This is a genomic window from Stenotrophomonas sp. YJH_SMC_73, from assembly GCF_059370155.1.
The window spans coordinates 1-40,835 of record NZ_JCAFTJ010000016.1 but is presented as its reverse complement, the minus strand read 5'-3'; the positions used below and the strand labels follow the sequence as shown (position 1 = coordinate 40,835).

General features: G+C 68.3%; 41 protein-coding genes. All 41 read right to left on the bottom strand.

The genetic code is table 11. The features are described from left to right. On the bottom strand, nt 1–1,626 hold a 1,626-nt coding region (locus AC5P8R_RS20110; RefSeq protein ID WP_495223765.1), incomplete at its 3' end, for a HAMP domain-containing methyl-accepting chemotaxis protein. Between the two features lie 372 nt (nt 1,627–1,998). Continuing rightward, nucleotides 1,999–3,987: a chemotaxis protein CheA gene (locus tag AC5P8R_RS20105; protein ID WP_014647024.1), complete on the bottom strand. Its 1,989-nt coding sequence runs from the start codon at nt 3,985–3,987 to the stop codon at nt 1,999–2,001. A 45-nt stretch (nt 3,988–4,032) separates the two neighbouring features. Then, nucleotides 4,033–4,398, bottom strand: a complete 366-nt coding sequence (locus AC5P8R_RS20100) for a response regulator (RefSeq protein ID WP_005409521.1) — start codon at nt 4,396–4,398, stop codon at nt 4,033–4,035. Beyond that, complete coding sequence (locus AC5P8R_RS20095) at nt 4,395–4,703, bottom strand: STAS domain-containing protein (protein ID WP_014647026.1); 309 nt, start codon at nt 4,701–4,703, stop codon at nt 4,395–4,397. Before AC5P8R_RS20095 ends, AC5P8R_RS20100 begins: the two co-directional genes overlap by 4 nt. Before the next feature lie 286 nt (nt 4,704–4,989). Then, a complete protein-coding gene (locus AC5P8R_RS20090) occupies nt 4,990–6,255 on the bottom strand; it encodes a chemotaxis protein CheW (protein ID WP_180834700.1) in 1,266 nt (421 codons plus the stop codon). Continuing rightward, nucleotides 6,252–7,034: a ParA family protein gene (locus AC5P8R_RS20085; RefSeq protein ID WP_014647028.1), complete on the bottom strand. Its 783-nt coding sequence runs from the start codon at nt 7,032–7,034 to the stop codon at nt 6,252–6,254. Before AC5P8R_RS20085 ends, AC5P8R_RS20090 begins: the two co-directional genes overlap by 4 nt. 4 nt (nt 7,035–7,038) lie before the next feature. Then, nucleotides 7,039–8,055 (bottom strand): flagellar motor protein MotD, encoded by a 1,017-nt coding sequence (gene motD / locus AC5P8R_RS20080; RefSeq protein WP_014647029.1) that lies wholly within the window; start codon nt 8,053–8,055, stop codon nt 7,039–7,041. Between the two features lies 1 nt (nt 8,056). Continuing rightward, nucleotides 8,057–8,797, bottom strand: coding sequence for a flagellar motor protein (locus tag AC5P8R_RS20075; protein WP_005409527.1), 741 nt, complete (start codon nt 8,795–8,797; stop codon nt 8,057–8,059). A gap of 90 nt (nt 8,798–8,887) precedes the next feature. Continuing rightward, nucleotides 8,888–10,732, bottom strand: a complete 1,845-nt coding sequence (locus AC5P8R_RS20070; protein WP_053495131.1) for a chemotaxis protein CheA — start codon at nt 10,730–10,732, stop codon at nt 8,888–8,890. Nucleotides 10,733–10,734: 2 nt separating this feature from the next. Further along, nucleotides 10,735–11,340, bottom strand: coding sequence for a protein phosphatase CheZ (locus AC5P8R_RS20065; RefSeq protein ID WP_049441909.1), 606 nt, complete (start codon nt 11,338–11,340; stop codon nt 10,735–10,737). Next, nucleotides 11,340–11,732 carry a chemotaxis response regulator CheY gene (gene cheY, locus AC5P8R_RS20060; RefSeq protein ID WP_005413247.1) on the bottom strand — a complete coding sequence of 131 codons (393 nt, stop codon included), beginning with the start codon at nt 11,730–11,732 and terminating at the stop codon, nt 11,340–11,342. Before cheY ends, AC5P8R_RS20065 begins: the two co-directional genes overlap by 1 nt. 57 nt (nt 11,733–11,789) lie before the next feature. Beyond that, nucleotides 11,790–12,536 carry an RNA polymerase sigma factor FliA gene (locus AC5P8R_RS20055; RefSeq protein ID WP_014647032.1) on the bottom strand — a complete coding sequence of 249 codons (747 nt, stop codon included), beginning with the start codon at nt 12,534–12,536 and terminating at the stop codon, nt 11,790–11,792. Next, nucleotides 12,533–13,420 carry a MinD/ParA family ATP-binding protein gene (locus AC5P8R_RS20050; protein ID WP_005416424.1) on the bottom strand — a complete coding sequence of 296 codons (888 nt, stop codon included), beginning with the start codon at nt 13,418–13,420 and terminating at the stop codon, nt 12,533–12,535. The genes AC5P8R_RS20055 and AC5P8R_RS20050 overlap by 4 nt, the downstream gene beginning before the upstream one ends. After that, on the bottom strand, nt 13,407–15,023 hold the full coding sequence (gene flhF / locus AC5P8R_RS20045) for a flagellar biosynthesis GTPase FlhF (RefSeq protein WP_401729951.1): 1,617 nt from the start codon (nt 15,021–15,023) through the stop codon (nt 13,407–13,409). The genes AC5P8R_RS20050 and flhF overlap by 14 nt, the downstream gene beginning before the upstream one ends. A gap of 145 nt (nt 15,024–15,168) precedes the next feature. Next, nucleotides 15,169–17,229: a flagellar biosynthesis protein FlhA gene (flhA, locus tag AC5P8R_RS20040; protein ID WP_153643679.1), complete on the bottom strand. Its 2,061-nt coding sequence runs from the start codon at nt 17,227–17,229 to the stop codon at nt 15,169–15,171. A 44-nt stretch (nt 17,230–17,273) separates the two neighbouring features. Further along, nucleotides 17,274–18,404 carry a flagellar biosynthesis protein FlhB gene (flhB, locus tag AC5P8R_RS20035; RefSeq protein WP_014647036.1) on the bottom strand — a complete coding sequence of 377 codons (1,131 nt, stop codon included), beginning with the start codon at nt 18,402–18,404 and terminating at the stop codon, nt 17,274–17,276. Nucleotides 18,405–18,610: 206 nt separating this feature from the next. Further along, nucleotides 18,611–20,743 (bottom strand): putative bifunctional diguanylate cyclase/phosphodiesterase, encoded by a 2,133-nt coding sequence (locus AC5P8R_RS20030; RefSeq protein WP_495223764.1) that lies wholly within the window; start codon nt 20,741–20,743, stop codon nt 18,611–18,613. A 275-nt stretch (nt 20,744–21,018) separates the two neighbouring features. Continuing rightward, complete coding sequence (gene fliR / locus AC5P8R_RS20025; protein WP_046430450.1) at nt 21,019–21,810, bottom strand: flagellar biosynthetic protein FliR; 792 nt, start codon at nt 21,808–21,810, stop codon at nt 21,019–21,021. A gap of 13 nt (nt 21,811–21,823) precedes the next feature. Next, complete coding sequence (locus AC5P8R_RS20020) at nt 21,824–22,093, bottom strand: flagellar biosynthetic protein FliQ (protein WP_005413254.1); 270 nt, start codon at nt 22,091–22,093, stop codon at nt 21,824–21,826. Between the two features lie 66 nt (nt 22,094–22,159). Beyond that, the gene (gene fliP / locus AC5P8R_RS20015) at nt 22,160–22,939 is read right to left on the bottom strand and encodes a flagellar type III secretion system pore protein FliP (RefSeq protein WP_014647039.1); all 780 of its coding nucleotides are present in this window, start codon (nt 22,937–22,939) and stop codon (nt 22,160–22,162) included. Nucleotide 22,940: 1 nt separating this feature from the next. After that, a complete protein-coding gene (fliO, locus tag AC5P8R_RS20010; protein WP_014037105.1) occupies nt 22,941–23,360 on the bottom strand; it encodes a flagellar biosynthetic protein FliO in 420 nt (139 codons plus the stop codon). Further along, a complete protein-coding gene (gene fliN, locus AC5P8R_RS20005) occupies nt 23,357–23,692 on the bottom strand; it encodes a flagellar motor switch protein FliN (RefSeq protein WP_005409543.1) in 336 nt (111 codons plus the stop codon). Before fliN ends, fliO begins: the two co-directional genes overlap by 4 nt. Continuing rightward, entirely contained in the window at nt 23,689–24,693 is a 1,005-nt protein-coding gene (gene fliM / locus AC5P8R_RS20000) for a flagellar motor switch protein FliM (RefSeq protein WP_014647040.1), read from the bottom strand. Before fliM ends, fliN begins: the two co-directional genes overlap by 4 nt. A gap of 10 nt (nt 24,694–24,703) precedes the next feature. Then, nucleotides 24,704–25,219, bottom strand: coding sequence for a flagellar basal body-associated FliL family protein (locus tag AC5P8R_RS19995; RefSeq protein ID WP_049441913.1), 516 nt, complete (start codon nt 25,217–25,219; stop codon nt 24,704–24,706). 239 nt (nt 25,220–25,458) lie between these two features. Beyond that, nucleotides 25,459–26,625: a flagellar hook-length control protein FliK gene (locus tag AC5P8R_RS19990; protein ID WP_046430455.1), complete on the bottom strand. Its 1,167-nt coding sequence runs from the start codon at nt 26,623–26,625 to the stop codon at nt 25,459–25,461. After that, on the bottom strand, nt 26,625–27,092 hold the full coding sequence (fliJ, locus tag AC5P8R_RS19985; RefSeq protein ID WP_014647043.1) for a flagellar export protein FliJ: 468 nt from the start codon (nt 27,090–27,092) through the stop codon (nt 26,625–26,627). Before fliJ ends, AC5P8R_RS19990 begins: the two co-directional genes overlap by 1 nt. 3 nt (nt 27,093–27,095) lie before the next feature. Next, the gene (locus tag AC5P8R_RS19980; protein ID WP_014647044.1) at nt 27,096–28,481 is read right to left on the bottom strand and encodes a FliI/YscN family ATPase; all 1,386 of its coding nucleotides are present in this window, start codon (nt 28,479–28,481) and stop codon (nt 27,096–27,098) included. Continuing rightward, the gene (locus tag AC5P8R_RS19975; protein WP_014647045.1) at nt 28,478–29,119 is read right to left on the bottom strand and encodes a FliH/SctL family protein; all 642 of its coding nucleotides are present in this window, start codon (nt 29,117–29,119) and stop codon (nt 28,478–28,480) included. Before AC5P8R_RS19975 ends, AC5P8R_RS19980 begins: the two co-directional genes overlap by 4 nt. Beyond that, a complete protein-coding gene (fliG, locus tag AC5P8R_RS19970) occupies nt 29,116–30,102 on the bottom strand; it encodes a flagellar motor switch protein FliG (protein WP_024958226.1) in 987 nt (328 codons plus the stop codon). Before fliG ends, AC5P8R_RS19975 begins: the two co-directional genes overlap by 4 nt. A gap of 7 nt (nt 30,103–30,109) precedes the next feature. Next, nucleotides 30,110–31,756, bottom strand: a complete 1,647-nt coding sequence (gene fliF / locus AC5P8R_RS19965; RefSeq protein WP_014647047.1) for a flagellar basal-body MS-ring/collar protein FliF — start codon at nt 31,754–31,756, stop codon at nt 30,110–30,112. 13 nt (nt 31,757–31,769) lie between these two features. After that, on the bottom strand, nt 31,770–32,135 hold the full coding sequence (gene fliE, locus AC5P8R_RS19960) for a flagellar hook-basal body complex protein FliE (protein WP_014037113.1): 366 nt from the start codon (nt 32,133–32,135) through the stop codon (nt 31,770–31,772). A 337-nt stretch (nt 32,136–32,472) separates the two neighbouring features. Further along, nucleotides 32,473–32,895 carry a hypothetical protein gene (locus tag AC5P8R_RS19955; protein ID WP_495223763.1) on the bottom strand — a complete coding sequence of 141 codons (423 nt, stop codon included), beginning with the start codon at nt 32,893–32,895 and terminating at the stop codon, nt 32,473–32,475. A 185-nt stretch (nt 32,896–33,080) separates the two neighbouring features. Further along, nucleotides 33,081–34,586, bottom strand: a complete 1,506-nt coding sequence (locus tag AC5P8R_RS19950) for a sigma-54 dependent transcriptional regulator (protein WP_046430458.1) — start codon at nt 34,584–34,586, stop codon at nt 33,081–33,083. After that, entirely contained in the window at nt 34,583–34,960 is a 378-nt protein-coding gene (locus AC5P8R_RS19945) for a response regulator (protein ID WP_010485922.1), read from the bottom strand. Before AC5P8R_RS19945 ends, AC5P8R_RS19950 begins: the two co-directional genes overlap by 4 nt. A gap of 14 nt (nt 34,961–34,974) precedes the next feature. Then, on the bottom strand, nt 34,975–36,384 hold the full coding sequence (rpoN, locus tag AC5P8R_RS19940; protein ID WP_495223762.1) for an RNA polymerase factor sigma-54: 1,410 nt from the start codon (nt 36,382–36,384) through the stop codon (nt 34,975–34,977). A gap of 321 nt (nt 36,385–36,705) precedes the next feature. Then, a complete protein-coding gene (locus AC5P8R_RS19935; protein WP_032959406.1) occupies nt 36,706–37,338 on the bottom strand; it encodes a response regulator in 633 nt (210 codons plus the stop codon). Nucleotides 37,339–37,430: 92 nt separating this feature from the next. Beyond that, nucleotides 37,431–38,009, bottom strand: a complete 579-nt coding sequence (locus AC5P8R_RS19930) for a PilZ domain-containing protein (RefSeq protein ID WP_014647052.1) — start codon at nt 38,007–38,009, stop codon at nt 37,431–37,433. After that, nucleotides 38,006–38,299, bottom strand: coding sequence for a hypothetical protein (locus AC5P8R_RS19925; protein WP_032959403.1), 294 nt, complete (start codon nt 38,297–38,299; stop codon nt 38,006–38,008). Before AC5P8R_RS19925 ends, AC5P8R_RS19930 begins: the two co-directional genes overlap by 4 nt. After that, a complete protein-coding gene (gene fliS, locus AC5P8R_RS19920) occupies nt 38,296–38,712 on the bottom strand; it encodes a flagellar export chaperone FliS (protein ID WP_005416447.1) in 417 nt (138 codons plus the stop codon). The genes AC5P8R_RS19925 and fliS overlap by 4 nt, the downstream gene beginning before the upstream one ends. Nucleotides 38,713–38,840: 128 nt before the next feature. Then, a complete protein-coding gene (gene fliD / locus AC5P8R_RS19915) occupies nt 38,841–40,256 on the bottom strand; it encodes a flagellar filament capping protein FliD (protein WP_014647054.1) in 1,416 nt (471 codons plus the stop codon). Between the two features lie 441 nt (nt 40,257–40,697). Further along, nucleotides 40,698–40,835 (bottom strand): flagellin (locus tag AC5P8R_RS19910; RefSeq protein ID WP_279923195.1); only part of this gene is annotated, 138 nt, incomplete at its 5' end.

Here is a 40,835-nt window from a genome sequence, read left to right as displayed (position 1 = left end):
GATCTCGGCGATCTTCTTCGACGAGGCTTCGATGGCCGACATGGTGGTGACCACCTGGCCGACCACGTCACCGCCCTGCGAGGCGACACCGTGCGCACCGATGGCGAGCTGGTTGGCCTGGCGGGCGTGCTCGGCGTTCTGGCGCACGGTGGAGGTCAGTTCCTCCATCGAGGCGGCGGTTTCTTCCAGGTTGGCGGCCTGCTGCTCGGTGCGGCGCGACAGGTCGCTGTTGCCGGAGGCGATCTCGCCGGCGGCCAGGGTGATGCTGGACGCGCTGGCCTGGATCTGGCCGACGATCTGGGTCAGCTGTGCAACGGTGGTGTTGGCATCATCCCGCATGCGCGCGAACACGCCATTGAACTGGCCTTCCATGCGCGCGGTCAGGTCGCCGGCGGCGATCGCCTGCAGCAGCTGCGAGAGCTGGCCGAGGTTGCCGTCGGCCACCTGCATCATGGTGTTGAGATGCTCGATCATCAGCTTGAAGTCATGCTGGAAACGCTGTGCGTCGCCGCGCTGGCTGAAGTCACCGGCAGCGGCCGCCGCGGCCAGCTGCTGGATCTGCGAATTGATCGCCAGCAGGCTGGCCTTGGCCGCGTCCATCGATTCGTGCAGGATCGCGCGGCTGCCGGGCAGGCGGCGTGCATCCGGGGTGAGATTGCCGATGGCGTACTGGTTGAGCACGTCGATGGCATCGCGGATCGCATCCAGGTGCTCGAAGATCACCGTATTGATGCCGCCGGCCAGCTGGCCATAGACACCCGGGAAATCTTCCGGAATGCGATGGCTGATGTCCGGTCCCGCGTGCATCTGTGCCATCAGCTGGGTCTGCTCGCTGAAGCGGCGGAGCATTGCGGTCATCTCGGTCGTGGCGGCCAGCATCCTGCCGGCTTCGTCCTTGCTGGTGGCCTGGGTGCTGACGCTGAGGTCGCCGCGGGCAACCGCCTGGATGGCATGCACGGCCTTGCCCAGCGGGCCGGTCACTGCACGCGAGATGACGATGGCCAGCGCGGCGGCCACCAGCGACAGCAGCACGATGCAGCCGATGATGGCGATCATGCTGGTGCGATGGGTGGCGTTGGCGTCGGCGATCTTGCCGTCCATCTGCCCGGCGATGTGGGTGCCCAGTGCCTTCATCGCAGCGAACAGGTCGCGGCGCGCCGGGCGTGACTGCTCATCGGAGATCTGCTGGGCCTGCGCGCCATCACCGGCGGCCACGGCGTCGCGCATCGCCTTGTTGGCGGCGAAGTAGCGATCCAGCTGGATGCTGGCGGCGCGATACAGTTCGCGCTCCTTGTCCAGCGCCGGCAGCGCCGCGTACGCCGCCAGTTCGTCATGTACGGCCTTGGCGGTGTCGTCCATGCGCTTGTTGTAGTCGGCGACCTTCTCCGGCTGGTCGAGCATGCTCAGCTGGGCCAGTTCGTAGGTGCGGAACTCACCGAGCTGCGAGCGCGCCTCGCCCAGGTGCTGGACCGAGGGGATATCGTTGCCGGCCATCTCGCGCAGCTGCGCGTTGGCTTCGCTCAGTCGCAGCAGGGCGAACGCGCCGAGGACCAGGGTCATCAGGGTGGTAAGGGTGAACCCCACGGCCAGCTTGCGGGCGATGGGCAGATCTTGGAACCACTTCATGCAGGGTGCTCCAGGTGGGCAGAGTGCCGGCGTCTGTGCGCCGGTTTGGGGGTGGTTGCATAGCGAACGGTGGTGCCCGGTGGGGTTCGGTGACGGCCGTCAAAGCGAAATAGCGGCGCAGTCCGGATGGACTTTATGGACGCATGTCACATTCGGTGGCGTAGGGATGACGGCGCGGAAGTGGCGCAGCGGCGGGGCTTTCGCTTACATGGCGTAGTTGCGCGCGAAACCATCGCGTCGACGGAGTTCACAGAACGGATGGGGTCAGATCCCTTTTCCCCGAAAGGGCATCCGGCCCCGGCCGGAATGGAGCGCGCAAACAAAAACCGCCGCCCCGAAGGGCGGCGGTCCAGTACACGCATGCAGTGTGGATCAGGCGGCCTGCGGCATCCGCAGTGAACGCACCAGCCCGCCGATGTCGACGATCAATGCGACGCGGCCGTCGCCGAGAATGGTCGCACCGGACACCCCGCCGATGCGGCGGTAGTTGTTCTCGATGTTCTTCACCACCACCTGCTGCTGGCCGACCAGTTCGTCCACTTCCAGGGCGATCTTCTGGCCATCGCCTTCGACCACCACCACCAGCGATTCGCTGCCGGGTGCACGGTTGCCGTAGCCGTAGTACTCGCTCAGCGACAGGATCGGCAGGTATTCACCGCGCACGCGCAGCACGCGGCCTTCGCCGGCCATGCTGCGGATGTCCTCGGCTTGCGGCTGCAACGCCTCAAGCACATAGGCCAACGGCAGGATCAGGGTCTCACCGGCTACCGCCACGGTCATGCCATCGAGGATGGCCAGGGTGAGCGGCAGGCGGATCAGCGTGCGGGTGCCAGCGCCGAGGCTGCTTTCAATCTGCACCTCGCCCCCCAACGCCTGGATGTTGCGGCGGACCACGTCCATGCCGACGCCACGACCGGACAGGTCAGTGACCGCATCGGCCGTGGAGAAGCCGGGCTGGAAGATCAGGTCCCAGACCTGCGAATCGGTCGGGTTGTCCGGCACCGCCAGGCCGCGCTCGGTGGCCTTGGCCAGGATCTTGGCGCGGTCCAGGCCGCGACCGTCGTCGCTGACTTCGATGACAATGTGGCCGCCCTGGTGCGAGGCCGCCAGGGTGATCGTGCCGGTTTCGTCCTTGCCTGCACCGCGGCGCACGTCGGGCATTTCCAGGCCGTGGTCGATCGAGTTGCGCACCAGGTGCACCAGCGGATCGGCGATCTTCTCGATCAGGCCCTTGTCCAGCTCGGTACCTTCGCCGACGGTGCGCAGCCGCACCTGCTTGCCGAGGCGGCTGGACAGGTCGCGGACCAGGCGCGGGAAGCGACGGAACACCGCATCGACCGGCAGCATGCGCACGCCGATCACCGCTTCCTGCAGGTCGCGGGTGTTGCGTTCAAGCTGGTCCAGGCCAGCGAACAGGCTCTCGGCGTGGACCGGGTCCAGCGCATGCGAGACCTGCTTGAGCATGGCCTGGGTGATGACCAGTTCGCCGACCAGGTTGATCAGCGCGTCGACCTTGTCGACGCTGACGCGGATGGAGGTTTCCGCTTCCTGGCTGGCGCCACCGCTGGCGGCAGGCGCGGCGGGTGCCGACGGCGACGCTGCCGCCGGAGCGGGAGCAGCCGCGGCCGGCGCCTGGGTGGCCAGGCTCGGCGGTGCGGCCGGACGGATGTCCAGCTCGCAGTCGTCCAGTACCCACGCGAAGGTGTCTTCGATCTTGCTGCGCGGCACCTTGCCGACCAGACCCAGGTCCCACGCCAGGTGGGCTTCGAGCGGATCGAGCTGCGCGAAGCCCGGCAGGCGGTCCATGCGCGCGGCGACCTGCAGCGAACCGAGGTGTTCCAGTTCGCGGATGATGCGCAGCGGGTCGTTGCCGCTCATGAACAGCGACGGCGCCGGGGTGAAGCCGATCTGCCAGGCTTCCGGCGTATCGTCCACCTTGGCTGCGGCGGCCGCCGGGGCGCTCGCTGCGGCCTGGCCGGACAGAACCGCTTCCAGGCGTGCCTTCACCGCAGCGACAGCAGCCGGATCGGCAGCCTGGCCATGTTCGGCTTCGCGCAGCAGGGCGCGCAGCACGTCCACCGAAGACAGCATGGCGTCGACGGCGTGGCCTTCCAGTGCCCGCTTGCCGGCGCGCAGCTCATCGAGCAGCGTTTCCAGCACGTGGGTCAGGCCGGCGATCGCGTCGAAGCCGAAGGTGCCGGCGCCGCCCTTGATCGAATGGGCAGCGCGGAACACCGAATTGATGATCTCCGCGTCCTGCTGCCCCGATTCCAGGGCCAGCAGGCCAGCCTCCATCGCGTCGAGGCCTTCGCGGCTCTCCTCGAAGAAGGTGGCGTGGAAGCGTTGCAGGTCCATGCTCATGGCAGTGGTGGTCCGGAAGCGAAGAGGGGGAGCGGTGCCGGGCGATCAGCCCAGCACTTTCTGCACGGTGGCGACCAGCTGTTCGGGATTGAACGGCTTGACCAGCCAACCCGTGGCGCCAGCGGCCTTGCCTTCGGACTTCTTGTCGGCGGCAGATTCGGTGGTCAGCATCAGCAGCGGGGTGAACTTGTAGTCCGGCAGCTGGCGCAGTTCGCGGATCAGCGCGATGCCATCCATGTTCGGCATGTTGACGTCGGTAACCACCGCATTGAAGCGCTGGCCCTTGGCGCGACCGAGCGCGACCGCGCCGTCTTCAGCTTCTTCGACGGCAAAACCGGCCGAGGTGAGGGCGAAGGACACCATCTGGCGCATCGACGCCGAATCGTCCACCACCAAGATACGTGCGCTCATGCAGCGTTCTCCACAGATTTCAGGTTGTCATGGGTTACGTCCAGGCCGAGGGCCTGGGTGACGCCCAGCAGGCGCGCGGCGTCACGGAAGGTTGCAGTGCAACCGTGGAAGCCGGTGCCCAGGCCTGCCTCGCGGCGGGCCTGCACGAACGCACACAGCACCTGCACGGCGGCCGTGTGGATGCGGGCGACCTGGCTGGCATCCAGGGTCAGCTCGCCTGCCTGCTCCACCAGGGGGGCAAGGCGGTTCTTGAGCTCGGTAGTGCTCTCGATGCCGAGATCCCCACCCAGTTCGACAGTGCTCATCGTTGCTCCGGACAAACGGTTCCGTGATCCATAACGGCACCCCGGTGGGGTTCTTTAGAAGAATCGACGCGGTGCGTCGATGCGGTCGCTGTTGAAAAGGGGACGGAGGGGATTAAGTCGCAAGCGACCTGGCTCTGCCGCAGCCCCCTCGGCAACGGCGACCGCGCAGTGGGGACGCAAGGCGTTGATCCAACGGATCAACTCCTTGCGTCCCCGACAGGCACCGCTTCGGCGCCAAGCGCCGAGCCACTTGCGACTTAATCCCCTCCGTCCCCTTTTTTGGGGGTCAGCTCAACAGCCGTGTGGCGTCCAGCAGGATCATCGGGCGCTGGCTGACCCGGGCCACGCCGCGGAACAGGTCGTTGGAAATCTGGCAGATGCGTGCGGTATCGGGAGGTTCGATCTGCGAATCGGTGAGGTTGGCGACATCTTCCACTGCCGACACGCGCAGGCCGATGGTCTCGCCGTCTTCTTCCAGCACCACGATGCGGGTCTGGGCGTCGTCCTCGGCGGCAGCCGCGCCCAGGTGCAGGCCCAGATCCATCACCGGGACCACCTGGCCGCGCAGGTTCATGATGCCCAGCATGGCGGCAGCGGTGCCGCGCAACGGCAGCAGCGGCACCGGCAGCACGACCTCCTGGACCTTCAGCAGTTCCAGCGCATAGGCCTGGGTGCCGCAGCGCAGGCGCAGCCAGCGCGAGGTGCGTTCACCGGCACGACGGTTCTGCGGATGCGGGCTGCGGGCCGGTTGGTGGGCCTGCGCCTGCAGCTCCTGCCAGGTGCCGGGGCGGTTGCCTGCGGGTGCATCGACGGCGACGCGCGGCGGCGGCGTGCCGGCGCGTGCGGCCGGGGCCGGTGCAGGGCGTGTCGCCGGGGGGGGCACCGGCGCTGCGACCACGGCGGGCGGCGGCGCAGGCACGTCTTCGCCACCAGCGGCCGCCTCGAAGGCGGCCTGCAGGCCGGGGCTGTCGGTGTGGGCGAGACGATGGCTGTCCGCCGGGTCGGTCTCGTAGATCACTTCGTCCGGCAGATCGTCCCAGGTGGGTTCCGGGCCGGTGTTCGCAGCGGCCGCAGCGGGTGCCGGCGCGGTTTCGTGGATGACCTCGTCGGGCAGGTCATCCCAGGTCGGCTCGCGTTCGGTGGACGAGGCGCTGGCCGGCGCGGCGGCGGCCTCGAAGGCGGCCTCCAGTGCAGCCTCATCCTCGGCCGGGGCCGCGACGACGGCATCCGTTTCGTAGACCACTTCAGCGGGCAGGTCGTCCCACGTGGGTTCGCGTTCGGCATCGATCACGCTGACGGGCGCGGACGCGGCATCGAAAGCGGCTTCCAGTGCGGCATTGTCCACGGCAGGGGCAGCGGCAACGCTCTCGGTTTCGGTTTCGTAGATCACCTCGGCCGGCAGGTCATCCCAGGTGGGTTCGCGTTCGGCGGCGGCTTCGGTGGCCGTGGCCGGGGCGGTGCTGATCGGCGCGGGGAGGGGAGCGGCGGCCGGGGCGATCGCCTCGCCCAGCAGTTCGTCCAGGTAGTCGTCGAGGATGCCGGTGCTGTTCATGCGGCCTGCTCCAGGGCGCGGGCATCCTCGCCGAGGATCCAGTTCAAGGCGCGCCGGTAGGCAGCCAGGCCGCGCCCCGGGTAGTCTTCGCCGACGCTCGGCAGGGTCAGCCCGGCGGCGTTGCTGATGCGGGTGTCGATCGGAATCGCGTCTTCCCAGACGCGGCTGCCATGGCGGTCCTGCATGGTGCGCAGCGACTCGTTGCCGGCGCGGGTGCGGCGGTCGAACAGGGTTGGCAGGATCGAGATCGGCAGCGGCCGGCGGCGCGAACGCTCGACCATCTCGCCGGTGCGGACCATGCCATCCAGGCCGTGCAGCGCCAGCGGCTCGGCCTGGGTCGGAATGATCAGGCGATCGGCGGCAGCCAGTGCGTTGATCATCAGCAGGCCGAGCGTCGGTGCGCAGTCCAGCAGGATGTAGTCGTGCTGGCCCTGGTGGCGCGCCAGCGCGTTCTGCAGGGCCAGGCCGAGGCCGGGTTGGTTGGCGCTACGGCGTTCAAGCGTGGCCAGCGCGGACTGCGCGCAGACGTAGTCCAGGCCCTGGATGTTGCTGGCATGGCACAGGCCGGACAGGTCCGCCGGCGGTGCGCCGAACAGCTCCAGCACGCCGGCCGGCGGCGGGTCCACCGGCACGCCGAAGGCGCGGCTGAGCGAAGCATGCGGATCGAGGTCGATCAGCAGCACGCGATGGCCGAGCGCGGCCAGGCCGCGGCCGAGGGCGAGGGTGGTGGTGGTCTTGCCGACTCCGCCCTTCTGGTTGGCGACTGCCCAGATGCGCATCGGATTACTCCTTCATTGCGGGGGGAACGGCGGCGCCGACGCGGCTGCCAGCCGGCACCGGTGGCAACGTCACCGGTGCGATGGGGGAGGTGGGGGCGCTGGCCGGCGTTGCGGCGGCCTGTTCGGTGACGGTGCTGCCGGTGGCGCCGGTGGCTGCGTTCAGGCGCTGGCCGAGCGGGTCCACCGAATGCGAGGTGTCGGCCAGGATGATGACCATCACCCGGCGGTTGCGGTTGCGGCCCTGTGCGCTGTCGTTCTCTTCGCGCGGGCGGAACTGGCCATAGCCGACCATCGCCAGCCGCGACGGCTGCACGCCCTGGTCGGCGAACAGATGCACCACGCTGGCGGCGCGTCCGGCCGACAGCTCCCAGTTCGAAGGGAAGGTGGCGGTGGCGATCGGCACGTTGTCGGTGTGGCCTTCCACGCGCACGCTGTTGGGCACGTCGCGCAGCACCTCGGCCAGGCTGGCCAGGGTCTGCCGTGCATGTACGTCCAGTGCGGCCGAGCCGGTGGGGAACAGGATGTCGCTGTTGATCTCGACCTCGATCCACAGTTCCGTGCGGCGCACGCTGATCATGCCGCGGTCGATCAGCGGCGCCAGGGCGGCGGTGAGCCGGTCGGCAATCGTGTTGAGCTGGCGCTCGGCACGGGCGATCTGCTCCTGGTTGTGCACCGACACCGGCATGCGCATCTGCGAGGCCATCGACGGCAGCAGCGTCGGGTCGTGCGAGGGCGCCGGCGCGGACGGTCCGATCTTGGTGCCGGACTTGATCACCGACGGGCTGTCCCAGCCGCCACCCTGCACCTGCTTGTTGCCCACCTGCACCGGATTGATCGTGCGCGGCGCGCCACCGAAGGCATCGGTGAGCGCGTCGGCCATGATCCGGTACTTGCCCTCGTTCACCGATGAGATCGCGTACATGACCACGAAGAAGGCGAGCAGCAGCGTCATCAGGTCGGCATAGGGGATCGCCCATGCTTCGTGGTTGGCGTGCTCTTCGTGGTGCTTGCGGCGGGCCATGTCAGTGCAGGAAGCCGGAGAGGTTGGTTTCGATGTTGCGCGGGTTCTCGCCCTGGGCGATCGAGATCAGGCCTTCGATGACCATTTCGCGGTCGCGCGTGTTGTGCGAGATCACGCTCTTGAGCTTGGCGGCGATCGGCAGGAACAGCAGGTTGGCCGAGGCGATGCCGTAGATCGTGGCGGTGAACGCCGCAGCGATGCCGTGGCCGAGCTTGCTCGGGTCGGCCAGGTTCTTCATCACCGCGATCAGGCCCAGCACGGCGCCGATGATGCCGAGCGTCGGTGCGTAGATGCCCATCGCTTCGAACACCTTGGCGCCGGCCTGGTCCTGGTGTTCCTGGCTGCCCAGTTCGATTTCCAGCATGTGCCGCATCGATTCGGGCTCGACACCGTCCACCAGCAGCTGCAGGCCCTTGCGCAGGAACGGGTCCTGCTGCGCTTCCACCTGCGATTCCAGGCCGAGCAGGCCCTGGCGGCGGGCGATGTTGCTCCACTCGACGATCTGCTGGATCAGTTCGCGGCGATCGCTGTGCGGCGGGCGCACGACCCAGCGCACGATCTTGAACGCATGCTTGAACACCGCCGGCGAGGTGTGCAGCAGGATCGCGGCAACGGTGCCGACGATGACGATCACGAACGCCGCAGGCGACCACAACGACGCCAAGCCGGCGCCCTTGAGGATGCTGCCACCGACCAGCGAGGCCAGGGCGAGAAAGAGTCCAATGAGGCTGAGTCTATCCATGGATCCGGTATCGGCTTGTATGAATGGGACTTGAGACACCGGTACGGGCTACTGGTGCGACTTCACGGTTTTACGGGTTCAGCAAGCGGGTCAGTCGTGCGGGCTGCGCAGGCCATCCACATCCAGGATCAGCGCCATGCGACCATCGCCGATCAAGGTTGCACCGGCGTAACCGCGCAGGCCGCGCAGGGCCTTCGGCAGTGGCTTGATGACCACTTCCTCGCGCCCACGGACCTGGTCCACGACCAGGCCGAAGCGCGCTTCGCCGGCCTGCAGCACCACGATGGTCAGCAGGGTCGATGCGGCCGGCGTCACATCCAGCCACTGCCGCAGATCGACCAGTGGCAGCGTGTGCGAACGGCGGTCGAGCACGGCACGGCCATCGAACCAGCCCAGCGAGGTGCGCGGCGCGTGCAGTACCTCCATCACGCGCGCCAGCGGCAGCGCATAGACGTCCTCGCCGGCCTGCACCAGCAGGGTCGGCAGGATCGCCAGGGTCAGCGGCACGCGGATCAGGAAGCGGCTGCCGCGGCCCAGCTCCGACTGGATCTGGATCTGCCCGCTGAGTTCGCGGATGCGCGACTGCACCACGTCCATGCCGACGCCGCGCCCGGAAATATCCGTGACCTGCTGCTTGGTCGAGAAGCCGGGCAGGAACACCAGGTGCAGGCACTCCTCGCTGCTCAGGCGGGCGGCGGCTTCCGGATCGATCAGGCCCTTCTCGCGTGCCTTCGCGCGCAGCTTTTCCGGATCGATGCCGGCGCCATCGTCCTGCACCTCGATGCTGACGTAGTCACCTTCCTGCTGCGCCGACAACCGCACATGGCCCATCCGCGGCTTGCCCTGTGCTTCGCGCAGGTCGGGCATTTCCACGCCATGGTCGATGGCGTTGCGGACCAGGTGCACCAGCGGGTCGGCCAGCGCTTCGACCAGGTTGCGGTCGAGCTCGGTCTCGGCGCCGATCAGCTCCAGGTCCACTTCCTTCTTCAGCGAGCGGGCGACGTCGCGGGCGACCTTGGGGAAGCGCGAGAATACCTTGCCCACCGGCTGCATGCGGGTGCGCATCACCGCCGACTGCAGGCGCGCGGTGGCGATGTCCAGGGTGGACACGGCGCGGTCCAGCTCCTCGTCGCGCAGGCGCGCACGCAGGGTCTTGAGCCGGTTGCGCGACAGCACCAGTTCGCCGATCAGGTTGACGATCGCATCCAGGCGCTTGGTGTCCACGCGCACGGTGTGTTCGGCTTCGGCCAGCGGCTTGGCGGCCGGCTTGGCCACCGGTGCCGGTGCGGTGGCCGGGCGCGGGGCGGCGATCGGTGCCGGCGCCACCGCAGCCGCGGGCCTGGCGCCGGGTGCGGCGCCACCGTGCAGCTGGTCGAGCAGGGCTTCGAACTCATCTTCGCTGATCAGGCCGTCGTCGGCCTTCTTTGCCGGCGCCACCGCAGTCGGTGCGTTGCCACCGTGCAGCTGGTCGAGCAGCGCCTCGAACTCGTCGTCGGTGATCAGGTCGCCGGCACCGGCCGCCGGTGCGGCGGCAGCGGCGGCAGGCGCTGCTGCACCGCCATGCACGTCGAACTGGGCGATCAGGTCCGGCGGTGCATAGCCCGGCTCGGTGCCGGAAGACACGGCATCGAGCATCGACTGCAGGTAGTCCAGCGATTGCTGGGCGGCGTCGAAGTGATGGGCCTGCAGCACGGCCTGGCCGGCACGTGCAGCGCCCAGCGCCTCTTCAGCGGCGTGGCACAGCTCGACCATGGCGGTGACACCGAGGAAACCCGCGCCGCCCTTGAGCGTGTGGTAGCCCCGGAACACCGCGTTGAGCTGTTCGGTGTCCTGCGGTGCCTGCTCCAGCGACACCAGCTGTTCGCCGAGGCGATCCAGGATTTCCTGTGCCTCGATGATGAAATCGGCAGTGATGTCGTCGGATACCGCGCTCATGCTTACAGCCCCAGATCCGACAACAGGTCGTCGGCGTCGTTCTGCGAGACCGCGTGGCGGTCCAGTCCCTTCAGTGCCGGCCCGGCCAGTTCCGGGTCGGTGCGATGCTGTTCCGGCGGCAGGCCGAGCGCGCCGAAGCCTTCATGCACGCGGCGGACGATGCCGACCACGCGACGGATGATCTGCCCGGTCAGGTCCTGGTAGCTCTGGGTCAGGGCGATCTCGGTCAGGTTGTGGCGGATGCGCTCGAGCTGCACGTCCTGGCCTGGCTGCAGGCCTTCGGCGCGCAGCTGCTCGGTCAGGCTGCGGCATTCCTCGGCCAGGTCCAGGGTGCGGTGGGTAGCCTGTTCGGTCATCGCCACCACGTGGTCCAGACGTGCGCACGCATCGTCCAGTTCGCCGGCCTCGCTGGGCACGGTCGGCAGTTCGCCCAGGGCCTGCCCCAGCTCGCGGGCCAGCCGCGAGAGGCCGCTCATCATCGGCTGCGTGCGCAGCGCGACCAGTCCGTCGATGCGTTGCCGCCAGGCGGCTTCGTCACCGGACTCCAGGGCATCCAGGGCTTCCTGCAGGCGCAGGGCGAGGGCGTTCTTGTCGACCGTGGTATCCATCAGGCGCTGGCCGCCAGGCGTTCGAAGATCTTGCCCAGCTTCTCTTCCAGCGTCTGCGCGGTGAACGGCTTGATGATGTAGCCGTTCACGCCGTTCTGGGCCGCTTCGATGATCTGCTCGCGCTTGGCTTCGGCGGTGACCATCAGCACGGGCAGGGTCTTCAGCTTGGCGTCGGCTCGGATCGCCTTGAGCAGTTCGATGCCGGTCATCACCGGCATGTTCCAGTCGGTGACGACGAAATCGAAGGGCTGGCTCTGCAGCAGCGACAGCGCGGCATGCCCGTCCTCGGCTTCGGCGGTGTTGGTGAAGCCCAGATCGCCCAGCAGGTTCTTGACGATTCGACGCATGGTCGAGAAGTCGTCGACGATGAGGATGCGCATGTTCTTGTTCAAAGCAGAGTTCCTTTGTTGTTCATTCCGGGCGGCCGGGGGCAGTCGCCTCGGGGATGTTCATTCTTCCAGGCCGGCGTCGACGGCCTCGAAAATCTTCAGGCGGCCGCGCAGGCGCAGCACGGCCTGGCCATGGATCTGGCAGACCCGCGACTCGCTCACGCCGAGCACCGCGCCGATCTCCTTCAGGTTCAGCTCCTGCTCGTAGTACAGCGAGAGCACCAGCTGTTCGCGCTCGGGCAGGTGGCCGATGGCCTTGCCCAGCTCGCGACCGAACTCGCCGCGCTCCAGCACCTGTTGTGGAGTCGGGCCGCCCTGGGCGACGGTATCCAGTTCGCCCTGGTCTTCGATGCGCGACTCCAGGCTCAGCACCTGGCCACGTGCGGCGTCTTCCATCAGCCTCAGGTACTCGGGCAGCGGCATCTCCATCGCGGCGGCCACTTCGGTGGCGCTGGCGGCACGGCCCGTGCTCTGTTCCAGGCGGCGGATGGTGGCGGCGGCATCACGGGCACGGCGGTGCACCGAGCGCGGCACCCAGTCGCCACGGCGGATCTCGTCGATCATCGAGCCGCGGATGCGGATCGAGGCATAGGTCTCGAACGAGGCGCCCTGGTCGGCGTCGTAGCTGCGCGAGGCTTCGATCAGGCCCATCATGCCGGCCTGGATCAGATCATCGACTTCGACGCTGGCCGGCAGGCGCGCGGCCAGGTGGTGGGCGATGCGTCGCACCAGGTCCGAATGCTGGGCGATGACCTCGTTGGCCGCCGAGCGCTGGACTTCCCTGTACTGGTGGGCTGCGCCTTTCATGCGGCCACCCCACGCTGCTTGAGGATGCGTTCGAGGAAGAACTCGACGCCACCGCGCGGTTCGGTCGGTGCCTGCCAGCGCGCGGTGCGGCGTGCGATCTCGGTGATCGCCAGCGCCGACGGGCTGGATGGATAGGCCTTCACCACCGGCTGCTGGCGCTGCACCGACAGGCGCAGCCAGTCATCCTGCGGCACGCAGCCCAGGTAGTTCAGCGAGACATCGGCAAGGAACTTCTCGCAGACGCGGGTCAGCTTCTCGTACAGCACGCGGCCCTCGTTCGGGTCGCGCACCATGTTGGCCACCACCTGGATGCGGTCCACGCCGCGCTCGCGCGACAGCACCTTGATCAGTGCGTAGGCGTCGGTGATCGAGGCCGGTTCGTCACAGACCACCACCACGGTGTCCTGCGCGGCCTGGCAGAAGGTCAGCACGCCGTCGGTGATGCCGGCGGCGGTATCGACCACCATGATGTCCAGCTCGCGTTCCAGTTCGGAGAACACGTTGACCAGGCCGACATGCTCGGCCGGGGCAAGCTCGGCCATGTGCCGGCGGCCGGAAGCGGCCGGGACCACCAGCACGCCGTTCGGACCTTCGACGATGACGTCGTCCAGCGAGCAGCGGCCGGCCACCAGGTCGGCCAGCGTAAAGGTGGGGTTCAAGCCCAGGATCACGTCGATGTTGGCCAGGCCGAGGTCGGCGTCCAGCAGCAGCGTGCGCTTGCCCATGCCGGCCAGCGCCACCGCCAGGTTGGCGGACACATTCGTCTTGCCCACGCCGCCCTTGCCGCCGGTCACCGCGATGGTGCGCACAGGGCCGAGCGGCTCGCTGCGGGTGGCCGACAGCGGGAAGGTCTTGGTCAGCTTGGCGTACTCACGCGACGGCATGGTTCAACTCCGGGTTGCAGGGCATATCGGCCGCTCGGCGCAAATCTTCAAGGCGAAGTACAAGATTGGCTGCACTGGCCCGGTGCAGGTCCTCCGGGACGTCCTGGCCATCGGTCACCCAGGTGATCGGCAGGGCGTGGTCCACGGCCACCGACAGGGCGTTGCCGAAGCGGCCGGTCTCGTCCAGCTTGCTCAGCACCAGGCCCTGCAGGTTGGCCGCACCGAAGCGGCGCACCACCTCGTCCATGTCGCCGAAGCTGGTGTTGGCCGGCAGCACCAGCAGGGTGCGCACCTGGCGCGCGGCGCGCAGCCACTGCAGCTGGGCGGCCAGGGCACGGTCGCGCGGGCCCAGGCCGGCGGTATCGATCAGCACCAGCTTGTAGTCCTTCAAGCGTTCCAGCAGCTGGTCCAGGTCGGTGCCGCTGTTGGCCTCGTGCACGGCGATGCCGAGCTGGCGGCCGTAGCCATACAGCTGTTCACGGGCGCCGATGCGGGTGGTGTCGGTGGTGACCAGGGCGACGTCACGCGGGGCGTGCTTCTCGGCGAAGCGCGAGGCCAGCTTGGCGATGGTGGTGGTCTTGCCGGCGCCGGTCGGGCCGACCAGCGCGATCACGCCGCCTTCCTCCAGCGGGTCGACCGGGGCGATCGGCAGCTTGCGCGAGATCAGCCCCAGCATCAGGCCGCGGCCACGATGGGCTTCGGTTTCCAGCGGGATCTGCATGGCCACGTCGCGGGCCAGCCCGGCGTCGAAACCGTACTCGTCCATCAGGTCCAGCGCGGTGGCGCGCACCGGGCTGCCACGCAGGCGCTCGTCGGTGAAGCGGTTCATCTCGCGCTCGATCACTTGGCGCATGCCGGCCACTTCCTGGCGCAGCTGGCGGATCTCGGCGTCGTCCTGGGCAACCACGGTCAGCGTCGGTGCCGGGGCCAGCATGGGGGCCGGGCTGGCCTCGATAGCGGCTTCGACCGCTGCCGGTTCGCTGGCGGCGATCCCGGGCTGCGCGTCGATCACGGCAGCGGTCGGCAGCGGCGGCGGCTGCACGGCCGGGGCCACGCTTTCGTGATGCGCCTCGTGCGGCGGGTCGATCTGGAAGCGCGCGCGGTTGGCCGGCACGGTGGCGGCCGGTGCAACGATGGCCTCGGCGAACGGGGCGAAGATCTGGTCCGGCGGTGCCGGTTCGTTGACGGCGGCGCGGGCCAGGGTGGCGGCGAAGCCCGTGCTGCCCCGGGTCGGCACGATCTCGTCGGCGCTGTCCAGAGTGCGGCCGGTGGCACCGACGGCGGCGCGGGCGAGGGCGGCCACTGCCGAGGTGGTGGCCGCGACCGGTTCCGGCGCCGGGGAGCTGCTGCGGCGGCGGGTGACGGCGGCGATCACCGCGTCGGCGGCGGTGCGCGGCTTGGGTGCCGGCGGCGGTGCAACGTCACGGCGCGAGGCTTCCAGTGCACGCTGCACGGCGCTCTCGTCGTAGTTGGCGGCGGCGACGATCTCGATGCCTTCCTCGATCCGGCGGTTGGACAGGATCACGGCGTCAGGACCATGTTCCTTGCGCACCAGGTTCATGGCCGAGCGCATGTCGGCGGCGACGAATCGTTTGATTTTCATGCTGTGGTCACGGGGCGAAGACGGCGGGGTGGCGGTCGGAGAACTCGGGTGGTCGGTGGTCTGCACGGTGCGGGTTCCCCTTGGTATCTGTCTGTTGCGTTGGTTCGAAAGTGGTGTCTGTTTTCTGGCGCATCGCAGGGCGGCGTCAGCTGATCGTTCCGACCAGCTTCAGGCGCTTGTCCTCCGGCACCTCGCTGTAGGCCAGGACCGACAGCGACGGAACGCTGTGGCGGACCAGGCGGGCCAGCGCGGCGCGCACCGGGCCAGGTACCAGCACGACCGCGGGCTCGTTGCGGGCTTCCTGCTTGCTGACACATTCGGCCAGGCTCTGGTGCAGTCGCTCAGCGAGTCCGGGTTCCAGCGCGGCGCCGTTGCCCTGCGTGGACTCCTGCAAGACACGTTCCAATTGCGGGTTGAGGGTGAATACCGGCAGCTCCGCCGACATTCCGGCGATCTCCTGCACGATGAAGCGGCCCAGTGCGGTGCGAACAGCGGCGGTCAGCACGGCCGGGTCCTGGCTGCTGGGCGCATGTTCGACCAGTGCCTCGGCGATCTTGCGCAGCTGACGGATCGGAATGCGCTCGACCAGCAGGTTCTGCAGCACGCGCACCACCGCCGACAGCGGCAACGCCTTCGGCGTCAGATCTTCGACGAGCTTGGGCGCGCTCTTGGCCAGGTTGGCCAGCAGGTGCTGCACTTCTTCGTGGCCGAGCAGTTCCGGCGCGTGCTCACGGATCAGGTGCGACAGATGGGTGGCGACCACGGTCGCCGGATCGACCACGGTGTAGCCCAGCGTTTCGGCCTGGGCGCGCTGGTGCGGCTGGATCCAGGTGGCGTCCAGGCCGAACGCGGGGTCCTTGCCGGCGATGCCTTCCAGCGCACCGAGCGCGCTGCCCGGGTCCAGCGCCAGCTCGCGGTCGGGGTGGATCTCGGCGGTGGCCACCGGCACGCCGTGCACCAGCACGCGGTAGCCGTTGGCCGGCAGTTCCAGGTTGTCGCGGATGTGCACCGACGGGATCAGGAAGCCGACATCCTGGGTCAGCTTGCGGCGCACGCCCTTGATGCGCGCCATCAGTTCGCCGCCCTGGTTGCTGTCCACCAGCGGGATCAGCCGGTAGCCGACCTCCAGGCCCAGCGGATCGACCGGGCGCAGTTCGTCCCAGCTCAGTTCGGCAGTCGGTGCCGGTGCGGCCGGGCGGCCGAGTGCGTTGAGTGCGGCGGCATCGGTGCCACCGCCTGCCGCATCGGCAGCCGGCGCCTTGCCCTTGCGGTACAGCTTCCAGGCGATGAAGCCGAGGATCGCGGCCAGCGTCAGGAAAGCGACGTTGGGCATGCCCGGCACCAGGCCGACCACGCCGATGATGCCGGCGGTGATCGCCAGCGCACGGTACTGGCCGAACACCTGGCCGGTCATGGCCTGAGCCATGTCCTGCGAGCGCGAGGCGCGGGTAACCAGCATGGCCACGGCGCTGGAGACCAGCAGGGCCGGCAGCTGCGCTACCAAGCCGTCACCGATCGACAGCAGGGTGTAGGTGGCGGCGGCTTCGCCGAACGGCATGCCATGCTGCAGCACGCCCACGGCCAGGCCGCCGAGCATGTTGATGAACAGGATCAGGATGCCGGCAATGGCATCGCCGCGGATGAACTTGCTGGCGCCGTCCATCGCACCGTAGAAGTCGGCTTCCTCACGCACTTCCTCGCGGCGCAGCTTGGCTTCTTCACGCGTCAGCAAACCGGCGTTGAGGTCGGCGTCGATCGCCATCTGCTTGCCGGGCATCGCGTCCAGGATGAAGCGCGCGGTCACTTCCGAAACGCGGCCGGCACCCTTGGTAATGACCACGAAATTGATGATGGTCAGGATCGCGAACACCACGATGCCGACCGCATAGTTGCCGCCGATCACGAATTCACCGAAGGCGGCGATGACCTTGCCCGCGGCATCGTGGCCGTTCTGGCCGTTCAGCAGGATCACACGGGTGGAGGCCACGTTCAGCGCCAGCCGCAGCATGGTGGTGATCAGCAGCACGATCGGGAAGATGGTGAAGTCCAGCGGGCGCTTCACGTAGACCACCGCCAGCAGCACCATCAGCGAGATGGCGATGTTGAAGGTGAACAGCGCATCGAGCACCGGCGCGGCCAGCGGCACCACGACCATGGCCAGCAGGGCCAGCACGATCAGCGGCGCGCCAAGGCCCTGGCGGATCATTTCCAGGGCGCGGCGGGTGTTGAAACCGGCGGAGGGCTGGGCGCTCACGGGCGGCCTCCCTTGCCGAATTCATCCACCTGGATGTGCGGGGCGTCCGGCATCGGGCCAGTGCGCCAGGCGCGCAGCTGGTAGACGTAGGACAGGACCTGGGCGACGGCCGAATACAGTCTCACGGGGATTTCCTTTCCGAGTTGGCCTTCCCGATACAAGGCGCGTGCCAAAGGCGGGGCGGAGACGATCGCCACCTTGTTGCCGTCGGCCACTTCACGGATGCGCAGGGCGGTTTCGTCCACGCCCAGCGCGACCACGGTGGGGGCGTTCATGGCGCCGCCCTCGTACTTCAGGGCCACCGCGTAGTGGGTGGGGTTGACCACCACCACGTCGGCAGTGGGCACCGCCTCCATCATCCGGCGGTTGGCCATCTGCTGCTGCAGCTGGCGGATGCGGCCCTTCACCTCGGGGCTGCCCTCGCTTTCCTTCATTTCCCGGCGCAGTTCCTCGCGGGTCATCTTCAGCTTGCGCGTCCAGTTCCAGCGCTGGTACGGCGCATCGATGGCGGCCAGCACCAGCATCGCGCCGGCGGTGGCCAGCAGCAGGCGCAGGGTGAAGCCCAGGCCATCGGTGATGGCGGTTTCCAGCGGGTGGTGGATCAGCCCGCGCAGGGTGTCGAAGCCGGTCCAGACCACCAGCCCGGCGGCGACGCCGACGAAGGCCACGCGCAGCAGCGATTTGGTGAATTCGGCAATCGCCTCCGGGCCATACAGGCGCTTGAGCCCGCTCATCGGGTTCATGCGGTTGATGTCGGGCAGCAACGCCTTCTGCGACCAGCGCAGGCCGCCCATCACCAGCGGGGCGACGAAGCTGGCCAGCAGGCAGACCAGCACCAGCGGTGCGATCACCAGCAGGAACTGCAGCAGCAGGTCGCCGAAGTGGCCGAACAGTTCCTTCGGGTTCTGCCGCAGGCTCTGTTCGGGGCTGAGCGCGTGCTTCATCCAGGCCGTGGCGCCACGGCCGATCGAGCCGCTCATGGCCATCACCGCCAGCACGCCGGCGCCGAACACGGCGGCGGTGCCAAGTTCGCGCGAGCGCGGCAGGTTGCCCTGTTCACGGGCATCGCGCAGGCGTTTTTCGGTCGGTTGTTCGGTCTTTTCGCCGGCGGATTCGTTCTCGGACATCACGGGCACTGCGGCAGGGGGTGCCGGGGTGCGTGCAAGAACCGTTCCACGCCTGGCGTGGATCTACCGACGGCCCGTTCTGTAGAGCCGAGCCCACGCTCGGCTACGGTTGGGGCCAGGCGCGAAGCACAGCCGGGCATGAGCTCGGCTCTACAGGAGAGTGCCGCAGGAATCGTTCCGTGATGGCGGGCGCGCGTGGCCCGGTGTCAGCCGGGCGGGTATTGCGGCGGCGGGCTCTGTGCCAGTTCCACCCGCGGCCGGGGCAGGTCGTGCAGCTGCATGAAGCGCGCCGCATCGACCGGGCGGCCCAGCAGGTATCCCTGCAGGAAGTCGCAGCCCAGGCGTTCCAGGTAGGCGCGCTGCGCGGCGGTCTCCACGCCCTCGGCGACGATGTCCATGTCCAGCGCATGGCCCAGCGCCACGATCGCCGAGACGATCACCACGTCTTCGGCACTGTGTTCCAGGTCGCGCACGAACGCATGGTCGATCTTGATCTCGGTGGCCGGCAGCCGCTTCAGGTACAGCAGGCTGGAATAGCCGGTTCCGAAATCATCGATGGAGATGCCCACGCCCAGCGCCGACAGCGCCTGCAGCAGGCGAAGACTGGCATCGGTATCGCGCATGACAGTGCTTTCGGTGATCTCCAGCACCAGGTGGCGCGGGGCAATGCCATGGCGCTCGATCACCTCGCGCACATCCTGCAGCAGGTGCGGCGAACTGAACTGCACCGGCGACAGGTTCACCGACATCGACCAGCTTTCATGCCCGGCGTCGTGCCAGCGCCGCAGCTGCTGGCAGGCCTGGTCCAGCGCCCAGCGCCCGATCTCGTTGATCGCACCGCTGCGCTCGGCCAGGCGGATGAAGCGGTCGGGGGGAATCAGGCCGTGTTCCGGATGGCGCCAGCGGATCAGCGCTTCGGCGCCGGCCACCTTCTGCGTGGCCACGCGGATCTTCGGCTGATAGTGCAGGAACAGCTGCTCGCTGCCGATGGCGCGGCGCAGGTCGGCCAGCAGCCGGAACTGCTGCTCGGCGCTGTCGTTCATCCAGTCGGCGAACAGCACGAAGGCGTTGCGTCCGGACTCCTTGGCCTGGTACATCGCCGCATCGGCGAAGGCCATCAGCTGGCGCTCGCTGGCGGCGTGGTCCGGGCAGATCGCCACGCCGATGCTGGCGGTCACCTGCAGTTCGTTGTCCGGCAGCAACGGGCCGCTGCCCACCGCCTGCAGGATGCGCCGGGCCAGGGTCGGCAGGTCCTCGTCGTGCTCGATGCGCACCACCAGCACGAACTCGTCGCCGCCCAGCCGTGCCAGCATATCGTGCGGGCGCATCAGCTGGCGGGTGCGTTCGGCCACCGCCACCAGCAGCGCATCACCGGCCTGATGGCCGTAGGCATCATTGACCTGCTTGAAGCCGTCCAGGTCCATGAACATCACCGCGAAGCGGTTGCCGCCCTGTTCGGCCTCGGCCAGTGCCTGCACGATGCGCCGCTGCAGCAGCAGGCGGTTGGGCAGGCGGGTGAGAGGATCGTGCAGCGCGGCCTGGGTCAGTTCCTGCTGCGCGTCGGTCAACGAGGTGCTCAGCATCGAATTGCGCAGCCGCAGCAGTTGCGCTTCCACGCGCTGGTCCAGCCATGAGACCACCAGCACCACGGCCAGGATCGCCACGGTCAGCACTACCACCAGCATCGCCAGCCACTCGTTCTGCAGGCCATCGCCGACCGCCGCGCCGCAGACGCTGCCTTCCGGGAAGCGCGCAGCGGCCATGCCGGTGTAATGCATGCCGACGATGGCCAGGCCGAGCAGGCCCGCCGCCGCCAGTCGATCACCGATGCGGGTGCGCTGGGCGCGCAGCCGGAACGCCACGTACAGCGCGGTCCAGGAGGCAGCCACCGCCACCATCAGCGAGAACAGCAGCCAACCCGGGTCGTAGTCGATGCCCGGCTGCATGCGCATTGCAGCCATGCCAACGTAATGCATGCCGGCGATGCCGGTGCCCATCAGCAGGGCGCCGACCGCCAATCGCGGGTGGGGCAGGGTGCGCAGCGAGACCAGCCACAGCGCGAACACCGATGAGGCGATGGCAAGCGCAAGCGAGAGCAGGGTGATGGGAAGGTCGTAGCCCAATGGAATGGGCAGGTCGAAAGCCAGCATGCCGATGAAATGCATCGACCAGATGCCCAGGCCCATGGCGAAGCCGCCGCCCAGCCGCCACCACCAGGCCGCGCCCCTGCCCGGGGCGGTCACCGTGCGCCCGGCCATCGCCAGCGCGGTGTATGAAGCCATCACGGCGACCAGCAGCGAGATCGCCACCAGCCACGGGTTGTACGTGCCTACCAGCATTCGTCAGTCTCCCGGACCTGCCTGTCGACGGAAACCACGGTGGGGCATGCATGAGGCAGGCCGACGCACGACGCCGGCCATGTGCGGCATCCCCCCGGTTGCCGCGCATTCACTCTAACGCGCAGACCGGGGGGGACTTCAAGCGGCAATACGTGAAATTGCGCCTCTGTAGAGCCGAGCCCATGCTCGGCTGCCTTCGGCAGGAACGGCAGCCGAGCATGGGCTCGGCTCTACAGAAACAAATGCATGGCAAGCAGTAGAACGTGATGATGGGGTCAGTGTGTGACCGCGTCCGCAGCCTGGAAGGCGGCGTCGAACAGGCGCTGTACCGGCGGCCCCATTTCCCCGGCCAGCAGGGCCAGCAGGAACAGGCCCAGCAGCAGCGAGACCGGCAGGCCCAGCTGGATCGGATTCAGCGCAGGGGCGGCACGCGCCAGCACGCCGAAGGCCAGGTTCACCGCCAGCATCGCCACGGTGAGCGGAATGGCCAGGCTCAGCGCGCCGCGCAGCACGGTCAGCAGGAAGGTCGGGGCGATGCTGAAGAAGGCGTGCGGATCGGGCAGTGGAGCACCGATCGGCAGTGCGCGGTAGCTGTCGACCAGCAAAGAGATCAACGCCAGGTGGCCGTTGGCGGTGAAGAACAGCAGGCCGAACAGCAGGTAGAACCACTGGCCGATCACACCTGAAGTGCCACCGCGCAGCGGGTCGCTCATCTGCGCGAAGGCCAGGCCGGTGCCCTGCGCGATCAGTTCGCCGGCCATCGCACCGGCTTCGAATACCAGCCGCAGCATGAAACCGATGGAAACGCCGATGGCCAGTTCGCGCGCGATGGTCAGCACCGTAGCCGCGTCGAAGCCGGTCCAGTCCGGTACCGGTGGCAGCAACGGCGCCAGTGCAATGGCCAGGGTGCCGGCCAGTACCACGCGCACCCGCGACGGCACCGCACGCGTGCCGACCATGGGCATGGCCATCGCCACTGCGCCGATGCGCAGCATGGTCCACAGCACCGTGCCGATCATGCCGAAGGCCTGCAGGCCGTCGGCCGCCATCTGTGTCGCGGCGTCCATCGAAGCGCGTGCCCTAGCCGATCAGGTGTGGGATGCGCTGGAACAGCAGCGTGGTGAATTCAACCAGGTGGCCGATCAGCAGGCTGCCCAGCGCGAACAGCACCGCGGTCAGCGCTGCCGCCTTGGCGACGAAGGCGATGGTCGGTTCATTGAGCTGGGTCGCGGCCTGCACCACGCCCACCACCACGCCCACCACCAGCACGGTGAGCAGCAACGGGCCGGCCACCCACAGCACGGTGATCAGGCCGCCACGCAGTTCGGTCAAGGCAAGTTCGGGAGACATTCGGGTTCCACCTTCTTATATAGAGTCGAGCCATGCTCGACTGTCTTTCAATCGCGCCGGATCGCGTCACGCGGGATTGAAGCTGGCCGCCAGCGTGCCCACGGTCAGCACCCAGCCATCCACCAGCACGAACAGCAGGATCTTGAACGGCGCCGACACCAGCATCGGCGACAGCATCATCATGCCCATGGACATCAGCACGCTGGCGACGACCAGATCGATGATCACGAACGGAATGAAGATCAGGAAGCCGATCTCGAAAGCGGTCTTCAGTTCGCTGGTGACGAACGAGGCGACCAGCACCGGGAACGGGATCGCATCGGGGCTGGCGTAGGTGCCGTGCCCGGCGATGCCGGCGAAGGTCATCAGGTCGGTCTCGCGGATCTGCGCCAGCATGAACCCGCGCAGCGGCTGCGTGGTCAATGTCCAGGCGGTCTGGAAGTCAATGTCGCCGTTGAGATAGGGCGCCATGCCCGTGCTCCACGCCTTGTCCCAGGTCGGCATCATCACCATCGCGGTGAGGAACAGGGCCAGGCCCAGCAGTACCTGGTTGGACGGCGTCTGGCCGGTACCCAGTGCCTGGCGCAGCAGGCCCAGCACGATGATGATGCGGGTGAACGAGGTCAGCACCAGCAGCATCGACGGGATCAGGGTGATCGCGGTCATCAGCAGCAGGGTCTGCAGCGGCAGGCTGACCGGCTGGCCGCCGATCTTGCCGACGTTGACGTCCGGCAGCGGGGTGGCCGGGGCGCCGGGCGCGGCGAACGCCAGCACCGGCAACAGGCACAGGGCAAGCAACAGCAGCCACGGCATCAGGGTGGCAACACGGGTACGGGTGACACGCATGTCAGGGGTCCTTGCGCAGCCGCTGCTGCAGCAGCTGGGCGAAATTCGGCAGGTTCTTGAAATCCGGCACGCGCACCGGCGCCGGTGGCGGCAACGGTTCGGGCAGGGTATGCAGGGTGTTGATGCCGCCGGCAGTGACGCCCAGCAGCAATTGCTGGCCGTTGACCTCCACCACCACCACGCGCTCCTTGGCGCCGACGCTGAGGCTGGCCACCAGCTTCATGCCTTCGGCCGGGCGGAAGCCGCTGCCGGGCATGCGCTTGAGCAGCCAGCCCAGGCCGATCACCAGCGCCAGCACCGCCAGCAGCGCCAGCACCGCACCGAACAGGCTGGGTGCGGCGGCCGCGTGCTGGCCGACCTGCGGGCCGATCGGCGCTGCGGTCTTGCCGACCGCCAGCAGGGTGGAGGCCAGCAGGCTCAACGCAGTCTCCGGATCCGCTCGCTCGGGCTGACCACGTCGGTCAGGCGCACGCCGAAGCGGTCATTGATCACCACCACTTCGCCGTGGGCGATCAGGGTGCCGTTGACGAACACGTCCAGCGATTCGCCGGCACCGCGCTCCAGTTCCACCACTGAACCCTGGTTGAGCTGCAGCAGGTTGCGGATCGGCAGGCGGGCACGACCGACTTCCAGCGACAGGGTCACCGGCACATCGAGGATCACGTCCAGGTTCAGGTCCGGACCGTTGGCCTCGTCGGCCTGCAGGCTGCTGAACTGGGCCGGGGTCGGTTCGAGGGCGTCGATATCGTTCATTGCGGGTCTTCCTGGATGACGGGTACGCGCGGGCGGGTGCCCGGCGGATGGGTAGCGGTGATCTTCACGGCGTTCATGCCGTTGGCGATGCCGAACTCGCCGGTGAACACCGGAATGTTCTCCACGCACAGCGGCACCTGCGGGCTCAGCTCGATCGGCAGGATGTCGCCGACCTTCAGCTGGGTCAGGTCGCGCAGGGTCATGCGCTTGCTGGCCAGTACGCTGGACAGGGTGACTTCGGCGATGTTGAGCTGCTCGCGCAGGGTCTTGCCCCAGCTCTCGTCGCGGTCGTTGCGGTCGCTCTGGATGCCGGCGTCGAGCAGTTCGCGGATCGGTTCCAGCATCGAGTAGGGCAGGGTGACGTGGATGTCACCGCCGCCGCCGTCGAGCTCGACGTGCAGGCGGCACACCACCACGTACTCGCGCGGGGTCACGATGTTGGCGAAATGCGGGTTGATCTCCGAGTTGATGTACTCGAAGTCGACGTCCATCACCGGTGCCCACGCTTCGCGCAGGTCGGCGAAGGTCTGCTTCAGCAGCAGGTGGATCACCCGCATTTCGGTGGCCGTGAATTCGCGGCCCTCGATGCGGGTCGGGTAGCGCCCGTCGCCGCCGAAGAAGTTGTCGACGATGGCGAACACCAGGGTCGGCTCGAACACGATCAGGCCGGTACCGCGCAGCGGCTTGAAGCGGATCAGGTTCAGGTTGGTCGGCACATACAGCGAGTGCATGTAGTCGTTGAACTTGATCAGTTCGATGCCGCGCACCGACAGCTCGGCCGAGCGCCGGATCAGATTGAACAGGCCGATCCGCCACAGGCGCGCGAAGCGCTCGTGGACCATTTCCAGGGTCGGCATGCGACCACGGATGATGCGGTCCTGGCTGGCGAAGTCGTACGAGCGCGCTTCGCCTGACGGGGGTTCCGCATCGGTCTCGACCGCGCCGCTGTCCACGCCGTGGAGCAGGGCATCGATCTCGTCCTGGGACAGCAGATCATTCATCGGGGGGCCCTTACTGGGTCACGAAGCTGGTGAACAGCAGATCGTCGGCGCCGTTGCTGCCGGTCTCGGCCTTGAGCACCTTCTGCACCTCGGCCAGCGAACTGGCCTGCAGCTTCTGCTTGCCGGCGACATCGGCGATCTGGTCCGGGCTGACCTGCGAGAACAGCATCAGCAGGCGCGCGCGGATGGCCGGGGCATGGGTCTTGATCGCTTCCAGCGCGGCCGGGTCGCGGGTCATCAGCTGGACCTCCAGCTGCAGGTAGCGCGGGCCGTCGACCGGGCCATTGAGGTTGACCACGAACGCCGGGTCCAGCGCGAAGTACTGTGCCGGGGCCGGCGTCGCGCTCTTCTTCGGCGCCTGCGCGGTCTTCTCTTCGTGCTTGGACTGGGTGAAGAACCACACGCCGCCACCAGCGGCAGCGGCGGCCAGTACGGCCACCAGTGCGGTGATCAGGATCGGACTACGCGGCTTGGCGGCCTTGTCCTTCTCGGCGGTCTTCTTGGTTTTGTCAGCGGCTGCGGCCACGGGGTGAAGCTCCTGAGGGTTGCTTCACCGGGATATGCAAGGGGTGTGCCGAAGGCTGGGCCCGCAGGGTGCGACGGAATTCCGTCGGGGTGCAGGTAGGGCCGTGCGGAGCAAGCTCAGCACCCACCAACGCAATACGGGGAGGTGCCGACCGCCTGCCCTGGTGGGTGCCAATTGCCCCGCTCCGGTAGGTGCCAACCGCCCGCTCTGGTGGGTGCCAACCTTGGTTGGCACACCTGTCAGGCGTAGGCGTCCAGCAAGCCGCGCTGGCGGATCAACTGCGCGGACGACACGCTGGCATCGCCCGGCGTCGGTTCTCCGTCGCCGGTCATGCCGCCGCCACCGGGTTGTCCCGACGCATTGCCGTCACCACCAGACGCGTGGTGGCCGACATCGGCGTGAGCCAGCTGGAAGCCCTGTTCGCCCAGCAGCTCGCGCAGGCGCGGCAGGCTGCTTTCCAGTGCCTGGCGCACGTCCACGTGCGGGCTGCTGAAGCTGGCATGCACCTTGTCGCCGTTCAACTGCAGGCGCACGTCGACCGGCCCCATGTCGTCCGGGCTCAGGCGGATGTGGGCATGGCCGATCTTCTGGTCGGCCAGCCAGCCCAGGCGTGCGCCGATGGCCTGGTCGAAGCCATCGTCACCCAGAACGGGCTTGGGCGTGGGTTCGCCATTGAAGATCGCGTTGCCGGTGGCGAGCGCCGCCTTCAGGTCCTGCACGGCGGCCGCTGCCGGTGCGTGCAGCAACGGTGTACCTGCGCGGTCGCCAACGGCGGCCACGTCACTGCCTTCGCCGCGCTCGCTGCGCTTGCCGGGCAGGCTCATCTCCGGCAATGGCAGCGCGGTGGCATCCTCCGCGCTGGTCGCCGCCGGTTTGCCGTCGGCCGCCACGGGGGCTGCGGTTGCCGCTGCCGGCGCGGCTGCAGGCAGTGTCGGGGTCGCGGCGGGGGCAGTGGTGGGTAGCGCCGTACCGCTGGCCAGTGACGGTGCAGCGCTGCCCGCCAGAGCGACGGCCGGATCGGCAGGCGTCGGCATCGCCAGCACCAGGCCGGCCAGGCCGATCGGTGGCCACGGGGCGTCCTCGGTCGCGGCGGGCTTGTCCTTGTCGGTGCCGGGTCCAGCCGGGGGCAGGGCAACGGGCGGTAGCGGCGGCGTTTCGGCAGTTGCCGCTTCCGCGTCCGCGCTGCGTTCGCCCGGTGCCTGGCCATTGCTGTCGGCGGTCGATGGCTGGCTGGGCGGGGACGGCGTCGGTGCGGTAGCGCTGCCGGCAGGCGCGGGCGCGGAGGGCGCACCGCCCTGCAGCAGCTGGCTGAAGTCCTTTGCGCCTTCGCTGCGCGCGGCGCGTGCGGCACTGTTGCTGGTGGCGGGCGTGGCCGGGTTGGCGCTGCTGGCGAGCGGGGCGGGCATCACGGGCGGCCTCCCTGCTCGGCGCCGTCCTGGTCTTCGGCCTGCACCAGGCGCGCGCGCCGCGCGCCAATGTCGTCCATCTCGCGCTGGTCGCGGCGGTCGGTCACCACCTTTTCCTGCGCGCGGTAGCTGGCGGCCAGCTGCTCCAGCACCGCCTTGTCACGGCTGGCCAGGATCAGCCGCGCGCGCTCGGCCTCCACTTTTTCGCGGTTGCCGTTGACCGTGGCCTGCTGCTGCTCGACCGCACTGTCCAGGCGATCAAGGAAGGCGCGGCGGTTCAGCAGCTGTGCCGGGCTGGTCGCTGCCATTTGGGCGTTGGCGTACTCCTCGGCATAGCGGCGCAGTTCGTCCAGGCGCGACAGATGGGTGTCGAGCACGCGCTGGCGTTCGGCCAGGTCGCGGGCGACCGCGTCCTCGTGTTCCTGGGCCCGCTTGAGCAGGGGATCGATGCGCTTGGACTGGTTCATGGCTTAACTCTCTTGTTCCACCAGGCGCTGCAGCGCCGCCTGGCTGTGCGGGAGATCTGCGGCCTTGGCAACGTCCTGGCCGAGGAACTCCATGATTTCCGGCCAGCGTTCCAGGGCTTCGTCGGTGGCCGCGTCGTTACCACGCTGGTAGGCACCGATCGCGATCAGGTCACGGTTGGCCGAGTAGGCCGAGACCAGTCGCTTCAACTTGCGGATGCGCAGGCGCCACGGCTCGTCGGCGATTTCCGTGACCACACGGCTGACCGACGATTCGACGTCGATGGCCGGGTACAGGCCGCTGTCGGCCACCCGGCGCGAGAGCAGGATGTGGCCGTCGAGGATCGCGCGTGCGGCGTCGGCGATCGGATCCTGCGGATCATCGCCTTCGGTCAGTACGGTGTAGAACGCGGTGATCGAGCCGCGGCCCTTTGCGCCGTTGCCAGCGCGTTCGACCAGCGCCGGCAGCTTGGCGAACACCGAGGGCGGGTAACCGCGGGTGGTCGGTGGTTCACCGACCGACAAGCCGATCTCGCGCTGCGCCTGGGCGAAGCGGGTCAGCGAGTCCATCAGCAGCAGCACGTTCAGGCCCTGGTCGCGGAACCACTCGGCGATGGCGGTGGCACGGTAGGCACCGTGCAGGCGCGCCAAGGGTGGCCGGTCGGCGGGGCTGGCCACCACCACGGCGCGGCGCAGGCCTTCCTCGCCCAGCGTGGTCTCGACGAAATCGCGTACTTCGCGGCCTCGTTCACCAATCAGGCCGACCACGATCACGTCGGCAGCGGTGTAGCGGGTCATCATGCCCAGCAGCGTCGACTTGCCGACGCCGGAACCGGCGAACAGGCCGACACGCTGGCCGCGGCCGATCGGCAACAGCGCGTTGATCGCGCGCACGCCCACGTCCAGCGGCTGGGTGATCGGTTCACGCGCCAACGGATTGATCGACACGCCGGCCATGCCGACATGCCCTTCTGCGCGGATCGGGCCCTTGCCATCCAGCGGCACGCCGTCGCTGTCGATGACGCGGCCGAGCAGGCCTTCACCCACTTCCACGCCGCCACGCCGCGCCGACGGTACCACGCGGGCGTTGGGCAGCAGGCCGTGCAGTTCGGCGCTGGGCATCAGGTAGGTGCGCTCACCGGCAAAGCCGACCACTTCGGCATCGACCCAGCCACCATCGACCACTTCCACCTTGCAGCTGGCGCCCAGCGGCGCCTCGCAGCCGACCGCTTCCAGGGTGAGCCCGACCGCGCGGCGCAGCACGCCCTCGCGGATCAGCCCACGGCCATGCGCGGTATCCACGCGCAGGCCGTCCAGGCGGCGGGCCAGGCGCAGGTTGCGGGCCACGGCCCAGTCGGCCGGCGGCGGCGTCGTTTGCGGTGCGGCGCTCATGCCGTCGCCCCGGTCTGGCGGATCACCGCATCCAGCGCACCGCGCAGGCGGGCCTCCAGGGTGCCGTCGATGCGTACGGCTTCGGCGTGCACGCGCAGGTCGCCACGGCTGAGGCTGGTATCCGGTACCAGGCGCTGCGCCGGCGACAGGTTCAGCAGCGGGGCAAGCGCGGCGATGTCATCCGGGTGCAGCCGCACTTCCACCTCGCGGGTGCTGCCGCCCACGGCGTCAATCGCTTCGCCGACCAGCTGCGCCAGCAGTGCCGGCTCGGCCTCGTAGGCGCGGCCGACCAGCGCGCCGGCGATGCGCACCGCCAGTTCACCAAGGGCGCCGACCACTTCGTTCTCCAGCCGCACCAGCGGCCGGCTGAAGTTGTCGAGGATGCCTTCGATCTGCGCGGCGAGGCGACGCACCTCCGCCTGGCCCTGGCCGTACCCTTCGGCATGGCCCTGATCGAATCCTTCCTTCTCCGCGCTGTCCTGGATCGCCTGGATTTCCTCCAGGGTCGGCAGCTGCAGCGGCGGCTCCGGTTCGTGTTCCGGGTCCGGCTCGGTGAGTTCGAACGCGTCCTCCTGCTCCAGCGCCGGTTCGGGCTGGGCCAGCAGGTCCGGGGCAAGCCAGCGCACGACGTTGCTCACAGCATGGCCTCCGCGCTGCCGCCGATGGTGACGGTGCCTTCATCGGCCATGCGCTTGACGATGGCCAGGATCTCGCGCTGCGCGCCTTCCACGTCGGACAGGCGCACCGGCCCGCGGGCTTCCATGTCTTCCAGCAGGATCTCGGCCGCGCGCTGCGACATGTTGCGGGTGATCTTGTCGCGCACCTTGATGTCGGCACCGCGCAGGGCCAGGCCCAGGCGCTCGCCGCTCACCTCGCGCAGCACCAGCTGCATCTCGCGGTCGTCCAGGTCGACCAGATCGTCGAACACGAACATCAGGTCCTGGATGCGGTTGCTCAACGGCGCATCGATGCGGGCGATTTCGCCCAGGATCGCCTGGTCCTGGCCGCTGTCCATGAAGTTCAGGATGTTGGCCGCGCACTGCACGCCACCGATGTTCGACGACTTCAGGTTCTGGTTGCCGGCGAACTGGCGCTCCATGATCTCGTTGAGTTCATTGAGCGCGTTCGGCGGAATGCCGTCGAGGGTAGCGATGCGCAGCAGCACGTCCACGCGGGTACGGTCCGGCAGCAGCTTCAGCGCGTCGGCGGCCTGGTCGGTTTCCAGGTGCGCCATCACGATGGCGATGATCTGCGGGTGCTCGTTGCGCACCAGGTCGGCCACCGCACGCGGGTCCATCCACTTCAGCGCGTCCAGGCCGGTGGTGTTGCGGCCCAGCAGGATGCGGTCGATCAGGTTGCCGGCCTTCTCGCTGCCCAGCGCCTGCACCAGCATGTTGCGGATGTAGTCGTCCGAGCCAACGCCGAGTGAGGTCTTCGAGCCCAGCTCCTGGCCGAACTGGTCCATCACCCGCTCCACCTGCTCGCGGGTGATGTCGGTCATGGTGGCCATGGCGATGCCGATTTTCTGCACCTCCTTGGGTTCCATGTGGCGCAGCACTTCGGCCGCGTCCAGTTCACCCAGCGAAAGCAGCAGTACGGCGGCGCGCTGCACGCCAGTCAGTGCGGCCTCAGTCATTTGCCACCCAACCCTTGACCACCTGGGCCACGCGCTTGGAGTCGGTCTTCACGGCTTCACGCGCCATCCGCAATCGTTCCTCATATGAATCCACCGGCAGGGCCAGTGCTTCCGGCCCGCCCAGGCTGGCCCGGTCAGCGCCCAGCGCCGGCAGCGGCATGCCATCGTCATCGACCAGCTGCACGTCCGCGGTATGCGGCTCGAGTGCCTGTTCGTCGTTCTTCCTGCTCTGGCCGGTGATCGCGCGCAGCGCCGGACGCAGCACGCCGAACAGCAGCGCCAGCACCACCACCGCGCCAAGCAGCATGCGGCCGGCATCGTGCACCCACGGCAGCTCCCACCACGACGGGCCTTCGACCGGCGTGGTGTCACGCACGAACGGGGCATTCATCACCGACACGGTGTCGCCACGCTCGGCGTTGAAGCCGACGGCCTGCTTGACCAGCGCTTCGACGCGGGTCAGTTCGGCAGCCGACAGCGGCTGCGGGCTCATCTTGCCGTTGGCGCCGGCGCGCGGCACGTTGTCCACCAGCACCGCCACCGAGACGCGCTTGATGCGGCCGGCCGGCTGGCGGGTGTGCTGCAGGGTGCGGTCCAGCTCGTAGTTGCGGGTCGCGTTCTTGCTGCTTTCGGTCGGGGCCTGCGCGGTGGCCGGTGCGGCCTGCTGGCCCGGCGGGCTGTTGCTGGTCGCACCCGGCACGCCCTGCGGGCCCGGCGTGCTGGTGGTGTTCTCGCTCATCTGCTCGCTGCGCAGCTTCTGCGGCTCGCCGTTGTAGAGCTCGCGGGCTTCCTCGGTCACCGAGAAATCCATGTCCACGCTCACTTCCGGGTTGACGCGGCCGGGGCCAGTCATCGGTTCCAGCAGTTCGCGGATGCGCTGGTTGAACGAAGTTTCCTGGCGGCGCACCTGCTCGAACTGGGCCGCGTTGACCGCCGCCTCGCTGTTCGGGTCGGTAATGCTGAGCATGCGCCCGCTCTGGTCGACCACGGTCACCCGTTCCGGCGCGAGGTCCGGAATGCTGGCGGCGACCATGTGTACGATGGCATCGACCTGGCTGCGTTCCAGCTGCTGGCCGCCACGCAGTTCCAGGGTGACCGAGGCGCTGGCCACGTCACGCTGGCGGGTGAACGCGCTGGGCTTGGGAATGGCCAGGTGCACGCGCGAATCGCGCACCGGGCGCAGCGTGTTGATGGTGCGCGACAGCTCGGTTTCCAGCGCGTGCTGGTAGCGCGCGCTTTCCACGAACTGGCTGACACCAAAGCCCGGGTCGCGTTCCATCAGCTCGAAGCCCAGCTTGCCGCTGTCGGTCAGGCCGGAGCCGGCGAGCTTCAGGCGGGCATCATGCAGGTTCTTTTCCGGCACGGTGATGCCACCGGTGGCCGGGTCGAGCGCGAACGGAATCTGCGCGGCGCGCAGCAGGTCGGTCGCTTCAGCGGTCGCCTTCTGGTCCAGGCCGGTGTACAGCGGGACCATGCCCGGCTTCTGTGACCAGAAGAACACGGACAGGCCTGCCGCCACCGCCACCGCGATCATCGCCATCAGGCCCAGCCGACGGGTGATCTGCAGACTCTGCAGGCGGTCGAACCATTGCCCGGCCTTCTCGGCGTTCAGGCTGTCCTTGGAGAGCGTCAGTGCCATGCGTCAACGTTCCTTACAGCGGCATGTTCATCACGTCCTGGTAGGCCTGGACGAGACGGTTGCGGACTTCCACGGTGGCGCGGAAGGCGATCTGGGACTGCTGCGAGGCGACCATCACCTTGGCCAGGTCGGCGCTGGGGTCGCCCATCTCGAAGGCCTTGGCGAGGGCGCCGGATTTCTGTTGCGCATCGTTGACGCCGGCAATCGCACCACGCAGGGTTTCGGTGAAGCTGGCCGGCTGCACCTGCGGCGCATCCAGCACCGTGCCCGGCAGGGCATTGCTGCGCGGCGTTTCGCCCAGCGGGTTGAGCGCCGGCTGTCCCATCTGGGTCTGATAGGAGCGGATCTGCGAAAGGATCGAAGTGACGGAGTGGGACATCTGCAACGGTTCCAGAAACAGGGATGGGGTTGTCTGCTGGAGCCAGTGCAAGTGCCGTGCCGAAACCGGTTTTCGATTCAGTGAAGTGAGGGTGTGGGGTGGGTGTGGGGTGGCAGGGCTGCGCCCTGCACCCGCCGACGCCACGTCAACATCAACGTCAAAATCGGGCTATGCGTGGGGTGGCGGGCTGGGTCCGGCGGCAGGTGGCCGCGATCTGTTGGAACTTCCTACTGATGGTGGGTGCCGACCGTTGGTCGGCACGGGGTCGGATCCCGTTGCAACGCAACGGGCTCTGACCCCATTGGCGGCGCCATTTAACCGGCGTCGGTTTTCTGGCCTATGGCTGCAGGGTCCATCGGCCGGAATTCTGGCGCTGGCGCTGGCGCGGTGCGATGGGGCCGTCATGCTGGGTGTAGATGAAACGGCCCTGGCGGTCGCTCTGGCACGTCAGCAGCAGGGTGTAGTGGGCGAGGCCGGCCGGGTGGGCCTCGGTCATCTGGATTTCCGCGATATGCGGGGCCAGGCGCTGGTAGCGGTAGCTGCCGCCGATGCGGAGGTCGGTGCCGAGGATGTCCAGCACGTACTGGCTGCCAGCAAAGCTGAGCTGCACCATGCGTCCGGCGTTGGGGTTGTCCGGCGCGTACAACGGGTCGCTGAGGTTGGTGAACTGGCGTTGGTCGAGCGTGGCGGGCAGGGTGCAGTTGGCCGCGGTGGCCAGGGCCGGGCAGAGCAGGACGGCGAGCAGGATCAGGTGATGCATGGTGGGACCTCCTTGGGATGTCCCTGCCATGCTCCGCACTGCGATTCCGTTGTCTCTAGGAAAACGTGCAAATGCAATGGGGTCAGATCCCTTTCCGCAGGAAAGGGATCTGACCCCGGGCACCAGAAACACCAACGCCCGGGCAAGCCCAGGCGTTCGTGCCCCCTTCATGCGGGTCGCGCGCTTCAGCCGGCCAGTTCGGCCTGCTCGCGCTCGATGCCGTACTTGCGCAGCTTTTCCACCAGGGTGGTGCGGCGCAGGCCAAGCAGCTGGGCGGCGTGGGCGACCACGCCCTGGGTGCGTTCCAGTGCTTCGTTGATCAGCCCCAGTTCGATGTTGGCCATGTGGTTGCGCAGGTCCAGACCGTCGTCGGGCAGTGCCGCCGGGGCGGCTGCGCGATTGACGGCGATGCCGTGCTCCAGCGCCGGCTGGTTGCCGCTGCCGGGCGTGTGGAACGAGAAGCTGCGCAGGTCCAGGCGTTCTTCGCTGGCAACCGGCGCTGCAGGTACCGCTGCGGCCACCGCTGCCAGCGCGGCATCGCCACGATAGCGGGCCGGCAGGTCCTGCACGCGCACCGAGCCGCCCGGATGCAGCACCGCCAGGCGCTCGACCAGGTTGGTCAGCTCGCGCACGTTGCCCGGCCACTCGTAGCCGGCCAGGGCCTGCAGGGCTTCCGGGGTGAAGCGCACTTCGCCACGGCCGGTGCGGGCCAGCTGCGCGGCGATGGTTTCCACCAGCGCCGGCAGGTCTTCGCGCCGTTCGCGCAGCGCGGGCACGTCGATCGGGAACACGTTGAGGCGGTAGAACAGGTCCTCGCGGAACTTGCCCTCGGCGATGCGGGTCTCCAGGTCGCGGTGGGTCGCGGCCACCACGCGCACGTTGCAGCGGATGGTCTGGTTGCCGCCAACGCGCTCGAAACTGCGTTCCTGCAGCACGCGCAGCAGCTTCACCTGCATCGGCAGGCTCATGTCGCCGATTTCGTCGAGCAGCAGGGTGCCGCCCTCGGCCATTTCAAACCGGCCCTTGCGCGCGGTCAGTGCGCCGGTGAAGGCGCCCTTCTCGTGGCCGAACAGTTCGCTTTCCAGCAGGTCGGCCGGAATGGCGCCACAGTTGATTGCCACGAACGGGCCATCACGGCGCGGCGAGCGCTGGTGGATGGCGCGCGATACCACTTCCTTGCCGGTGCCGGATTCGCCCAGCACCAGCACGGTGGTGTCGAACGCGGCCACCTGCTCGATCATGGTGCGCAGCGCGGTGACCGCCGGGCCGTTGCCGGTCGGGCCTTGATCCTGCGCGGCGCCGGCCTGGTGCTCGGCATCCAGGCGCTTGAGGCTGGCGCGGCGCAGCAGGGCTTCCATCTGCGCGTGGCGCAGCGGCGTTTCCAGCGGCCAGATGTTGGCCTCGTGCAGACCGTGCTGCTGGGCAAACGCTGCAGCATCACCATCGGCCAGCAGCACCGGCGGCGGCAGGCTGCTGCCGCCCAGCCAGTGGTACAGCGCGGTACTGGCGGCGCTGTCATCCAGGCTGCCGACGATCACTGCCATCCAGTCGTTCTGGCGCTGGCGGCCCAGGTCGAAGTCGGCCGCGTCGGACACCCAGCGCGGGTTGAAGTCCATGAATTCCAGCAGGGCAACGGTGCGCTCTGCGCGCACGGCGTCGTTGTCCAGCACCAGGATGCGCGATTCGCTCACGATCGATCCTCCCTGAGGCCTTCCAGGATCGGCATGACTTCCTGGATGTAGGACAGCTTGCTGACAAAGTTGTCGGCGCCGGCGCGCAGCGCATGTTCGCGGTGCTCGGCGTCGTCGAAGTGGCTGGCGATCACGATGTACGGTGCATCGTCCTGCGACTTGATCAGGCGGGTCGCCTGCAGGCCGCCCATTTCCGGCATCGCCAGGTCCATCAGCACCACCTGCGGGCGCAGCGTTTCCGAGCGCTCGATCGCTTCCAGGCCGTTGCCGGCACTGCCGACGATCTGCAGCCAGTCGATCTTGCGGAAATGGCGCATCGCCGCGTTGATGAAGCCCTCGTGGTCATCGACCAGCAGAACCGTGAGCTTGTTCATGTCCAACATCCTTTTCAGCCCACCCGGGCCAGCTGGGGTTGCCTGGCGCTGAGCCGGCGCCGTTCGCGGGCCGGGGCGATATCCAGTTGTTCTCGGTATTTTGCGACGGTTCGGCGGGCAATGTTCACCCCCTGGCGTGACAGCAGGCCGGCAATGGCCTCATCGGCCAGCGGCCGGCCGGCCGGTTCGGCGTCGATCAGGCGGCGGACCATGGCCTTCACCGCCTGGCCGGAGACGCTGGCGCCTTCCAGGCGCACGGCGAAGAAGTGCTTCAGTTCGAAGGTGCCGCGCGGGGTCTGCAGGAACTTGCCGGTGGTGATGCGCGAGACGGTGGACTCGTGCATGCCGATCTCCTCGGCCACTTCCTTCAGGGTCAACGGCGCCATGGCCTCTTCGCCACGGACCAGGAAGGCGGCCTGGCGCTCGACGATCACCCGCGCGGTGCGCAGCAGGGTGTCGTAGCGCATCGACAGGCCGCGGCTGAACCAGCGCGCCTCCTGCAGCATTTCGCGCAGTGCCGGGGCGGCGTCGCTGGTCTCGGCCAGGGCCTGTTCGTACTGGCTGTTGATCGACACGCGGCGGCTGGTGGCCGGGTTCAGTGCGACCTTCCACTGCCCATCAGCGTGCCAGGCGACCACGTCCGGCACCACCACGGCGTTGCGTTCGGGCAGCAGGCTGTCGCCGGGGCGCGGCTGCAGCGATAGGATCAGGCGCACCGCCTCGCGCACGTCGTCGATCTCGGCGTCGTGCTGGCGGGCGAGGGCGGGGTAGTCGTGGGCCGCGAGCGCGTCGAGCGCGCCATCGAGAATGCGTGCGGCCAGGTGGCGGGCCGGCACCACGCCATGCAGGCTGCGCAGCTGCGCCTGCAGGCCTTCGCGCAGGTCCTGCGCGGCCATGCCGGCGGGCTCGCCATGCAGCAGCTGCTGGCGGATGGCTTCCACGCCGTCGGCAGCGATGTCGAACTGGGCGCTGGCCAGCAGCTGCAGCTGGGCCAGCGGCGCCTGCAGGTAGCCGGCCTCATCGCAGTGGTCCAGCCAGAACGCGGCCACCGCCAGCTGGCGGTCGTCCATGTCCAGCGCCAGGCGCTGCAGCACGCGCAGCTGCGGGTCGGTCGACTCGCCGGCGGCGATGCGCGCCATGCGATCGTCGTCGCCGTCCTGCCAACTGGCGCCGGCCACGTCCCACATCGACGGCTCGGGCAGTTCGTCAAAGGCGGCGGTGTCGAGGGTGGTGGCACTCGCTTCGGTGGCTTCAGCAGCGGGCGCTTCGGCCTCCTCGATCTCCAGCAGCGGGTTGGAGTCCAGCAGGCGCTGGATTTCCTGCTCCAGGTGCAGGCCATCGAGCTGCAGCAGCCGGATCGACTGCAGCAGTTGCGGGGTGAGGTGGAGTTGCTGGCCCAGCTGGGTCGAGAGTGCAGCCTTCATCGTGGTTCCCCGGCACCGCTCCCCGGCGCCTTGTGGAACGCATCTTGCTTTTGATCCGGCGGGGGCGGAATCGGGGGGTTCCTGATGCATTTCGTGGAACTCCCGACAGGGTGTAGGGGAATTCCCTACACCGACGCGGGAAATTGACGAAATGCGTCGCCAAGTCATTGATTTGTGGTGGCGAAGCCGCTGGGCGCGCGCCGGTCGGGGTACGGATTCCTGTCAGGGAATGTCGGGGTGACGGGATGTCGTCGCCGCTGCAGGGTGTCGCGGGGTCAGATCCTTTTCCGCGGGAAAGGGATCTGACCCCGATACCGGCGCCTACTCGAGCTCGTGCTGATGGCGTGCGGCCAGCAGAAGCAGGTCATTGGCGCGGCGGCAGCCCAGCGATTCCATCATCCGCGCGCGGTGGGTCTCCACCGTCTTGACGCTGATGCCGAGATCGGCGGCGATTTCCTTGTTGCTCTCGCCCTTGCCGATGCGGCGCAGGATCTCGCGCTGCCGTGGTGAGAGTGCGGCGATGCCGGTGGGTTTCTCGCGGCCCAGCATCGGCGCCAGCATCTTGGCCGAGATCTGCGGGCTCAGGAACACCTGGCCGGCGTGCGCGGCCCGCAGTGCCAGTTCCAGTTCCTGCGGTGCGGCGTCCTTCACCACGAACCCGACCGCGCCACGATCCAGTGCATCGCGCACGTGGGCGGCATCGTCGTGCATGGTCATCATCACCACCCGGGTACCGGGGGCACGCAGGCGGATGTCGCTGAGCGCTTCCAGGCCGGTGCGGCCCGGCAGCGAGAGGTCCATCAGCACCACATCCGGTGCGTGCTGCAGGGACAGCTGCAGTGCCTGTTCGGCGTTGCTGGCCTCGGCCACGAGCTGCACGTCGGCAAACCCCTGCAGCAGCCGCGCCAGGCCGGCGCGGACAAGGGTGTGATCGTCGACGATGAGAACTCGCACAGGCACGCAGCAGATCCGTGTAGGGGCATCCACCTTAACTTAGCTGAACGGGCGCGCCAAGGGTCGGCCGTACAGCGCCAAGGGGGCGGGTTTCAGCGTGCGCGGCGTGCCTCGGCCACCTGGCGGCGGTGCAGGCGGAACAGGTGCCGCTCCATCGCCATCTCCAGGCCATCGCCCAAACGCTGGAAGCGCAGCCACAGGAAGTGCCCGCCGCTACCGTCGGCGGCTTCTGCGACGACCTCCACCGGCAGGTCGATGTGGTCGGGCAGCCAGTCGCTGGGCTGCAGGCGCACCACGCCGGCCTGGCCGGGGCTTGCGCCACTGCGCGGGCCCAGCTGAAGGCGGATGCCACGGCGCGACCAGCGCACCGGGCGCAGGGTCAGCTCCTGGCCCTGCTGGCGCACCAGCCGGCCGAGCAGCACCATCGCCAGGTCCAGCTTGGCTTCCAGGCGCTGCAGCTGCAGGCTGGCTTCGTTGCGTTCGTCGTGCTCGTCGCCGCGGCTGTCCTCGACCAGTGCCAGGCTGCGCAGCAGGCCTTCGGCGCTGCTGGTGCGGCCGGCCGCGCTGCCCGCCTGGAACTCGGCCGGCAGGGCCAGTTCGCAGCTGAGCGTCTCGTCGAACAGCTCGCTTTCGGCCGGGTGATGCAGCGAGGTGGTCGGCAGCGAGGTCATGCCAGCGATTCTGCCTGCAGATAGGCATGCGCCGCGCGAAGGGAGCGCTGGCCGTCGTTCATCAGTGCGGCCACGGCATCACGGCGCTGGCGCAGCAGGCCGAGCAGACTCTGCTGGCGCTCGAACAGGGCGCTCAGCGGCGCGTGGTCCGCAGCGGTCAGCGGCTGGCTGAGCAGGGCGTGCAGAGTGCTGTCGTGGCCGTCGAGCAGGCTGTCTGCCTGGTCGAGGGATTCTTCGCCCAAGGCTCTCTCGAAGGCATCCAGCTGCGCATGCAGTTCCTGCAGGCTCATGGCGCCACCGCGGCCGGGCGGCGCTGTTCGTGCGGGATCGCGTTCCAGGCGCTGTCGATCTCGCCCAGCAGCTGCAGCGATTCATCCAGCGCGGCACGGTCGTTGTGCAGGTTGGCCTCGGTCAGGCGCTGCAGCACGTAGTCGTACAGCGCCGACAGATTTCCGGCGATCTCGCCACCGGCCTCATGGTCCAGCGAGCCGTTGAGGTGGCCGACGATCGCGCAGACTTCGCCGATCGCCTTGCCCTTGCCGGCCTGGTCACCGCGTTCAAGGCTGGCCAGGGCGCGGCGCACGCGCTCCAGCGCGCCGGCCAGCAGCATCGCCACCAGCTTGTGTGGATCGGCATCGGCGACCGCACTGGTCACCCCCACCTGGCGGTACTGCTCGGCATATTGACGGCTGGAACCGTACATTCGTGATTCTCCTTGCGCGGGGTGCCGTCGGGTGATCGCGGGGACCGGTGCCGACGGCGCGGCGATGATTGCTGTTGCGTCCGTTATCGGTGCATTGCGCGGCAAACTTGAGTGCCGTGCATGTTCCGTCAGCGGTTCAACTGGGCCAGCTGCTGCTGCAGCGCGGTGTTGCTCTGCTGCAGCTTGCCCATCAGGCTGTCCAGCGCCAGGAACTGCTTCTTGTAGCGCTCTTCCACGCTCTTCATGCGCGTGTCGAGGTCCTTGCGGCGCTTGTCGATGTTGTCCAGCGTGGTGTTCAGGCCCTTGGTGCGGGCAACGAAGGCGCCTTCCTTGCCGACCGTGGTGCTGACATAGCCGTCGACCAGCGTGTACAGCTTGCCGGCACCGCCGGTATCACCGGTGATCGCCTGGCGCATCTTCTCCGGCTGGCTGGCCAGTGCGGCGGCAAACTTGGTGGTGTCCAGGATCAGCGTGCCGTCGGCATTGGGATAGCCACGGGTATCCAGGCCGATCGCCTTGGCATCGAGCTTGTCACCGGCCAGGTCCTTGAGCACGCTCGACATCACCGAGCGCAGCTGGCTGGTGGCGCCGCGCATCTGCGCATCGCCGGTCAGCGTGGAGGCTTCCTTGGTCTTGGCGTCGTACTTGGTTTCGGTGTTGATCGCCGCCAGTGCAGCGTTGTAGGCGGTGACGAACTCCTGCATCACCTTGGTGGCTGCCGCAGTGTCCGTGCTGATGGTCACCGTGCTGGTGCCCGGCATCTTCAGGTTCAGGGTCAGGCCCGGAACCGCATCGGCCACGGTGTTGCTGGCGCTGACGACCTTCACACCATCGATGGTCAGCTCGGCGTCGGCGGCGGCGGTGTTCTGCTTGAGGCTGTTGACCAGGCCGCCCAGTTTGGCGTCGCTGCCGGCGTATTCGAGCTTGATCGCGTTGGCGGCACCGGTCTTCTCCTGGGCGATCGACAGGTACTGGTTGTCGCCGGAGCTGATCAGGGTGGCCTGCACGCCTTCCTTGCGGCCGGCCGCATCGATCTTGTTGCGGATGGTGGTCAGCGTGTCGCCGTCCTCCACCTCCACGTTCATGGTCTTGGCCTTGTCGCCCACGCCAACGGTCAGCGTCAAGGTTCCGGCAGCAAACGTGTCAGTCTTGGGTACCGAGGTATCGGCGATCAGTTTGTGCGCTGTCGCCAGCGAGGTGACATTGACCACGTGCGTGCCGTTGGAGGCCGCAGCCTTGGTGGTGCCAACGTCATACAGCGCGACCGACGCCGTCAGGATCTCGTCGGTGCCCTTGTCGCCGCCCTTGCTGGCGGTCACCGTGCGCGTGTCGAACGCCGTGGTGGCCTTCAGTGCGGTCAGCGCCGTCTTCAGCTTGTCGAAGGCAGAGGTGATGGTGCCGATCGACGACAACTGCATCTTGGCCTTGGACTGCTGCAGGTTCAGCGCATTGTCGGCGGGCTTGCGGTCAGCTGCGACCAGCTGGTTGACGATGCTGGAAATATCCAGTCCCGAGCCAATGCCACCGTATCCAAAGTCTGCCACGTCGTTTCTCCTGGTATCCGGGCCCGGCCGTCGTGCGGTGGCCCGTCGTCAACGAAAATAGCGGCCTGCGCCGCTGGGTCTTGAGGACTTCGTCGATGCACGTGCCGTGCCAATCGCCTGGCGCGGGTTCTGGCACGCGGGTTGCAGGAGGGCTGGGGCAGGGTGCGGGTAGGTTCACCGCGGGCTGCCGGGAGTCTGCAAAAAGCCCTCCCCCAATGCAGGGGAGGGATCAGGCTACTGACAATCGGGGGGAGACGAAGCCGCCCGGTACGTACAGTCAAAGGTACAGCGCTGAAAGAGAGGTCCGCAGGAGCGGGCGATGCCAAGCCGGTTCGGGAGTGATCCCGGGCCGGGCATGGCCCGCGCCTTCGTGCATCGTGGCTTCCCGGTTGCCGCTACCGTCGGTTCGATCCGACGGTAGCGGCGCCTTCTTGCCGTGGATCAGCGCAGCAGGCTGAGCACGCCCTGCGGCACCTGGTTGGCCTGGGCCAGCATGGCCGTACCGGCCTGCTGCAGGATCTGGGTGCGGGTCAGTTCGGCGGTTTCCTTGGCGAAGTCGGTGTCCTTGATGCGGCTGCG

Excerpts from the sequence above, each read along its gene's own strand:
- AC5P8R_RS20105 (WP_014647024.1), bottom strand. The coding sequence starts at position 3,987 with ATGAGCATGGACCTGCAACGCTTCCACGCCACCTTCTTCGAGGAGAGC.
- AC5P8R_RS20100 (WP_005409521.1), bottom strand. The coding sequence starts at position 4,398 with ATGAGCGCACGTATCTTGGTGGTGGACGATTCGGCGTCGATGCGCCAG.
- AC5P8R_RS20095 (WP_014647026.1), bottom strand. The coding sequence starts at position 4,703 with ATGAGCACTGTCGAACTGGGTGGGGATCTCGGCATCGAGAGCACTACC.
- AC5P8R_RS20090 (WP_180834700.1), bottom strand. The coding sequence starts at position 6,255 with ATGAACAGCACCGGCATCCTCGACGACTACCTGGACGAACTGCTGGGC.
- AC5P8R_RS20085 (WP_014647028.1), bottom strand. The coding sequence starts at position 7,034 with ATGCGCATCTGGGCAGTCGCCAACCAGAAGGGCGGAGTCGGCAAGACC.
- motD (WP_014647029.1), bottom strand. The coding sequence starts at position 8,055 with ATGGCCCGCCGCAAGCACCACGAAGAGCACGCCAACCACGAAGCATGG.
- AC5P8R_RS20075 (WP_005409527.1), bottom strand. The coding sequence starts at position 8,797 with ATGGATAGACTCAGCCTCATTGGACTCTTTCTCGCCCTGGCCTCGCTG.
- AC5P8R_RS20070 (WP_053495131.1), bottom strand. The coding sequence starts at position 10,732 with ATGAGCGCGGTATCCGACGACATCACTGCCGATTTCATCATCGAGGCA.
- AC5P8R_RS20065 (WP_049441909.1), bottom strand. The coding sequence starts at position 11,340 with ATGGATACCACGGTCGACAAGAACGCCCTCGCCCTGCGCCTGCAGGAA.
- AC5P8R_RS20055 (WP_014647032.1), bottom strand. The coding sequence starts at position 12,536 with ATGAAAGGCGCAGCCCACCAGTACAGGGAAGTCCAGCGCTCGGCGGCC.
- AC5P8R_RS20050 (WP_005416424.1), bottom strand. The coding sequence starts at position 13,420 with ATGCCGTCGCGTGAGTACGCCAAGCTGACCAAGACCTTCCCGCTGTCG.
- flhF (WP_401729951.1), bottom strand. The coding sequence starts at position 15,023 with ATGAAAATCAAACGATTCGTCGCCGCCGACATGCGCTCGGCCATGAAC.
- flhA (WP_153643679.1), bottom strand. The coding sequence starts at position 17,229 with ATGATCCGCCAGGGCCTTGGCGCGCCGCTGATCGTGCTGGCCCTGCTG.
- flhB (WP_014647036.1), bottom strand. The coding sequence starts at position 18,404 with ATGTCCGAGAACGAATCCGCCGGCGAAAAGACCGAACAACCGACCGAA.
- AC5P8R_RS20030 (WP_495223764.1), bottom strand. The coding sequence starts at position 20,743 with ATGCTGGTAGGCACGTACAACCCGTGGCTGGTGGCGATCTCGCTGCTG.
- fliR (WP_046430450.1), bottom strand. The coding sequence starts at position 21,810 with ATGGACGCCGCGACACAGATGGCGGCCGACGGCCTGCAGGCCTTCGGC.
- AC5P8R_RS20020 (WP_005413254.1), bottom strand. The coding sequence starts at position 22,093 with ATGTCTCCCGAACTTGCCTTGACCGAACTGCGTGGCGGCCTGATCACC.
- fliP (WP_014647039.1), bottom strand. The coding sequence starts at position 22,939 with ATGCGTGTCACCCGTACCCGTGTTGCCACCCTGATGCCGTGGCTGCTG.
- fliN (WP_005409543.1), bottom strand. The coding sequence starts at position 23,692 with ATGAACGATATCGACGCCCTCGAACCGACCCCGGCCCAGTTCAGCAGC.
- fliM (WP_014647040.1), bottom strand. The coding sequence starts at position 24,693 with ATGAATGATCTGCTGTCCCAGGACGAGATCGATGCCCTGCTCCACGGC.
- AC5P8R_RS19990 (WP_046430455.1), bottom strand. The coding sequence starts at position 26,625 with ATGCCCGCCCCGCTCGCCAGCAGCGCCAACCCGGCCACGCCCGCCACC.
- fliJ (WP_014647043.1), bottom strand. The coding sequence starts at position 27,092 with ATGAACCAGTCCAAGCGCATCGATCCCCTGCTCAAGCGGGCCCAGGAA.
- AC5P8R_RS19980 (WP_014647044.1), bottom strand. The coding sequence starts at position 28,481 with ATGAGCGCCGCACCGCAAACGACGCCGCCGCCGGCCGACTGGGCCGTG.
- fliF (WP_014647047.1), bottom strand. The coding sequence starts at position 31,756 with ATGGCACTGACGCTCTCCAAGGACAGCCTGAACGCCGAGAAGGCCGGG.
- fliE (WP_014037113.1), bottom strand. The coding sequence starts at position 32,135 with ATGTCCCACTCCGTCACTTCGATCCTTTCGCAGATCCGCTCCTATCAG.
- AC5P8R_RS19955 (WP_495223763.1), bottom strand. The coding sequence starts at position 32,895 with ATGCATCACCTGATCCTGCTCGCCGTCCTGCTCTGCCCGGCCCTGGCC.
- AC5P8R_RS19945 (WP_010485922.1), bottom strand. The coding sequence starts at position 34,960 with ATGAACAAGCTCACGGTTCTGCTGGTCGATGACCACGAGGGCTTCATC.
- rpoN (WP_495223762.1), bottom strand. The coding sequence starts at position 36,384 with ATGAAGGCTGCACTCTCGACCCAGCTGGGCCAGCAACTCCACCTCACC.
- AC5P8R_RS19930 (WP_014647052.1), bottom strand. The coding sequence starts at position 38,009 with ATGACCTCGCTGCCGACCACCTCGCTGCATCACCCGGCCGAAAGCGAG.
- AC5P8R_RS19925 (WP_032959403.1), bottom strand. The coding sequence starts at position 38,299 with ATGAGCCTGCAGGAACTGCATGCGCAGCTGGATGCCTTCGAGAGAGCC.
- fliS (WP_005416447.1), bottom strand. The coding sequence starts at position 38,712 with ATGTACGGTTCCAGCCGTCAATATGCCGAGCAGTACCGCCAGGTGGGG.